The sequence below is a fragment of the Bacillus sp. LB7 genome (assembly GCF_030449715.1).
In the GTDB taxonomy this organism is placed as follows: domain Bacteria; phylum Bacillota; class Bacilli; order Bacillales; family Bacillaceae; genus Bacillus; species Bacillus paralicheniformis.
In genome coordinates this window covers 448,576-497,175 of sequence record NZ_JASGCA010000001.1, presented here as the reverse complement: position 1 = coordinate 497,175, position 48,600 = coordinate 448,576, and the positions used below count along the sequence as shown (strand labels likewise).

At 42.8% G+C, this 48,600-nt stretch carries 51 protein-coding genes, 1 tRNA gene and 6 pseudogenes (1 of these 58 only partly in view); 25 read left to right on the top strand and 33 right to left on the bottom strand.

The window, feature by feature from the left end:
* Nucleotides 1-102: 102 nt before the first annotated feature.
* Nucleotides 103-354, bottom strand: coding sequence for a YnfE family protein (locus QMZ64_RS02530; RefSeq protein ID WP_265626821.1), 252 nt, complete (start codon nucleotides 352-354; stop codon nucleotides 103-105).
* A gap of 152 nt (nucleotides 355-506) precedes the next feature.
* On the opposite strand from QMZ64_RS02530, the gene QMZ64_RS02525 reads away from it, so the two are divergent.
* Complete coding sequence (locus QMZ64_RS02525; RefSeq protein WP_265626820.1) at nucleotides 507-1,844, top strand: APC family permease; 1,338 nt, start codon at nucleotides 507-509, stop codon at nucleotides 1,842-1,844.
* A gap of 90 nt (nucleotides 1,845-1,934) precedes the next feature.
* Entirely contained in the window at nucleotides 1,935-2,585 is a 651-nt protein-coding gene (locus tag QMZ64_RS02520) for a lysozyme family protein (protein ID WP_059230580.1), read from the top strand.
* 132 nt (nucleotides 2,586-2,717) lie between these two features.
* Here the strand turns inward: QMZ64_RS02520 and QMZ64_RS02515 are convergent, their stop codons facing one another.
* From QMZ64_RS02515 to QMZ64_RS02490, 6 genes are all read right to left on the bottom strand, one after another.
* Nucleotides 2,718-3,704 (bottom strand): polysaccharide biosynthesis protein, encoded by a 987-nt coding sequence (locus tag QMZ64_RS02515; protein ID WP_265626819.1) that lies wholly within the window; start codon nucleotides 3,702-3,704, stop codon nucleotides 2,718-2,720.
* A 51-nt stretch (nucleotides 3,705-3,755) separates the two neighbouring features.
* Nucleotides 3,756-4,394, bottom strand: coding sequence for a papain-like cysteine peptidase (locus QMZ64_RS02510; protein ID WP_265626818.1), 639 nt, complete (start codon nucleotides 4,392-4,394; stop codon nucleotides 3,756-3,758).
* Between the two features lie 211 nt (nucleotides 4,395-4,605).
* The gene (locus QMZ64_RS02505; RefSeq protein WP_265626817.1) at nucleotides 4,606-5,019 is read right to left on the bottom strand and encodes a hypothetical protein; all 414 of its coding nucleotides are present in this window, start codon (nucleotides 5,017-5,019) and stop codon (nucleotides 4,606-4,608) included.
* 14 nt (nucleotides 5,020-5,033) lie between these two features.
* On the bottom strand, nucleotides 5,034-6,242 hold the full coding sequence (locus tag QMZ64_RS02500) for a glycosyltransferase family 4 protein (protein ID WP_265626816.1): 1,209 nt from the start codon (nucleotides 6,240-6,242) through the stop codon (nucleotides 5,034-5,036).
* 160 nt (nucleotides 6,243-6,402) lie between these two features.
* A complete protein-coding gene (locus QMZ64_RS02495) occupies nucleotides 6,403-6,936 on the bottom strand; it encodes a DUF420 domain-containing protein (protein WP_020451765.1) in 534 nt (177 codons plus the stop codon).
* A 152-nt stretch (nucleotides 6,937-7,088) separates the two neighbouring features.
* A complete protein-coding gene (locus tag QMZ64_RS02490) occupies nucleotides 7,089-8,069 on the bottom strand; it encodes a hypothetical protein (protein WP_265626815.1) in 981 nt (326 codons plus the stop codon).
* A 231-nt stretch (nucleotides 8,070-8,300) separates the two neighbouring features.
* Here QMZ64_RS02490 and QMZ64_RS02485 point away from each other — a divergent pair, with 231 nt between their 5' ends.
* Both QMZ64_RS02485 and QMZ64_RS02480 read left to right on the top strand, forming a co-directional pair.
* Complete coding sequence (locus tag QMZ64_RS02485; protein ID WP_265626814.1) at nucleotides 8,301-8,810, top strand: GNAT family protein; 510 nt, start codon at nucleotides 8,301-8,303, stop codon at nucleotides 8,808-8,810.
* A 40-nt stretch (nucleotides 8,811-8,850) separates the two neighbouring features.
* Nucleotides 8,851-9,817 (top strand): annotated as a pseudogene (locus QMZ64_RS02480) (S66 family peptidase).
* 33 nt (nucleotides 9,818-9,850) lie between these two features.
* On the opposite strand, the gene QMZ64_RS02475 reads toward QMZ64_RS02480, so the two are convergent.
* From QMZ64_RS02475 to QMZ64_RS02460, 4 genes are all read right to left on the bottom strand, one after another.
* A complete protein-coding gene (locus QMZ64_RS02475; protein ID WP_265626813.1) occupies nucleotides 9,851-11,440 on the bottom strand; it encodes a solute:sodium symporter family transporter in 1,590 nt (529 codons plus the stop codon).
* Between the two features lie 160 nt (nucleotides 11,441-11,600).
* Nucleotides 11,601-12,401 carry a 3D domain-containing protein gene (locus QMZ64_RS02470; protein WP_265626812.1) on the bottom strand — a complete coding sequence of 267 codons (801 nt, stop codon included), beginning with the start codon at nucleotides 12,399-12,401 and terminating at the stop codon, nucleotides 11,601-11,603.
* A 237-nt stretch (nucleotides 12,402-12,638) separates the two neighbouring features.
* A complete protein-coding gene (recQ, locus tag QMZ64_RS02465) occupies nucleotides 12,639-14,420 on the bottom strand; it encodes a DNA helicase RecQ (RefSeq protein ID WP_265626811.1) in 1,782 nt (593 codons plus the stop codon).
* Between the two features lie 183 nt (nucleotides 14,421-14,603).
* On the bottom strand, nucleotides 14,604-15,125 hold the full coding sequence (locus QMZ64_RS02460; RefSeq protein ID WP_265626810.1) for a hypothetical protein: 522 nt from the start codon (nucleotides 15,123-15,125) through the stop codon (nucleotides 14,604-14,606).
* A 101-nt stretch (nucleotides 15,126-15,226) separates the two neighbouring features.
* Here QMZ64_RS02460 and QMZ64_RS02455 point away from each other — a divergent pair, with 101 nt between their 5' ends.
* The 3 genes from QMZ64_RS02455 (at nucleotide 15,227) to QMZ64_RS02445 (ending at nucleotide 15,966) form a co-directional block, all read left to right on the top strand.
* Nucleotides 15,227-15,361: a hypothetical protein gene (locus QMZ64_RS02455; protein ID WP_261378973.1), complete on the top strand. Its 135-nt coding sequence runs from the start codon at nucleotides 15,227-15,229 to the stop codon at nucleotides 15,359-15,361.
* A gap of 229 nt (nucleotides 15,362-15,590) precedes the next feature.
* Complete coding sequence (locus QMZ64_RS02450) at nucleotides 15,591-15,767, top strand: YjfB family protein (protein WP_374706248.1); 177 nt, start codon at nucleotides 15,591-15,593, stop codon at nucleotides 15,765-15,767.
* Nucleotides 15,768-15,892: 125 nt separating this feature from the next.
* A tRNA-Arg gene (locus QMZ64_RS02445) sits at nucleotides 15,893-15,966 on the top strand.
* 141 nt (nucleotides 15,967-16,107) lie between these two features.
* Here the strand turns inward: QMZ64_RS02445 and QMZ64_RS23250 are convergent.
* The 3 genes and pseudogenes from QMZ64_RS23250 to QMZ64_RS02430 form a co-directional block, all read right to left on the bottom strand.
* Nucleotides 16,108-16,293 (bottom strand): hypothetical protein, encoded by a 186-nt coding sequence (locus tag QMZ64_RS23250; protein WP_265626808.1) that lies wholly within the window; start codon nucleotides 16,291-16,293, stop codon nucleotides 16,108-16,110.
* 411 nt (nucleotides 16,294-16,704) lie between these two features.
* A pseudogene (locus QMZ64_RS02435) lies at nucleotides 16,705-16,821 on the bottom strand (HNH endonuclease); the annotation flags it as partial.
* A 258-nt stretch (nucleotides 16,822-17,079) separates the two neighbouring features.
* Complete coding sequence (locus QMZ64_RS02430) at nucleotides 17,080-17,454, bottom strand: UPF0715 family protein (RefSeq protein ID WP_265626807.1); 375 nt, start codon at nucleotides 17,452-17,454, stop codon at nucleotides 17,080-17,082.
* 56 nt (nucleotides 17,455-17,510) lie between these two features.
* Between QMZ64_RS02430 and QMZ64_RS02425 the strand changes: the two genes are divergently transcribed.
* Together QMZ64_RS02425 and QMZ64_RS02420 are read left to right on the top strand one after the other, a co-directional pair.
* Nucleotides 17,511-17,849 (top strand): hypothetical protein, encoded by a 339-nt coding sequence (locus QMZ64_RS02425; protein ID WP_265626806.1) that lies wholly within the window; start codon nucleotides 17,511-17,513, stop codon nucleotides 17,847-17,849.
* 12 nt (nucleotides 17,850-17,861) lie between these two features.
* Nucleotides 17,862-18,860: a DUF3238 domain-containing protein gene (locus tag QMZ64_RS02420; RefSeq protein ID WP_265626805.1), complete on the top strand. Its 999-nt coding sequence runs from the start codon at nucleotides 17,862-17,864 to the stop codon at nucleotides 18,858-18,860.
* A gap of 220 nt (nucleotides 18,861-19,080) precedes the next feature.
* On the opposite strand, the pseudogene QMZ64_RS23245 reads toward QMZ64_RS02420, so the two are convergent.
* The 3 pseudogenes from QMZ64_RS23245 to fdhF all read right to left on the bottom strand — a co-directional run.
* A pseudogene (locus QMZ64_RS23245) lies at nucleotides 19,081-19,182 on the bottom strand (hypothetical protein); the annotation flags it as partial.
* Between the two features lie 120 nt (nucleotides 19,183-19,302).
* Nucleotides 19,303-19,860: pseudogene (locus tag QMZ64_RS02415) on the bottom strand (helical membrane plugin domain-containing protein); the annotation flags it as partial.
* Nucleotides 19,853-22,810 (bottom strand): annotated as a pseudogene (gene fdhF / locus QMZ64_RS02410) (formate dehydrogenase subunit alpha). The pseudogenes fdhF and QMZ64_RS02415, both read right to left, overlap by 8 nt.
* Before the next feature lie 576 nt (nucleotides 22,811-23,386).
* On the opposite strand from fdhF, the gene QMZ64_RS23160 reads away from it, so the two are divergent.
* Together QMZ64_RS23160 and QMZ64_RS23155 are read left to right on the top strand one after the other, a co-directional pair.
* Nucleotides 23,387-23,800 (top strand): serine hydrolase, encoded by a 414-nt coding sequence (locus tag QMZ64_RS23160; protein WP_322784717.1) that lies wholly within the window; start codon nucleotides 23,387-23,389, stop codon nucleotides 23,798-23,800.
* Nucleotides 23,801-23,813: 13 nt separating this feature from the next.
* Nucleotides 23,814-24,533 carry a D-alanyl-D-alanine carboxypeptidase gene (locus QMZ64_RS23155; protein ID WP_322784716.1) on the top strand — a complete coding sequence of 240 codons (720 nt, stop codon included), beginning with the start codon at nucleotides 23,814-23,816 and terminating at the stop codon, nucleotides 24,531-24,533.
* A gap of 735 nt (nucleotides 24,534-25,268) precedes the next feature.
* Here the strand turns inward: QMZ64_RS23155 and QMZ64_RS02400 are convergent.
* The 3 genes from QMZ64_RS02400 to QMZ64_RS02390 all read right to left on the bottom strand — a co-directional run bounded on the left by QMZ64_RS02400 (nucleotide 25,269) and on the right by QMZ64_RS02390 (nucleotide 27,286).
* On the bottom strand, nucleotides 25,269-25,931 hold the full coding sequence (locus tag QMZ64_RS02400; protein WP_243940837.1) for a flagellar brake protein: 663 nt from the start codon (nucleotides 25,929-25,931) through the stop codon (nucleotides 25,269-25,271).
* Nucleotides 25,932-26,607: 676 nt separating this feature from the next.
* A complete protein-coding gene (locus QMZ64_RS02395; RefSeq protein WP_265626802.1) occupies nucleotides 26,608-26,886 on the bottom strand; it encodes a YwqI/YxiC family protein in 279 nt (92 codons plus the stop codon).
* Between the two features lie 7 nt (nucleotides 26,887-26,893).
* Complete coding sequence (locus QMZ64_RS02390) at nucleotides 26,894-27,286, bottom strand: YwqH-like family protein (protein WP_065643880.1); 393 nt, start codon at nucleotides 27,284-27,286, stop codon at nucleotides 26,894-26,896.
* Nucleotides 27,287-27,628: 342 nt separating this feature from the next.
* Between QMZ64_RS02390 and QMZ64_RS02385 the strand changes: the two genes are divergently transcribed.
* The 3 genes from QMZ64_RS02385 (at nucleotide 27,629) to QMZ64_RS02375 (ending at nucleotide 29,218) form a co-directional block, all read left to right on the top strand.
* Complete coding sequence (locus QMZ64_RS02385; protein WP_265626801.1) at nucleotides 27,629-27,907, top strand: hypothetical protein; 279 nt, start codon at nucleotides 27,629-27,631, stop codon at nucleotides 27,905-27,907.
* Between the two features lie 409 nt (nucleotides 27,908-28,316).
* Nucleotides 28,317-28,604 (top strand): YozQ family protein, encoded by a 288-nt coding sequence (locus QMZ64_RS02380; protein ID WP_265626800.1) that lies wholly within the window; start codon nucleotides 28,317-28,319, stop codon nucleotides 28,602-28,604.
* A gap of 359 nt (nucleotides 28,605-28,963) precedes the next feature.
* Nucleotides 28,964-29,218 (top strand): YciI family protein, encoded by a 255-nt coding sequence (locus QMZ64_RS02375; protein WP_101560992.1) that lies wholly within the window; start codon nucleotides 28,964-28,966, stop codon nucleotides 29,216-29,218.
* Nucleotides 29,219-29,557: 339 nt separating this feature from the next.
* Here QMZ64_RS02375 and QMZ64_RS02370 read toward each other — a convergent pair whose 3' ends face one another.
* Nucleotides 29,558-29,830 carry a hypothetical protein gene (locus tag QMZ64_RS02370; RefSeq protein WP_265626799.1) on the bottom strand — a complete coding sequence of 91 codons (273 nt, stop codon included), beginning with the start codon at nucleotides 29,828-29,830 and terminating at the stop codon, nucleotides 29,558-29,560.
* Here QMZ64_RS02370 and QMZ64_RS02365 point away from each other — a divergent pair.
* Both QMZ64_RS02365 and QMZ64_RS02360 read left to right on the top strand, forming a co-directional pair.
* Nucleotides 29,819-30,541 carry a hypothetical protein gene (locus QMZ64_RS02365; protein ID WP_265626798.1) on the top strand — a complete coding sequence of 241 codons (723 nt, stop codon included), beginning with the start codon at nucleotides 29,819-29,821 and terminating at the stop codon, nucleotides 30,539-30,541. The genes QMZ64_RS02370 and QMZ64_RS02365 overlap by 12 nt on opposite strands.
* 96 nt (nucleotides 30,542-30,637) lie before the next feature.
* Complete coding sequence (locus tag QMZ64_RS02360) at nucleotides 30,638-31,489, top strand: SMI1/KNR4 family protein (RefSeq protein ID WP_265626797.1); 852 nt, start codon at nucleotides 30,638-30,640, stop codon at nucleotides 31,487-31,489.
* A gap of 50 nt (nucleotides 31,490-31,539) precedes the next feature.
* Here QMZ64_RS02360 and QMZ64_RS02355 read toward each other — a convergent pair whose 3' ends face one another.
* The 5 genes and pseudogenes from QMZ64_RS02355 to QMZ64_RS02335 all read right to left on the bottom strand — a co-directional run bounded on the left by QMZ64_RS02355 (nucleotide 31,540) and on the right by QMZ64_RS02335 (nucleotide 36,024).
* On the bottom strand, nucleotides 31,540-31,770 hold the full coding sequence (locus QMZ64_RS02355) for a hypothetical protein (protein ID WP_265626796.1): 231 nt from the start codon (nucleotides 31,768-31,770) through the stop codon (nucleotides 31,540-31,542).
* Nucleotides 31,771-31,818: 48 nt separating this feature from the next.
* Nucleotides 31,819-33,168: an amidohydrolase family protein gene (locus QMZ64_RS02350; protein WP_265626795.1), complete on the bottom strand. Its 1,350-nt coding sequence runs from the start codon at nucleotides 33,166-33,168 to the stop codon at nucleotides 31,819-31,821.
* Nucleotides 33,169-33,535: 367 nt separating this feature from the next.
* A complete protein-coding gene (locus tag QMZ64_RS02345; RefSeq protein ID WP_020451792.1) occupies nucleotides 33,536-33,787 on the bottom strand; it encodes a CotD family spore coat protein in 252 nt (83 codons plus the stop codon).
* Nucleotides 33,788-33,912: 125 nt separating this feature from the next.
* Nucleotides 33,913-34,630, bottom strand: a pseudogene (locus tag QMZ64_RS02340) (DUF421 domain-containing protein).
* Nucleotides 34,631-35,241: 611 nt separating this feature from the next.
* Entirely contained in the window at nucleotides 35,242-36,024 is a 783-nt protein-coding gene (locus QMZ64_RS02335; RefSeq protein ID WP_243940853.1) for an alpha/beta fold hydrolase, read from the bottom strand.
* Nucleotides 36,025-36,156: 132 nt separating this feature from the next.
* Here QMZ64_RS02335 and QMZ64_RS02330 point away from each other — a divergent pair, with 132 nt between their 5' ends.
* Nucleotides 36,157-36,660 (top strand): YoqH family protein, encoded by a 504-nt coding sequence (locus QMZ64_RS02330; RefSeq protein ID WP_265626794.1) that lies wholly within the window; start codon nucleotides 36,157-36,159, stop codon nucleotides 36,658-36,660.
* An 81-nt stretch (nucleotides 36,661-36,741) separates the two neighbouring features.
* Here the strand turns inward: QMZ64_RS02330 and QMZ64_RS02325 are convergent, their stop codons facing one another.
* Complete coding sequence (locus QMZ64_RS02325; protein ID WP_243940857.1) at nucleotides 36,742-36,978, bottom strand: CotD family spore coat protein; 237 nt, start codon at nucleotides 36,976-36,978, stop codon at nucleotides 36,742-36,744.
* A gap of 174 nt (nucleotides 36,979-37,152) precedes the next feature.
* On the opposite strand from QMZ64_RS02325, the gene QMZ64_RS02320 reads away from it, so the two are divergent.
* On the top strand, nucleotides 37,153-37,776 hold the full coding sequence (locus tag QMZ64_RS02320; RefSeq protein WP_265626793.1) for a LysE family translocator: 624 nt from the start codon (nucleotides 37,153-37,155) through the stop codon (nucleotides 37,774-37,776).
* A gap of 727 nt (nucleotides 37,777-38,503) precedes the next feature.
* Entirely contained in the window at nucleotides 38,504-38,689 is a 186-nt protein-coding gene (locus tag QMZ64_RS02315) for a type Z 30S ribosomal protein S14 (protein ID WP_265626792.1), read from the top strand.
* Nucleotides 38,690-38,841: 152 nt separating this feature from the next.
* On the opposite strand, the gene QMZ64_RS02310 is transcribed toward QMZ64_RS02315, so the two are convergent.
* Together QMZ64_RS02310 and QMZ64_RS02305 are read right to left on the bottom strand one after the other, a co-directional pair.
* Nucleotides 38,842-39,300: an NUDIX hydrolase gene (locus QMZ64_RS02310; RefSeq protein WP_265626791.1), complete on the bottom strand. Its 459-nt coding sequence runs from the start codon at nucleotides 39,298-39,300 to the stop codon at nucleotides 38,842-38,844.
* Nucleotides 39,301-39,467: 167 nt separating this feature from the next.
* Nucleotides 39,468-42,134 (bottom strand): phosphoenolpyruvate synthase, encoded by a 2,667-nt coding sequence (locus QMZ64_RS02305; protein WP_265626790.1) that lies wholly within the window; start codon nucleotides 42,132-42,134, stop codon nucleotides 39,468-39,470.
* Between the two features lie 252 nt (nucleotides 42,135-42,386).
* On the opposite strand from QMZ64_RS02305, the gene QMZ64_RS02300 reads away from it, so the two are divergent.
* From QMZ64_RS02300 to QMZ64_RS02285, 4 genes are all read left to right on the top strand, one after another.
* A complete protein-coding gene (locus tag QMZ64_RS02300) occupies nucleotides 42,387-42,992 on the top strand; it encodes a TetR/AcrR family transcriptional regulator C-terminal domain-containing protein (RefSeq protein WP_265626789.1) in 606 nt (201 codons plus the stop codon).
* Between the two features lie 101 nt (nucleotides 42,993-43,093).
* Complete coding sequence (locus QMZ64_RS02295) at nucleotides 43,094-43,219, top strand: hypothetical protein (protein WP_020451800.1); 126 nt, start codon at nucleotides 43,094-43,096, stop codon at nucleotides 43,217-43,219.
* 21 nt (nucleotides 43,220-43,240) lie between these two features.
* A complete protein-coding gene (locus QMZ64_RS02290; protein ID WP_265626788.1) occupies nucleotides 43,241-43,696 on the top strand; it encodes a YndM family protein in 456 nt (151 codons plus the stop codon).
* 125 nt (nucleotides 43,697-43,821) lie between these two features.
* Entirely contained in the window at nucleotides 43,822-44,337 is a 516-nt protein-coding gene (locus QMZ64_RS02285; RefSeq protein ID WP_265626787.1) for a DinB family protein, read from the top strand.
* A 42-nt stretch (nucleotides 44,338-44,379) separates the two neighbouring features.
* Here QMZ64_RS02285 and QMZ64_RS02280 read toward each other — a convergent pair whose 3' ends face one another.
* From QMZ64_RS02280 to QMZ64_RS02265, 4 genes are all read right to left on the bottom strand, one after another.
* Nucleotides 44,380-45,006 (bottom strand): FMN-dependent NADH-azoreductase, encoded by a 627-nt coding sequence (locus QMZ64_RS02280; protein WP_145645766.1) that lies wholly within the window; start codon nucleotides 45,004-45,006, stop codon nucleotides 44,380-44,382.
* 122 nt (nucleotides 45,007-45,128) lie between these two features.
* Nucleotides 45,129-45,617, bottom strand: a complete 489-nt coding sequence (locus QMZ64_RS02275) for a TraR/DksA family transcriptional regulator (protein WP_265626786.1) — start codon at nucleotides 45,615-45,617, stop codon at nucleotides 45,129-45,131.
* Between the two features lie 114 nt (nucleotides 45,618-45,731).
* Nucleotides 45,732-46,076, bottom strand: a complete 345-nt coding sequence (locus QMZ64_RS02270; protein ID WP_020451808.1) for a PH domain-containing protein — start codon at nucleotides 46,074-46,076, stop codon at nucleotides 45,732-45,734.
* 431 nt (nucleotides 46,077-46,507) lie between these two features.
* Complete coding sequence (locus tag QMZ64_RS02265) at nucleotides 46,508-46,717, bottom strand: DUF6501 family protein (protein ID WP_243940871.1); 210 nt, start codon at nucleotides 46,715-46,717, stop codon at nucleotides 46,508-46,510.
* Between the two features lie 258 nt (nucleotides 46,718-46,975).
* On the opposite strand from QMZ64_RS02265, the gene QMZ64_RS02260 reads away from it, so the two are divergent.
* Together QMZ64_RS02260 and QMZ64_RS02255 are read left to right on the top strand one after the other, a co-directional pair.
* On the top strand, nucleotides 46,976-48,463 hold the full coding sequence (locus tag QMZ64_RS02260) for an aldehyde dehydrogenase family protein (protein WP_265626785.1): 1,488 nt from the start codon (nucleotides 46,976-46,978) through the stop codon (nucleotides 48,461-48,463).
* A 124-nt stretch (nucleotides 48,464-48,587) separates the two neighbouring features.
* Nucleotides 48,588-48,600, top strand: the start of a protein-coding gene (locus QMZ64_RS02255; RefSeq protein ID WP_265626784.1) for an MFS transporter. The gene runs 707 nt beyond the window's last position; only the first 13 of its 720 coding nucleotides appear in the window; its start codon is at nucleotides 48,588-48,590; the stop codon falls past the right edge of the window.

The following is a 48,600-nucleotide window of genomic DNA, read 5'->3' as shown; positions in this document are numbered from 1 at the left end:
CCCGGGGGAGTTTTCTTAATACAACGCTGAAAGCTTTTTGGAACCCTAGGCCTAGCCTAGGGTTTTCTTTTTCACAAAAAAAAGCGTCCGCTGATCCGGACGCTAGCTGCCTTCTTGCTGATACATATGTTCAAGCTGTGAAAATGAAATATCGCCGGCCGCACAATCTACAGCGGCATCGACTATCTGATCAAATCGGTTGGCCGAAGCGCTTTTCTCTTTTAACCGTTGTTCATAGCGTTCGAGCTCTACCTGCTGTCTTCTTAAATCCTCTTCTTTTCCATCATAATCAGATGCATTCATCGTCTCGATATTTCTTTTGACAGCTTCAACATAGCCTCTCAATATATCCATGTCTTCATACTCCTTGCCTTTTTTCAAAGGGTTTGCAACATTTATTATTTTTATACGTGAAAAAGAGGTTTTATACGGTTGCTCAAGTGCAAAAAAACAGATAAAATATGTCTTAATTTCTGTATTTTTTACATAAGGGGATTTAGAAGTCATTGAAAAACGAAACTGCGCTTAAACGAAGTCTTACACTCGGCCCGCTCGTTGTGATCGGCCTTGCTTATATGGACCCGCTCGTCGTATTTGATTCATACGGAGTGGTCGCACAACTGACAAAGGGGCACGTTCCGGCGGCATACATATTCACTGTTGCCGCACTCCTTTTGACCGCTTTGAGCTACGGCAGCATGGTCAAGGCCTATCCACAAGCGGGATCGGTTTATACATATGCATATGAAAGTATTCATCCGCATGCAGGATTTTTAGCCGGCTGGACGATCATGCTGGACTATTTATTTTTGCCGATGGTCAATTTTGCGATCGGTAGCGCTTATTTGACGGCGGCTTTTCCTGAAGTGCCGCATGGTTTTTGGGTCGTTCTGCTCGCTTTATCCATTACCGTTGTCAATATTTTAGGCATCAGACTAACGGCAAATATTACAGGACTGTTCGTCGCTTTTCAAGTGATCGTCGCCCTGACTTTTGCCGGTTTTATGATCGCCGGGCTGGCAGACGGCCTCGGGACGGGCGAGCTGATGTCAGCCGATCCGTTTTTCCGTTCTGATATCGAGCCGTCCCTGATTGTATCAGGAGCGACGATTTTGTGTTTTTCGTTTCTTGGCTTTGATGCGATTTCCACCATGTCTGAAGAAACGGTCAACCCGAAGAAGAACATTCCGTTGGCCATCTTTTTAACAGTAGCGATCGGCGGAACGCTGTTTACGGCGATTTCTTACTTGATGCAGCAAATCTATCCGTCCTATGATAGCTTCCGGCACGCCGAATCGGCATCGCTGGAAATCGCCCTATATACAGGAGGCGCTTTTTTAAAGTCCTTCTTTTTGGCGGGAACAATGGTCGCTGTCATCTCTTCCTCGCTTTCTTCGCATGCGAGCGCTTCGCGGCTTTTGTATGCGATGGGGCGGGACAGCTCTCTTCCGAAACGCTTTTTCGGCTATGTGCATCCGACTTTAAAGACGCCGGTCTTTAATATTATGTTCATCGGACTGATTTCATTGACGGCCATGATCGGGGAACTCGAGGTCATCTATTCATTCATCAGTTTCGGCGCGCTGATCGGATTTATTTTTGTCCACCTGTCTGTCATCGGCCATTACTACATTCGAGAACAGGAGAGGGGCTTTTTAAAAACGCTTCGCTATTTGGTTCTGCCCTTTTTTGGGGCCTCTTTCTGCGGCTGGCTGCTGCTTAGCGTCAGCAAAAATGCGCTCATGATTGGAGCCGGCTGGCTGATTGCCGGGTTTATATACTTTTTGTTCAGAATCCGTTCGCTTCCGAACGTCACATTCGGCTTTGACCGCGATCCAAGATAGAAGGATATCGCTTGGTCTTCTTGAAGATATATGTCATAATAAATGAGGCTGTATACTGTTTTGCATCAGGGCGCTACAGAGGTGAAACCATTGAAGAAAAAGAAATCAGGATGTTTAGCCGGAGCTGGCTGTTTGTCTTTTTTTGTGTTTGTTCCCTTGATCATTTTCTTTGCCATCTCCGGTCTGGAACAATTAAAATGGCTTCCTCTTGACACTGAATCTAACATTCTTGAGAGATTAAAAGATTACAAACCTCTTGTTGAAGAAGAACTTGATGAACAGGATCTTTCACAATACACCGCTCTTTTATTGGGCATGATGTATCAGGAGTCGAAAGGCAGAGGCGGTGATCCGATGCAGTCATCGGAATCTCTCGGTATGAAGCGAAATGAGATTGACGATCCAAAAGCAAGCATTAAGCAGGGTGTGCGCCACTTTACAGCAATGTATCAAAAGGGACAGAAAAAAGGCGTCGATATTGAAACGATCATCCAGAGCTATAATATGGGATCGGGTTATATCGACTATGTCTCAAAACACGGCGGAAAACACTCAGAAAAGCTGGCAAAGGCATTTTCCGAGGAACAAGTCAAAAAGAACCCCGATCTGTATAATTGCGGCGGAGATACAAACAATTTCCGCTACCCTTATTGCTACGGGGATTACTCTTACACGGAAAAAGTAATGGAACGCACAAAAAAAGTCGAAGAACATATCGAAGGGTTAACACTTGAACATTGACAAAACGGCAAGCCGGGTGAGTTTTCGTCCGGCTTGTCCTGTTTTCGAGGAGCGAACAGAAGCATCGCCTGCAGCCGCATGCCATGCTGTCATCAGTTCGCGCATTCTCCGTGAACACTTCGTTCCATCCTTCTACTGCAAAAAACCGCCTTCTTTCAGCATTTCTTTTACTTCCTTTTTTGAGATTAAAAAGTCTTTTGAGCTCAACTGATCTGTTTCTAAAGGCTGACAATCCGCATACTTTTTATGAAGTTCAGGCATTTTGATTGCAGGTAGCACCACCGCGAGGTCATTTGTAAATGAAACAGCATGCTGCCGTTCATGAGGTGAAATCAGCAGCTCATGAAGCTTTTCCCCCGGCCTTGCCCCCGTTTCTGCGATGGACGTTTTTTCGTTTCCGTAAGCTTCGATCAGCACTTCAGCCATGTCTAAAATTCTGCAGGCCGGCGAATTCATAATGAAAATTTCCCCGCCTTGGCCGCTTTCAGCCGCTTTTAATAAAAGCCGTATCGTTTTTTCCTTCGTGAGGAAGAAACGGGTCATTCTTTTGTCTGTGATGGAGACCTGGTTCTTTTCCCTGATCTGGTCTTTAAATAGCTGAAGAACGCTTCCGCTGCTTCCGAGCACATTTCCTCCCCTTACACAAATAAAATCCGTGTCTGAATAGAGATGGTTCGCGTATACGATCAGCTTCTCGCCGATCGCTTTCGTCATTCCGTAAAAGTTGGCAGGATCAGCCGCTTTGTCAGTCGAGACATTGATGACTTTTTTAACGCCGTTTTCGATCGCTGCTTCAATGACGTTTTCCGTCCCTGTGACATTCGTTTTTAATGCTTCAAGCGGCTGTTCTTCACAAACCGGCACATGCTTCAGCGCAGCTAAATGGAAGACATAGTCGACACCTTTTAATCCTGTATTCAGCGCTTTCCGGTCTCTAATATCCCCGATGAAAAACGTCAGCCTTGGATCTTCAATCTGCCTTCTCATTTGAACTTGTCTTTCTTCATTTCTGGAAAATACAATGAGCTTTTTAGGGCTTAAGGATAGCAGCTGAAGAATGAGTTCCCGGCCCCATGAGCCTGTTCCTCCAGTAATGAATATCGTTTTATTTTCAAACATCCGCTTTTTCTCTCCCTTTGTGCCTTGATCAATCATTCTCATCGGCGAAAACTATCGAATCGTTATGCCTTGGAACATTTCTCTCCAATACGGGTCATTTGATTGCCAAATTTCTTGATCAGGAAGTTCGACAGCGCATACGTTCTTTAACGGCCAGTGATTCTCAACAATACCCGATACATTTGTGTGATTGATCAGAAGAATGCTGAAATCGTTTGTAACCAAATCAGAGAGCACTTCTTCAAGTTCTTTTGCTTCCTGCATTGTGCCGCTTGTTCTCACAAACAACACGCGCTGTGCAGTCGATGTCTTTTCTAAAAATCTGTTAAATCTCCTGTTAAACTTTTCTTTCACTTCATGATAGGTAGCCAGGTTGTCGAGTGTATTTCGATCCGCTTTAAAATCGTGTGCCGAGTCAATGCAATAATAATCATCCGTAACGGAAATAAAAGGATCTTTAGTGGCAACTCCTGTGGAATACCCCGTCACTCTCAAATTTATAGGATCCATAAAGCCTTCAAATCGGTTCCGCATCAGTCGGCACAGGTCCGGCAGCGACGAGGTGCCGACCCAATCAAAAGGGCCTGCGTACGGCCTTATATTCATTTTTCTCAGCTGAAGAGCTGTCAGGCACAAGTGCCCTAAGCCAAAAATCGCATCGTATTCGCCCTGTATCTCTTTTAAATTCATATTCTCACTCCTTATACTTTCTAACAAAAATAATCATTATAAGTAGCTAATGATAGGAAAGAGCATCTGGCTTTATAACATAGTATGTCGGTGTAACAAATTGGCAAAAGACAATCACCTAACAAGGCCTCCTAAATTCAATCAGCCTTGTTAGATTTAAAGGCTTAATAAAAACCTTCGGAGCTCCGAAGGTTAATTGTGGGGAATAAAACTATTCTGTTTTTGTTTGATCTAGTGTTTTAAAGAAATTTAATGTAGCATCATTTGGAAGTGTATAATTTTCCGGAAGCGACTCTTTGATCGCTTCAAGCACTTTGTTATTGCTTTCTATAATTTTATTGTTCATTTCTTCAAAGCTCGTAGATAATTCGTCTAATACTTCATTTTTGCTGTTTACATTCGTTGAGCTTTCTTTCGGTAAGACCTCTGTGGTTTCAACAGGCTGTTCATTTGATTCAGCAGCTGAATCTGCGGCAGAATTCGCCGGAGCGGCCTTTTGAGCTAGTGCTTCAGCTTTTGCTTTTCGAAACTCGAAAAGCAAATCCAAATATTTATCCCACCAATCGATATCCACTTCCTCTTTCGTCAGAAGTTCAAACAAATGCTTTTTAATTTCAGACTTCATATGACATGTCTCCTTTATTTTAAAGTTTGCTGATAAATCTCCAAAATCTTGTTGACAGCTTCCTCCATATTCCAATATTCCATTGCAAACTTGTGCGCATTGGATCCTAAAGTTTTTCTAAGCGTCTCATCTTCCAACAACTGATTGATAGAGTTGCATATGGCCTGTGCATCTCCTTTAGGCGTAACCATACCGGTCACATTGTGTTCGACGATTTCAGGAATACCACCGGCGTCGCTGACAATGACAGGAAGTCCGGCTAATTGCGCTTCAATAACAGACAGCGGCTGATTTTCGAGAAGACTCGGCAAAACATACACATCAGCAATTGAAAGAAGATAAGGGACATCATCGCGCTTTTTCATAAACACGACATCATTTTCCAAACCGAGCTGTCCGCATAGAATTCGCAGTCCCGCCATTCTCTCTCCGTCGCCGGCAATCCAGCATACCCAATCATCCCGAACCTCTTTTAAATGTGAAAGTGCGGCAAGCAGATGCTGAACACCTTTGTTTTCAACGAGCCTGCCTGTGAAAAGGATAATTTTCTTATCTGTTTGCGGTATTTCCGCTGACCTTATATCCTTTCGTTTTAGAAAGCTATCAATATCATAGCCATAATGGAGAACACTGATTTGTTTCTCCGGTGTATCAAATTCCTTAGTCAACAGATTTTTCAACCAATTGTTGGCAACGATTGTGGCATCAGCCGAAACCGCGCCGACCCGTTCAAGATGGTCGAAGTACGCCCTTGCAACGTCAGAATTAGATCTTCTGTGGATCGTTGTCAACTGGTGTCTGATTTCATAGGCTACACTCCCGTGAAGCGTTGCAACAAGCGGTGTGTTTTTTGGCTTTACCCGTTTCAGGCAGCCGCTTGAGATGACATCTTGGGCATGGATCAGATCGTATTTTTCCAATCCTAAATAAATGGCTGCAAATTCGTAAACATAGCGCTGGATCTCTGTAAAGTGAATCAATTGATTGTCAAATATTTGCGGAAAAGATTGTTGATTGACCGCTTGCTCAATCATAGGTAGGAGCTGTTCTTTTTGGACCTTGCGATTTTCATTTACAATATGAACAATCTGATTCTCCTCTCCATATCCAAGCAAATCGACCTCATGTCCCATAGATTCAAGCGATTCTTTCAGCTGGACCATATATGTCCATACACCACCTACATGCGGAATACTCCAATAAGTGGCAAGAAGAATTTTCATAAGCATCTCCCTTTTTCATTTCTATCCAATGCTCTAATTATTTATATTGGTGATTGTCATATCTTGTGTAGGACGGATATCCAATTCAGAAAGATTATTTTTCAAGAGGCTGTAAAAGAAAAAATCCGTCCCCTTTTATAAGGGAACGGATTTTTATCTTTTAGTAATAGGGGGAAATCATCATATAGACGAGAACACCTGTCAGGCTGACATACAGCCAAAGCGGCATCGTCCAGCGGGCGATTTTGCGGTGGCGTTCCACCTGCATGCTCAGGCCTCTGAACAGCGTAAACAGTGCCAAGGGAACGATTAATGCTGACAAGACAATGTGTGTGATCAAAATAAAATAGTAGATCGGTCTTATGATCCCTTCCCCGCCAAAATGAGTGTCAGGCATCAAGGAATGATAAGTTAAGTATGAAACGAGAAAGATGAACGTTGTCGTAAAAGCTGCAAAAATAAACCGTTTGTGCGCCTTAATGTTTTTCTGTTTAATCATGATCAGTGCAGCCACTAAGAAAATGAATGTGAAGCTGTTGCAGACTGCGTTCAAAAGCGGCAGAAAAGTCAAATCCAAATGAGCGAATTTGTCGCTTTTCGGCATGAAAAACAAGAGGGCAATGACACCGTTTATGATAATCGTCAGAGCAACAACAATGCCTGTATAGTTTTTATTTTTTTGTGTATGTGTCATATCGGGCAATCTCTCCTATTTGTGCAAGCTATCAAAATCGTATTCAAATTCAGGAGGAATGTCAACGTTTTCGGCTTTTCGTCAGAATTTAGTCACAGAATATACAAAAATTCCCCTCCTCTAGAACGAGGAAGGGAACTCAGGCGGGTGCCTTAGAAATTCATAGCATCTTTAGCCATTAATTTTTCGAATTCTTCTTCAGTTACGATATCTTCTTTATTCGGTTTATGTTCAAACTTTACGTCACCATCGATATTTTTGTACGTCGTTGATGCCGTGATGCCTAAAGATTGAGGGGCTTTTTTGCTGTCAACAGACAAAGAGATATCCGCATTTTCAGTCAGAAGATTTTCTTTGTCATCGATTGTTGATGTCACATCAAACTTTTTGAATGTGACGTCTTTCAGTCCGTCTTTAATCTTGTTCAGCTCGCTCTTCGGAACAGCTTCTCCGCTCGCTTTTCCGGCGATTTCGATGAACTTGACGACCGCAGCTTTAATTTCTTTGTCACTGAAGCTGAAAGCGACTTTTTGAGCAGCACCCTGCTCTTTTTCTTTATCCGTCAGATCCGCTTTTTCAAACTTATCTGCAGGCAGATTGTCCGCAGCTTCTTTGATGGATTCCATCAATTGTTTTTGAAGCTCATCCGCGTCTTGAGATGAAGTTTTGTCATCTTCAAGCGGGAATTCAAGGTACTTGCCTTTGACGCTGTCAAAATTCATGCCGGCTGTTCCAAGGAACAAGCCGAAGCTGTCAAGAACGCTGTCAATTTTAATGTAGCCGACTTGTTTCTTTTCGTCCATATAAACCGGAATATCGAAATCAAGCGACATGTTTTGGACTTTCAGCTTCGCTTTAATCACAGCCTCAGACTGTTTCGTTTCAGCATTCGTTTTTCCGCTGATCGTTAATGTTGCATCGTTCAGCATATCAGCGACTTGCTTATCTTCCGCTCCAAGGTTGGATGCGTCAACTTTCAAGCCGATATCACTTGAAAATTCGTATGATTTCGCAGAAATCAGCTTTTTATAAGCCGCTGCGTAAGATCCTTTTGGATCAGCCTGCTGACATGCAGCTAATACAAGAACAAAAGCTGACATCAGCATCAATAGAGAAAAAATTCTTTTTTTCAAAACCGTACGCTCCTTTTGTCATGATCTTTCTGGGATTTAGGAGGATCCATTGTCTCGTATCCTAGGTAAATATACCAGAAGTCATAAGAATTCTATCACAAAAAAAATCGTAGAATGTGAAATTTTTGTTTAAAATTACATTAAAATTTAATTCTAGCAACCCATTTGCAAATTGCCGTTCTTTTTACTATAATCGAAAACTGTATGTTTTAATGGAAAGGAGCAAGTTTTATGATAACGGATGAAGAACTGCAAAAAGACAGCTCCGGCTTGCAGAAGGAATTGAATGAATTGCAATTTCAACTGTTTCGGATGCGCGAAAATATGAAGGATATCTCCAAAGATTCGCGAGTGCTCGGTATTGATCAATCGAAAGACGATGAATGGATGATTGTCCATTCGATTGATGATGGCCGGACATGCAAGATCATGTTAAGCGATTGCCAGTCGCCGTACCGCGGGAGATGTGATTTTTCTCTTGTCGCTTCCTACAAAGAAGAAAAACGCGCGATCCATATCGGGGATATTAAAGGGCCGGCAGGCTACGGTTATGGATCCATCTGCATGAAGTATTTAAAAGAAAAAGCCCGCGAGCACAACATACCGGTCATCATGGGGGACATTGCTGAAAGGGATTGGGACCATGTGGACCGGCTGATTCATTTTTATGAAAAGCATCATTTTGAAGTAACGATCGATCCCGGTTCAAAATCCGGCGAAATAGAGTGGCAGGATCTTTAAAAGTATGGTGAGATAGAAACAATGAAAGGTGTGCCTGTTCATGTTTCCAGATAAACTACAGCCAGGTGACGAAATCAGGGTGATTGCCCCATCGAGAAGCCTGTCCCTTCTCAACACCGACAAGATCGAAAAAGCGAGAACGGTTTTAAACAATCTCGGATTTCGAATCTCTTTTTCCGCACATGCTAATGAAATTGATGAATGTTCTTCCTCCAGCATCAAATCGAGAGTAAGCGATCTCCATGATGCCTTTTCCGATCAACGCGTCAAAGGAATACTCACTGTGCTCGGCGGATATAACAGCAATCAGTTGTTATCACATTTGAATTATGAACTCATAAAGGCCAATCCAAAAGTGTTCTGCGGCTTTTCAGATATTACCGCCCTTTCAGCGGCGATCTATGCAAAAACCGGGCTTGTCACCTATTCGGGACCTCATTTTTCAAGCTTTTCAATGGGGTATGGACTAAACTATATGACAGATTACTTTTTGAAGTGCTGTTGCGCAAGCGGTGTCTACGATGTTGAACCATCATCGATGTGGTGTGAAGAAATCGAAACTGAAGAATGTCCCAAACAAAACAGCGGCCCTGTTGTGATCAATGAAGGCTCAGCTGAAGGCAAGATCATAGGAGGGAATTTGTGCACATTGAACCTATTGCAAGGTACGGAATATTTCCCTGACATCAAGAACTCCGTATTGTTTCTTGAGGATGATTGGGAATCGCCGGCAGCGTTTTTTTGACCGCGATCTGCAGTCATTGCTTCATCTGCCCGATTTTCCCGGTGTCAAAGCTGTTCTCATTGGCCGTTTTCAGACAGCATCAGCCGTATCGCTTGAGCGCCTCAGACAAATTGTGCAAACAAAAAAAGAGCTTTCCCGAATACCCGTGATCGCGAATATAGATTTCGGCCATACAACCCCTTTCTTTACATTTCCGATTGGCGGACGGTGCCGGATCGACGCACAGAAAGAACAGGTATCACTTTGTATCACAAAACATTAAGGCAGAGGATGAACGCACATCCCCTGCCTTGTTTTATTTGGCAAGACCCCAAGGCGAAAATAACAGATAAATGCAGATCATCAGACAAATCACAAGAACAGAGGCAAGTTTAGCATGCTTCCATGGCCGCAAATCAACCTTGGCATTTTTCTCGAGCTTGAATTCCGACTGCCTTGGCTTCAATTTTCCGATGAAAAGCATCAAGAGGACGGAAAACGGAAACAGAACAGCCAATATATAGAGAAAATGAATATGGCCGAAATAGATTTTAGAGATGGTATACAACACAATGTGTGCGAATATCGCCCATTTCACGGCAAGCGCCGGCACTTTTTTTGTAAAAAATCCAACGACAACGGCAGCCAATACAGGGACATTGAAAAATCCGAACATTTCCTGCAAATAATTGTAAAGTCCGGACGGCGCAAACAGAATAAAAGGCGCGATGATAATCGATACCGCGGCAAGGATCACCACAAAGATCCTTCCCGTTTTCACAAGCTCTTCTTCTTTTGCCTCAGGCTTGAAGAGCGGTTTGTACAAATCCAATGTAAACAACGTGATCGTGCTGTTCAGCGAACCGTTAAACGAGCTGAGAATCGCTCCGAATAAAATCGCGGCAAAGACGCCGATAAGTGCAGTCGGCAGCAAATCAACGATCAGCTTAGGATAAACGGTGTCAGCATTTTGAATATGGCCTCCATACAGGTGATAAGCAATAACCCCGGGAAGAACGAGATAAAACACACCGATCGTCTTAAATACACCTGCCAGCAATGCGCCTTTCTGCCCTTCAGCCAAGTTTTTCGCCCCGAGCGCCCGCTGAACGATCGACTGATTAACAGCCCAATAAAATAAGTTGTTCACAAGCAGTCCCGTAAAAATCGTTGGCCACGGGACTTCTGCAGCGTTGTCCGCTGTAATGGCATTCAGCTTTTCCTTATGTACACTCGTCAGCTCTATATAGCCGTTTAAGAGACTGCCGTCGCCGATTGCCATGACTCCGAGCACAAAAATGAACAGACCGCCTAGAATTAAACCGGCGCCATAAATGGCATCAGCCGATGCCGCAGCTTTGAGCCCCCCAAAAAATATGTAGCAGCAGCTTGCGGCCCCGATCACAAGCGAGATGAAAAAAACAGTCGCAAACGCACTGATTCCAAGCGCTGAGGAAATATTGAACACTTGATCGAGTACGAGCGCCCCGGAGTATAAAACGGTTGGTAAAAATGAGGTCGCATATCCCAGAAGCAGGAGAATCGAGACGATTTGCCGAGTTCTCTGATCATAACGCTTTTCAAGAAAATCGGGTATCGTCGTGACTCCGGAACTGAGATACCTCGGTAAAAAGACGAATGCAAGCATAATGAGCGCAAGCGGTGCTGTAACCTCCCAAGCCATGGCACTCATCGTTCCCGAATAACTTTGACCGTTTAACCCAACCATTTGTTCCGTCGACAAATTGGTTAAAAGCAGCGAACTTCCAATATAGAGCGCAGTGAGACTGCGCCCGCCGAGAAAATAACCGTCTGACGTTTTCAAATTAATATCTTTTGTCCTCAGATAAGAAAAAATAAAAATCCCTGCATTAATCAATAAAAATGTCATGATAATCCACAGCAATACTTCTACATCTCCTTTTCTAAATCAGCTGATATGTACATATCTATTGAACTACCCATTTGCCAATCTAAAAAAACATCTAAATCGAAAAAAAGATGCAGAAAACAGAAAAAAGACACTGATCATCTCCATGGTCAGTGTCCATCAATGGTAAAACTTATTATTTTAAAACTTTTACTTTAACCGTTTTAACGCCCCAGTTTTTTGCCGCGGATTTGCTTGGAACAAATACGTCGATTTTGTTCCCTTTGATCGCACCGCCGGTGTCGGCAGCAGTCGCTTCTCCGTAGCCTTCAACATACACCTTGGATCCAAGCGGGATCACGTTTGGATCCACTGCAATAATCTTGGCGTTTTTATTGGCGTTCAGATCAAAACCCGTAGCTGTCACGCCTGTCATTCCGCCGTCATTAGCAGTATATGCCGTCGCGGTAACCGTCAGTTCTTTTGCAGCGCTTTGAGATTCGTTTGAACGGGAAGCCGTTTCTTTTTCCTGCTTAGGTGCAGGCGCAGATTTCTCAACTTTCGCTTCTTTTTGTACGGCAGGCTTTGTTTCCGCAGGCTGCGCCGCAGCAGCTTGAACCGTCGCCTGTCCGTCAACAGTTATGGATGTATTCGGGTAAATGATATCTGATTTTATGTTGTTCCAATTTTTAAGGTCGTTCACGGAAACGCCGAATTGTTGGGCGATTTTCCAGAGAGTGTCTCCCTTTTTAATGGTATATTGTTTCTTTTCTTCTGTCTGTTTTTCAGAAACGTTCAGCTTTTGTCCTGGAATAATCAGGTCTGAGGAAAGCTGATTCCATTCTTTTAAGTCCTGCAGATTTACCCTTTGTTTTTGCGAGATTCCCCAAAGGGTGTCACCTTTTTGGACTGTTACTTCTTTTGCAGAGGCACTCGCTCCGAATGCAGTTGAAGATAATGCTGCAACTGCAACAAAGGACATAAACGTCTTCTTCATAAGTAAATCCTCCCTTGTTAGCTTTTTATTGTCCGGCTAACAGGAGCAATCGTAACATATGAAAATGTCAAATCAATAACAAAACAATTTGTTTTTGATTACAGTTATTTTACGAGGAGGATTTTCAGCCGTCCAAAAATCGGCATAAATTCAGGTGTATCAAGGGTTCCAATCTTTTTTTTTCTGCAATAGGAGATTTACTAAAAAAACTTTTTACATATGATGTTTTTGGGTTTTTTATGCTTCTTTCTCGGTTTTATAGGCTTGAAGCTCCTGTAGAAATACAGCGCCGTATTTTACTCTTTTTTGTTCTCCCACTCCTTTGACTGACAAAAGTTCTTCGTCTGTCAGGGGAATTTTCCCGCTCATTTCCCGCAGCGTTTCGTCAGAGAATATGACAAAAGGAGGCACGCCTTGTTCCTGGGCAAGCTTTCTGCGCAGCGTTCTTAACCGCTCAAACAATTCGTCATCTTTAACAATTTGACTTGTCTGCATTTTTTCTTTGCGCATCACCGCTTCCCGGCCGAGCAAAACGTTTCGCCCCTTGTTGGCGACAAAGAGAACGGGATATGTTCCGTCGGACATCTGGATGTACTCATCTGCGATTAAAAATTCTATAAAATCGCTGATGTCGGCAATAGACCGGTTCTTTAAAATTCCGTAAGTCGATAATTGCTGGAAGCCGTTTTCGGTCACTTTCTTATTTTTGGAACCTGCCAGAACTTGCGCCACCATGGTTTTTCCGAACCTTTCTCCCATGCGGATGATGCAGGACAGTACCATCTGTGCTTCCTTCGTCACATCGATGATGCTTCGGGTGTCGAGACAGCTGCTGCACCTGCCGCAGTCTTCAGTCGAAACTTCGCCAAAATAAGAAAGAATAAACCGTTCAAGACAGCCTTCAGTATGGCAAAAGTCAACCATTTGCCTGAGCTTTTTCACGTCTTGCGCCCGAATGTCTTCATCTTCTGTCGACTGTTCGATTAAAAACCGCTGAAGCCGGATGTCCTGAGGAGAAAATAGCAGAATGCACTCGCTGTCAAGACCGTCGCGTCCGGCTCGTCCTGCTTCCTGATAATAGCTCTCCATGTTCTTTGGAATTTGAGCATGAATCACATAGCGGATATTGGATTTATCGATGCCCATTCCGAATGCTGAGGTCGCTGTCATCACACTGATCTCGTCATTTAAAAAGAGATCCTGCTGCCGGTCCCTTTCTTCATCATTCATCCCGCCGTGATAGCACCCGGCCGCAATTCCTTTTTGAGACAGGCGGCTTGATATTCTTTCGGCTTCCTTTCTTGTCGCTGTATAAATAATTCCCGCCTCTGAGCGGTTTTTCTCCACATATGATTCGATAAAACGATCCTTGTTTTCGCCTTTTAAAATTTTAAACGTCAAATTATCCCGTGAAAAACCGGTGAAAACCGTGCTCTCTTTTTCGATCACGAGCTGTGCGCAAATATCCTCATGAACCTCGGGCGTTGCGGTAGCCGTCAATGCCAATACGACCGGACGGGTGCCGAGGCTATTTAAAAAGCTTTCAATATGTCTGTAGCTCGGCCTGAAATCGTGGCCCCACTGTGAAATACAATGAGCTTCATCAATCGCTGCAAGCGGGATATGAATGTTGGAAATCACGCGAATAAAATCGGGAGACGTCAGCCGCTCAGGTGTGACATAAAACAGCTTGTAGCCGCCTTCCTTTAAAACGGAAAGCCGCTCAGCGATTTCGCCATGGCCTAAAGAACTGTTCACGTACGCAGCTTGAATTCCAAGCTGATTTAAAGCATCCACCTGGTCCTTCATCAAGGAAATTAAAGGAGAGATCACAATGGTTGTCCCTTCCATAAGGAGCGCGGGAATTTGATAGCAGATTGATTTGCCTCCGCCCGTCGGCATAATGCATGCTGTATCTCGTTTTTCAGAAACGACCGATTGAATGGCTTTCTTCTGGCCCGGACGCAGTGAAGGATAGCCATAATAGTGCTGCAATATAGCTTCAGCTTTCTCTAGCATATAAATGAAACCCTCTCTTATCATAAACTTCTTCCTGTCCACCATGATATCATATTTAAACCGGCAAGCAGCCTCTCTCCGTAAAATCGTCAATTCGATAAAGAAAATTCATTTTTAGCTCAAATACAAGAAACTCCGGCGCTAATGTAAAGCGTCAGAGTATTAAATGAATAGTTTCGCCTTTCATTTATTCGCAGTCTGTTGTTCAGCTAATAATCGCAAGCGCTTCGCTTCCTCCAGGCAAAGCGTTTTATATGCCAAGGCTCCGGTAATGCTCGCTCCATCCGATGCATCCCGTCGCAGAGCGGAAAGCTCTGCTAGCACAGATGCCGCGTCATCTTGTATCATTCCGCGGTCATGCAGCATTTGAATCAATTCATCGCTTTCAAGGCCGAGCGCAATTTGATCAAATGTTGAGGCTGTTTCCCGCAGAACGTTGTGAACATCAGACCAAGCGCTTTCGATCATGTTTTCCCCTGCCGGCACCGACCGTACAGAAGTCAGTCCCGACAACCTTTTTTCCCGTACGGAGACGAGCTCCTGAAGCCTTTTGTCAAACTCCAACTCAAAGTCCCTGTATTTCAGTTTGATCAATTCCTTCATCCGTTCAGACAAAGGCTCCTTTAACAGCAAAACGCACATCATCAAAGTAGCTGGCCATGCCAATGATTGAACCGTCGCCGAAACAAATTCAAGCCAATCCATAAAATCAGCCTCCGTTTCAAAGGGAAAGTTGTTTTGTGAAAGACCAGGTGGTAATGTTGTATCGAAAGGAAAATTTTGTGCATGAAGGGGTGTGGTTTACCATGTGGATCATCATCATACTGATGATCATATTGATCGGATTTGCAGGAAACATTGTCGCCATGTTGCGCACGATTGTCAAGCAGAATGATAGAATCATCAGCCTCTTTGAGAATGAAATCAACAACAAACATTAGACAAATGCTCTGGAATTGAAGAATCGCGGAAGATACAAAACAGCCCCTCTCTTTATTCATAGACAAACAAGGAACCGATCAGTGGCCATATTGAGAGACGGCTTCTTTTTTATGCTGTTTAAGATGCCGCTGGGATCGGTCTACAACCATATTAAATTGAATATTCAGATTAGTAAATATGAGTAAAGTCCTCTCCTCTCTAACCGATACACATGTTAAGGAGGTGGTTATGTTGGATATTGCTGTTTTATCAATGGCCATGAGTCAGGCCGCTCTTCATCAAAACGTGCAAATGTCGCTGACAAAGACGGCTTTGGACACCGCTGAACAAAGCGCACAGCAGCTCGTAGACATGGTGCAGGCCCCACATCCGGTTTCAGGACATCATATTGACCTGAAAGGTTAAGGTCAAAACATACATTCAGCAGGCTGCAAAGTCTGCCGGATGTATGTTTTCCCGAAGAAATTTTTTTAAAAAACCGCTGCAACCTCTTTATTTTTTCTGGTTTTTGCACTATAATATTGTTCTGTGTCCCAGTAGCTCAGGTGGATAGAGCAACAGCCTCCTAAGCTGTGTGTCGGGAGTTCGAATCTCTCCTGGGACGTTTTAAATGAGAAGAGACAACCCCTTAGTACGTAAGGGGTTGTCTCTTTTTTCACGAAAAGGAGCGCTCCTCTTGTGATTAATATACGTTTTTTAAAAAAGTTTGTTCATTGTTAAAAAGTCTTATTCTGCAAAGCACCCTTTAAAAGAACGGGAGGTTTTGAAAAAGTGAAATGGTTATTATTAGTGTTGATAAGGTTCCTGCCGACATTAAAGTTATCATTTTTCGCCTGTTTATCATTTTTGTAGGTTTAACAACTTCTCGGGACACAGCAATCCATATAACGACAGAAAATATAGCTAAAATGGCTACAAAAGATGTTGACATACTTGATTCCTCCCTTGATTTATATGATATCTGAATTTATTCTACAAATGATCTTTAAATGGAATAACTTTATTATCACTTAACAGCTCCGAAAAAAGCATCTGCAACCTCACTGCCATTGACTTCGGCCATCCGCTTCTTAAGTTCTTCTATATCCCTCCCCAAATTTAAACCTCCCGATTCACCATGTTTTCATTATTTATAACACAATTGCAAGAAGAAAAAACCGCCAATTCAAACAACATTTTCATCTAAAGGTACACACTCCTGATATTTCTTAACAACTTCTTTAAAGTCGGATGGAAATGCTGCCTTCAGTTTATTTTCTACTTCATTGATTTCCTTGTTTTTTATACGCTGAGGGACCCAGCCAGTTTATTTCTTGAATCATTATCTATTTCCCTTTCTTTTTTATGAATCTCTTCCCCATATTTTTTGGCCTCCTGTATGTCCTGTTTTTGCATGGATTTCAGAATCAACAAGTTCCATTCGCCTAGGAATTTGACGGTGATGCCAAGTATAATTCTCGGGTGTAAAGCCAGCTTATAACATTAAACTTCCTTATCGGTCATTCCCCAGTCTTTCTGTATTGGCTGTTTTCGTCGTTGTCCCTGGCTGGTTCAGTTGTACCTAATTGAATATGTGATGTATCATCCAGATACAAGACAAAAAAAGAGTAAAATTGAAAAAATATGTATATTTTCTTGAAATTGTAATGTCGTGTGGTACAATTGACTCGCACAAATAAAAAACAAAGGGGTGAAATTTGGCTTAATATTATGTGATCTATTTCTTTTGTCTAAAAACAGAGTCCCAAAACCAATAAATTAAAGCCAAAAGAAAACTAAAAAGGTATAGTTTATACGAGACAAAAGCAGTCAGACCGTAATTAGTCAATAAGGCTAAAATTCCACAAACGACAAGAGAGACTATAAAGTAAGTTAGCAAATACCATCCATGATATTTTTTTGGTTTGCGATTTAGAAAGATTTGTATTGGTGTAGCAAAGATTAAATAAGCAACAAACATAAACAAACTTATTGCTCTAAAAGACGAAAGACCAAACCCTTCTAAGAACATCAACGTGTAGACAATTGCCGCTGATACAACGGAAAAGACAACTATACATAAGTAACTAATAATCCCACCAAAAACGCGCATTAGTCAAACTCCTTTTCTCTTGTAATCAATTTTTTTCAAAGATCGGAGGAATTCCCATGAGAAAGCTTTTTGTTTTACCTTTCCTGCTAATTCTGTTTCTTTGTTTATGTTCAATACCTAAAGGTTATGCGAAAGAGATCCCTGATATTGAAACAAAAGTAAAAAATGGACATGTTACATTAAAGGTAAACGAAAAAGGAGACGAATACAAGTTTTTCAAAAATGGCACACCAGTTTACGAAGGTGATTCTAATGAATACAGTGATGAGGTGTCAACGATTGGAGATAAATATAAAATAGGAATCTTTCAAAAAGATAAGTTAAAGAAAGCGGTCACTCTAAACGTCACCAATGATTTAGGAGAAAAAGCTATAAATTCATCTAAAGAATCATAAGCTGAAGATTTAATGGCTTATCAAATTCAAAACGGTCACTTAAATGTTATAGCTGGTCCTGAAAGCGTGCAGCTTTCATGGGATGAACTCCCTGACAAAGATAGAGTATATGAGGTTTATAGAGACGATCAAAAAATCGGTGAAACAACAAATCGAGAGTTTATAGACTACCATGCGAAATCAGGTGAAAAATACAACTACTCTATCCATGTTAGTTTGGACCCGCCTGAAGCGAAGAAAAAAGAGATCGAAAAAAAGATACATGAATTGGGTTCAAATCTTTCAGAAGAAGAAAAATCTAAAATCATGAGTGTCGAAGGTTCCCTCTCTGCAATTGTAGATATGCCGGAAAACAAAGAATCATACTTAGAATCAAAAGACTCTGTATTGGCTGATTTAATGACTAACGAAAACTTTTCAATACAAGGAAAGCTACCAAAGGATAATATGAAGGCATGGGATTATAAAACTTTCATACCTTACAAAACGGTTGCAGATCCTAAACCAGAAATTTCGAAAACCTATTTAATGGGGGATAATAGAGGTTTTTCAGATACATCAAGTAAATTCAGAACACAGGCGATGGTTAATACACAATTCCATTCGCCGACAAGCATAACCCTATTTAAAGATGTCAGTCAATCTGTAAGATGTAGCGACCCGGACTGCAAAAAAGTCATCGAAAGAAAAACCGCCAGTAGCTCTGGAATAAAGCTGCATATCACTAGCAAAAAAAGCGATTACCTCCATTGGACTGTAACTCATGCAGTTGGAATACCATTCGGAAGTTATTATCCAAAGATTGACTACAGTTATAATGTAATGCTAACGAAGAGTATGGCATCCATTTCGGGCAAACATGACAAGGCTCCGAACCATGAATTTTATTTAAGTGCTCCATCCGCTTCAAAGTCAACAACAATCTATAGATATGCGGTTAAATCAAAGGATGACTTTTGGAATTTGTGGTTCTTCGCTCCTAAAAAGTCTTGGAAAACTGAACTCTTTTAGAGTGAAATAATCCCCCCCTTCTGGTAAGGAATCCTTTTTATCCAAACTAATAGAAGGGGGTTTTCAAATACAAGAGTTTTTAAATGCCCATGGAGGTCCGCTTATTCTGACTATTTGGTCTTTAAAGCATGTGTTCAAATGACTTCAACTGAAGTTCAAACACTTCGAACAGAAATATCCATATCCCTTTTTCTTAACACGGTGGGAAGCGAAATTTCAGCTTCTTTCCCTTATTAGCGAACATATCACAGCCGGTGACCGATTCGCTAAAGCCATCTGCTGAGGCGAGCCCGAATAGACCTACCTGGAATGTTTCCGGTGTTGTCTAGATAGCTAAATCTGCAAACTTACTTCTTCCTAGTATTTGATCATTTTTAACCGGTCCATAAGATCTTTTCACCAAAAACCCGAGCTGGCAACAGCCGGCTCGGGCGGGGGGGCAATCTCTCTTATTCATCCCCCTTTTCTCTCGGGGTTCCTGATGATGTTTTTGATGCTCCGGAGACTGGGTCGTGCGTTCCAGCTCCTTTGTATCTTGTCCCATTCCTTTTAAAAAAGAGAATAGCAGTGTAACTGCTTTGTTGATTTCCGGGTCTTTGAGCGAGCGGATGATATCAAAATAACCTGTTTTCTCTTCGCTGCCCTTCTGTTCCACCGCGTTTGCCACTCCCGCATTCACTTTCAAAATGAGAGGTTCCAGCTGTTTTACATCCAGCATGCCAAGCGTTCCGAACAGAAGAAGCAGATTTTTCAGTGTATTGGCCGTTTCCTCTGTATCTGCCTTTTTCACTAAGATGTCAAGAACTTTATCTCCTTGGCCAAAAAGGCCGCGAAGCATTGGCAAAACACCGCGCTCGTTCATGTGGCCTATCATATGCAGCGTTTCAAGAATGGCTTCCTTATTTTCGACTAATGCATCTTCTATTTCTTTCATATCACGCTTTCTCTGTTCCTCTTCGGTTATCTCGATTTTCTGAATTCGTTTAATCGCTTTAGCCATTATGCCCAATCCCCCTTTTCACAGCGTCGCCAGGGAAAATATAATCCTTCCGCGCCCATTTTTTTTGTACCTGAACACCGATTTGCGGCTGCGGATTGCCGTTGCGGTGATTGATCTTAGGCAGCGGATTGCTTCCGTCCCGCTTCAAAATTTCCAATTTGGCCGATGTTTCTTTGTATGCAGGCGTATCGGTATCCTTATCGGCATGGCTGCCTGTTAACAGGTTGATCGCGGCTTCCCCTGAATCGTTCATTGGCAGATATACTTCCTTCCCTTTGACACGATCAGTGATCAAGCACTTCACTTTGACATTTCCGAAAGGCGATGTGAGTCTGACAAGGGTTCCGTCCTTAATTCCTCTTTCTGCCGCGAGTTCAGGAGAAATTTCTAAGAACACTTCCGGTGTTTTCTTCGAAATGCCGTTTGATTTGAAGGTCAGGTTCCCTTCGTGGAAATGCTCCAAGAGCCGACCGTTGTTGACGTGGATATCATATTCCTCACCGAACTCTTCAGGTTCTGTCCACTGAACAGGGAAGAGTTTGGCTTTGCCGTCCGGGAAAGGGAAACGCTCAGTAAAAAGTAAAGGCGAATCCTTTCCATCAGCGCTTACAGGCCATTGTAGGGAGTTGTAGCCTTCAAGGCGCTCCTAGGTGACGCCGGCATAAATCGGCGACAGCATGGCTGCTTCCTCCATAATGTCTCCAGGGTGCTCATAGTGCCAGTCAGCACCGAGCTTATTGGCAACCTCCATAATAATCTGCCAGTCCGGCTTTGATTCGCCAAGCGGTTCAAACACCTGATATAGCCGCTGAACCCGGCGTTCTGTGTTCGTAAAGGTTCCCTCTTTTTCAAGGCTCGGACTCGCAGGAAGCACCACATCAGCAAACTCGGCTGTACGTGAAAAGAAAATGTCCTGCACCACAAAGAAATCAAGCTTTTCATATGCGGCGTGTACATGATTGATGTTGGAATCGACAAGACCCATTTCTTCACCTTTTATATACATCGCTTTCAGCTGGCCGGAATGGATTTTTTCGATCATTTCGTGGTTGGTCATGCCCGGCTCCTTCGGCAGCGGCACACCCCACGCCCGCTCGTATTTTTGGCGGACTTGTTCGTCCGTCACTTTTTCATACCCCGGCATTCTGTCAGGCATGCTTCCGAAGTCACTTGCTCCTTGCACGTTGTTATGGCCGCGCAATGGGTAAGAGCCTGTTCCCGGTTTTCCGTAGCTTCCTGTCACAAGCAGCAGATTAGAAATTGCTGTGCTCGTGTCACTTCCGCCAATATGCTGTGTCACGCCCATCGCCCACAATGCGCACACACTGTCAGCCTGACCAATCATCTCTGCCATTTGGATGAGGGTTTCTTGATCAATTCCGGTTTTCTCCTCGGCATATTCAAGTGTGTACGGCGCCAGGCTTTTTACATATTCATCCCGTCCGTTCACTCTTTCCTGCAAAAAGCGTTCATCGGCCTTGCCGTTTTCAATTAAATATTTGGCGATCGCATTCAGCCAGACGATATCTGAGCCGGCACGCGGCTGGACAAATAAATCAGAGCGCTCTGCCATTTCGTGTTTTCTGATATCCGCGACGATCACTTTCTGCCCTCTCAGCTTATGAGCCCGTTTAATGCGAGTGGACAAGACCGGATGCGACTCAGACGTGTTCGAACCGATAATCAACACAAGGTCCGCTTCCGCGATATCTGTAATCGACCCTGAGTCACCGCCATAGCCGACTGTCCGGAACAGGCCGGCAGTCGCAGGAGATTGGCAATAGCGCGAGCAGTTGTCGACATTATTTGTGCCGATGATCCCTCTTGCCAGCTTTTGCATGAGGTAGGATTCTTCGTTTGTACATTTAGAAGATGTAATAAAGGCAAGTGAATCCGGGCCAAACTCCTCTTTTAAATCCGTGAACTTACTGGCGATCAGCGATAACGCCTCTTCCCATTCCGCTTCGCGGAAATGGTCGCCTTCTCGGATCAGCGGCTTTGTCAGGCGTTCCTCGCTGTTGACGAAATCCCAGCCGAACTTTCCTTTTACACAAGTAGAAATGCCGTTGGCCGGTGCTTCCTCCTGCGGCTCGACTTTCAGAATGTCTCTGCCCTTTGTCCAGACATCAAAGCTGCAGCCGACGCCGCAGTATGTGCAGACGGTTTTCGTTTTCTTGATTCGTTCATCACGCATGGCAGATTCCATATCGGAAATGGCGAGAATCGAGCCGTACCCTGTTTCTACGCCTTTTGTGATCTCGATCATCGGACGCAGCGTTTCGTCATCGATTCCTGTTAAATATCCGGCTTCCCCCTCCATTCCTTTTTCCATCATCGCATTACATGGACAGACGGTAGAACAGTGGCCGCATGATACACAAGATGACTCATTAATCGGCACATCATTATCCCAAATGACGCGCGGGCGTTTCCGCTCCCAGTCTATGGTCAGTGTTTCAGTTACCTGAACATCCTGACACGCTTCGACACAGCGGCCGCACAAAATACATTGATCCGGATCGTACCGGTAAAACGGATTTGATTCATCCTTATGGTAAGGCTTCTGATCAAACGGGATGCTTTGGTAATTGACTTTCATTTCTTTCACCGTATTATGTATTTCACATCCCCCATTGTTGTAATCGCAAACTGTACAATAAAGCTCATGATTATATAAAATCTTGTCCATCCCGATAACCTGCGCTTTTTTCACATCAGACGAAAGCGTATCAATGACGTCGCCATCCTTTAATTCAGCGGAGCACGACCTCTTCAGCTCGCCATTGATGCTGACGATGCACGTATCGCATGTTTCAATCGGCCCTAAGCTGGGATGATAGCAAACTTGCGGCACTTCAATCGAGCTGTTGTTCAAAAGCTGCAGCACCGTCTGTTCCTCGGACGCTTCCATTTCCACGCCGTTTATTGTGATTTTTTTCTGTTCAGCCATCTCCATTCCCTTTCTTGCTTGTGTATATACCGAATTACCCATTTCTCTTCCCTTGCAAGGGATCAATCAAACATACAAAGCGCACTCATATGTTTTATTGCATCAACGCCGGCAAACGCCGTCTCAAACAACCTCGCTCTCTGAAAACACAAACCAATCAGCCGCCGCGCTGTTTCTGATTTTTTCTACAAATGTGCTGCCGGCATCCAAGCACTTTTTCATTACCACTGCCAGCTCGCAAGCAAATCTTCCTGTTTTTGGTGCCCCAATTTCATATCGATTATCCGGGAGTCTGCGGCTCTTTTATCATAACGCCCTAGGTGAGCTCTTATGACTAAACCCCGTTTGGGACGATTTATTTTAAAAGGAAATTATCAAAAAGGCAGAAATGACGTTTGCTCTTGCTTAAAAGCGCTGGTCTTATGATTCCGGCTCAAGTATCAAAGTAATCATGCCCGGAAATCCTGAGAAGAGGTTTCTGGACTGCGTATCATAAGAGCTAGTGTGAAGGAAATTGAAACCTAACATTATTTAATTCGTATCTATAGTAATTTGAACATTATAGGGAGTGTTAAATTGAAGATTGCACTATGGATTATTGCAGGTATAATAATTTCTCTTGGTTTAGTAATAGCAATCGGTATTCTTATGTTTCGGAGGGAAATAAAAAAGTTAAATCCAGAGTATATTGTACAGTTTGTTAAAGCAAAATCAGGAAGCGGAAATGTCTCATTATCCATAAAGCACAATGATGAGAATTGGGTTGATGTTAACGTAAACGAGCAACTCCCTCTGGCAAGTACTGTAAAAATCATCTTAGCCATTGAATATGCACAACAAGCGGCAGCAGGGAAAATCGATCCGCAAAAAGAAGTAAGATTAAAGGAATTAGAGAATTTCTATATTCCAAAAACAGACGGCGGTGCGCATGAGACTTGGATTACTCAATTGAAAAAAAGCAAAGAGATAGGGTCGTGTTCCATTATGTGAGGTAGTTAACGGGATGATTGCTTACAGTTCTAATGCAAATACTGAATACTTAATTGAGGTGCTGGGGCTTCAAAACATCAATCATGTTCCAAAGAGCTTAGATATGTTAAAGCATGAGCCTATATATCCCATTGTAAGTGCACTCTATATACCTGCCCAACTGATGAATGAAAAGAACTTATCGAAAAAAGAAATCCTAGAAGTGATGAAAAACATGGATATGCATGAATACCGTAATAAAGCGGTTGAAATTCATAATAGATGGCTGAGCCAACCACTAACTGATCAAGAAAAAAAACAATTAAGAAAAACTTTGGACAAGGATTTTCAAAAAATTTGGTCCGACCGTTTGCCCCGATCAACGACTAGAGATTATGTATCTATTATGAAAAAGCTAAACAGCAAAGTATATTTTAGTGCAAATGTATATCAATATCTTGATCCGGTAATGGAACAAATAATGAGAAATCCAAACAATTGTGAATGGCTTGTTCATCCGGGACAAAAGGGAGGATCTACTGCGTTTATTCTTACAATTGCAATGTATGCGACAGATAAAGATGGAAACCAGACAGATATTGCATTTTTTGCAAATGATTTAACTTCATTCGAGAAAGCAAAACTTTCTCGAAATATGAATGGGTTCCTGCTGAAATTTTTAAAAGACTCTAATTTCCGCGCCCATATCAAAAAAGAATTACCTAATTTAGATTTGCCTGGTTCACTTTCATGACTATCCCCCATCGGAATACCGCGCTCGCGGTCTTTGCCGATTTGGCCAAAATATAATTTCAATTCTTGGTTTCTCGAAATCAAGAATCATATCTCCTGTGACTCGTCTGGCGTCGATTCTGTTTCTTTTTCAATAAGTCTCGATCGGATTCAATTTATCATTAAGCAATTTCTCAATCTTTTCAATTCGTATTCCTCTCATTGACTTCTGCCAGACGAGAGCTGCATAAGCTGTTTTAATTTGATTTAAGTTAGACACAGAAATCTTACGACCGCCTTTTTCTACTGGTGTTTGGTGCTTTGCCTAAAAAAGAAGTTTTTCAGCAAATTAAAAAGCCCTTTTTCTTCATTGGCAGAAGAAAAAAGGCTTCTCTTTTTTTTCGTTGTTTCAGCGTTCGTGGCTAGTGAATCCCGGTTATGTCACCTTTTTTGATAGCTCAACCCAGGCTTATGCGACAAGAACTCATGCTTCTTTTTTGACTTTGAAATCGTCTGGCGCGACCTAGGATTCCACTGCTTCACCGACGATGTTGTTTGTCGATCTGCCGTTTTCATGCAGAATATCTGTTACATGCGAAGGATCACTACACTTCAGTGCAGTTTATGACTTCTGTTGGCAGAGTTGGACGCAACTCGCCAACAGGGGTTTCCATAAATGTATATGGCGGGGGACGAAACATCTCCTCTGAATTAATTAAGAAATTTTAGGCAGATCACTGTCTTCCTAAACTTCCTTTTAATCAGTTTTCAATTTCCTTCTTTCTGTCAATTGCAATTTTATACAATAATGTACAAGAGTTTGTTCGTCATGTTCATTCATCTTGATAAATTCAACTGTCATGAACTGTTTGTTTGTTCTGGGATCAATGTAAGTGCGTTTGACTTGAGCATGGACGGCAATCACATCTTCATCATGTCCATTTGGCAGATGGATACTTAGATTCAAATCATCTTCCGGTTCGTGTTTTTGCGTCTCATCAATGATTAACGCAGCGCCTCCAGCACTGATATTTGCTGTATATGTTTTAAACATTGAGCCGGATCCATATGGGCGAACAGTGACAGGAATCGTTGTATTGACTCTGAAAAATTGCCGTCTTTGAACTTTTGTCATTTGATCTTCTTCAGGTAAATATATATTTAATACAGGTATATCCTGATAGATTTCTCGGCCTTGTATTACACTAGTGAATTTATATGGGGCTTGTTGCTCACTTATAAAGTGAACCGTGGCCATTGTGTTTGTTGGAATAATAACGGTTCTCCCCGTTTCTTCATCCACAGGATAATGCACTCTTAATACATTGCCTTCAATAGATAACACTTTGCTTTTCGCAAGGACATACTCTTGAATTTCGTTTTCAAATTCTATTGTTATGGTATTTCCTAAAGATAACAATGGGCATCACTCTTTCAATTCTACTTAATCATTATATCGGTACTATGACACATAATTTAAAAAAAGAAAAGAAGAAGGCGTTGAAGAAATTGAAAGACTTTTCATATCAACGGGATCTTACCGCCTTGTGATGACGATCACGCAATACTGCATAGACTCCAGCCACGTCTCAGTAACCCTGACGACCTTCATCATCATTCGATTATGGAAAGGTGTGTCTCTCATTCTATGCCACTTTTTTCAGATTAAATATAAAAAACCTTGAAAGGCAATAGCCAATCAAGGTAATTCTTCAAGGTTAATCAATTCTCAAGTCAATTTAGGCATGAATATAATAGTCTGGTTCTTCATCCATTTTCTTCAAAAACACTAACATGTTCTCTGGGTACAGTTCTCTAATGCTTGGATCTATAAAATCATCCTCATCGAGTAACTATGAGGGTCCATTACTCTATCTCTATAGGTTTTATCAAGATTACAAATAAAACCATACCCTACTCTTAAATAAAACTCTCTTAGTTCATTAGGAAATTTTTTTTCTAATCTCTCTTCTGCCTCAATTACATCAATTTCCAGCCGATATATTACATGTTTTTTGTTGTTGTTTTAATTGTTCCAACGTTTGATCAATGGCTTTGTGCAACGCCTGAACATCCAGAGTCTTCATGGCATTCTCCTATTTTGTTTTCATCGATGAAGCCAGCTGTTTGTCGGTGTCCGTCATTGCTTCGACTGCTGATTCCGTTTGAACGGCTTGTTTTGAGAAGGCGGAGGCATAGGAAGAAGCGATCTTATTAATCGTCTGATTCAATTCCTCTATCTTCTTCGTCGCAACAAGCTGATTCTGGCCCTTGATATCTGTCGGAACCGTCGCTTTCATTGAAAGGCTGGAATGCTTTAATTTAGAAAGCGCTTGTTTGACTTCCCCGGTATTCACTTTTATTTCTTGACCCATTTTTCATTTACTCCTTGTTTCGCGCTTCTCGCTTCGCGTTTTCAATCTTTTTCTCTAAAGAACGAACCTCCTGGCTGAGCGAGTGAATATCCTCTTGTAAAGATTTGATTCGTTCATCGATTTTGCTTAAAACATCAGAAAGCTGTTTTCCGCTGATGTCATTGTAGGCAGTCTTCATCAGGCCGCGAATACGGTCAAAGGAGTCAGCAAGACTGCCTTGCCATGTATGAGACGACAACTGTGGTTCGGTGATCGTCTTTTTGGAATCAGAAAACTCCGTTTTGTCTTTTTCTAGCTCTTTGCGGCAAGCTTTCAGCTCTGCCAAAAATTCTTTCTTCATCGATAAATCAACTTTCATGATATCTAAAGCCAGCGTTTCTCCAAGTATTGAACCGATCATATGCAACACCTCGCTTCCCGAAAAATGTATGACAAAAGTAATAACCAACTAAGAGTTTACCACTATACGGAAAGGAATTGGTGAATAAATCCTTTCAATCCAACAAAATGCATCTTTAAGATCAGGCCAATAAACCTATTCTTTAACCGAGAGTTTCAAGCGCATAAAAAATGCCGCTAATGAAACGACTGCAAAAAGATCATTAAAACTTATTTCTAAGCTAAACAACAAAATCATGAAGCTGGTATACTGCTTCATTTATGCGATCGGTGAGCTTTTCTGCTGCTCGGGTTAAATATTTTTCAGCAAATCAAGAAATACTGAGAAAAAGGTGGTGTTTATTTGGATTTCCCAATCATTCATACAAACTTTTGGGATGCTGTTATAGCAGTGCCAATTATTATGATCGTCACACAGGTCATTAAAGTTTTTCTCAAGGTTCCCAAAAAGTATGTCCCATCAATTGCGCTCGTACTAGGCTTAATCATATTTGTTTGCATAAGCCATCGACACAGCCTCATAGCTGGAGTATTTATGGGCGGATTCTATGGTTACGCAGCTATTGGTTCATATGCATCATTGAAAACAACCATTTCATCATATAGAAACAAAAAAACATAAACAGGCATGAAAATATATATTCCAGAGTTGAATTCGCTTTTTTTCCGCTTTTATCCCCCGGATGAGGCGCCCAATGCAAGTTCACATGTCCTTAAATACAAAAGCCTTAATCATCGAATGGGAAGTGATCCTGTTTGATGTCTGCCATTGAAAGGATCGTCGTCGTTCCTGCACGCCGGCTTTACTTTATAATTTTTTTGCGCCTGTTCTCTTTCCCTTGATATAGGGTTGAAGTTTGATTTCCCGAAAAAGCGAATGAATACCGCCTCAACAGACAAAATAAGAAGAGTTGATATTTCAGCACAATTCACAAAAGGAGTGAAACCATTGTATTGAATAATTATCAAACTGAAATGGTCTTCAGATGCCCCTTTCTTATTATAAAATTCAATGATATGGAGTGATAAACGTGATGCAAAAAAATGGAGCAGACAAACCCGATGATTACAAAAGATTTTCTTCAGCAGACAAGGAATACGATTCTCAGCAATCGTTAGACAGCAATGCTAAGACAGAGAACGTTAATACTGAAACTGATAACAAAGAAAACATGAATGACAGCACGGATGTGGCAGGAGAATATTTTGACCCCTCGGATTATGAAGGAGCCACGCAGTTGGAAAAAGGATTGGCTGAAACTCATGAACAAGTCAGTGATGACTATTTTGAAGGAACGATCGATCAAAATCTGGATTAGTCATTTGAACGGCGGAACTAACTTAAAAAGTAAGTTAGTTCCGCTTAGATTAACAAAGTATCGATGTTCTCAAGTCCCAAATTAATCATTCAGTAACATCAAAAGTGATGGCCGAATAACAAAATATCTATTTTTTTATTCCCTGTTTCCCTATTATTATCCGTGCCACTCTTTTCATGAAATTCAAATCCCGTCTCCTTGGTCTTCCACTCCTTTACTTCAAAATCACTTTCAATCATTGCCAATGTGGCGCAATCGAAAGGAAAGCAGCTACGCCTTCCGCCGATCGAACTTTTATATGAATCTTCTATATATTTGTGCTAAGATAAAGTCATCTTTTGACAGAAAGGCGTGCTACGATGAAAAAATATTTACTCATAACAACCAGAACCGAGAATTTTAAAGATCAATATGTACCAGCCCATTATCAATTTTTGGACAGGCTTAAAGCCGAGAACCGCTTGGAAATGTTTGGCCCTTTCAGCGATGCTTCCGGGGGCGCTTATCTTATCAGCGCAGAGTCTCTCAAGGAAGCAACAGAGATCGGAAATTCTGATCCGATTGTTGACAGCGGCTCTTCAACACTTGTCATTAAAGAATGGCAGATTAAATAAACTATTTGGACATAGCCAACATAAACCTCTCCAAACACGGGAAGGCTAATCTTAAACGGAAAATCTAGAACTGCGGGTCATTTTGAAATTACGGTAAAACCGTTTTTTCCCTATTGAAGGAGAATAATATAAACGGCCGGATCGACATTTTTTAAAATTCTTTGATTTTTCATGTTCCATATTTCTTTTCCTTCGTCGGTAGGACAAGAAGCTGTTTCTTGCAATCAACAATCTAGGGGGAGCCAAAGGTGAAATCGGCAGCCCCCTAGTCCCACGATTCAATTTTCTGAACAGTCACTTTGTTTATGATCAACCTTCCACCCATTCCTTCTATCCCTTTCACTGACTGCCATGACCATCTGTTTTTTGTTTTTCATAGTTTTTGACAGTACCGCCTATCCCTTTCCCTTTGATCCACATGATCCCGTCTACATCTTTTTCATCTAGTAAACCAAGGAGCCTATTTGTTTTTTCGTTAATGGCTGCAGCTCCTGCATATTTGATTTCCCTATTGACACCGATAACGTTTGAAGCAAATAGCTCGTTCCAGCATTCATCATGCCCGGCAATCTGGGCTTCTGCTGTGTACGGATTAACATATTGGTATGTCAAGGTGATTCGATCTTTCTTTGGATCATTGACGCCCATTTAAATAAATTTTTTCAAGGGCAGTCTCTCGGCCTTCATCAACCCCTACAGCAAAAGTCAAACCAAGATCTTCAATTTCATGGCTGCTCGACCATCCGGTTAAAAAAAGTTGGAGAGGCTTTTACACCCTATCAAAGCCATACGCGATTTTTGGTTTTGTGCTTCTCTCTCAAAAAACTTCCATATTTTCCAACTCATCTATGCTACAATAAAATGGAAAAAAGGAGGGGATATGGAATTAAACGCTTTTTGCTGATCACGGTGTTGGTTTGTGGATTTTTCAGTTTTGGGAGCAGTGCTGAAGCTTATTCGTTCCCGCACAAGCTGAATCTAACGTTTACGGGAACTCATGTGGAGGACATTCCCTATAGCGACTCTAACGTTTCTCACTGGCATATTGGCTACAAGTTTACGATTTTCAATGCAGAAAACTGCAAAACAACGATTAAAATTCAGATGATGCATCTTTCCGGCAGGTTTATGAGTTTAAGCATTAAAGATTTTGAAGGGAACTGGCCTGATCGAACTGCTCAAGATGTCATCACATTGATGCCTAGGACTTACAGGCTTTATTTTGAGAATACCGAAGGTGAATGTAAAGATATTCGTATTAAAGGAACATACGGAGCTATTCCGCAAACGTATGATAATTTCTCGGTCTTTAGCCAAAGATAGCCGTTATAAAAGACTGCAGGAAGGCAATACAAGCATAAAGGCCCGAGCAGCATTTTGCATGATAGATACTGATATAAACGAATGTGGGGGAATCATTTGAAAAACTTTTGGATATACGAAGACGAAGATCCGTACACTTTAAAAAGCATATCAGAGAGAGGCATTCTGAAAGCTGAAAAAAAGTTAGGTGTGAGACTTCCGGAGGAATATAAAGCGCTTATTCTTGAACAAAATGGTGGCTATATCAATTTTAACGCCTTCCCTTCTGAACGGCCCACCTCCTGGGCTAAAGATCATGTCCAGTTTGACTACTTATTAGGCACAGGGAAAAAGGATGGAATTCTCGAGAGTAAAGCCTTTATTAAAGAATGGGGACTGCCTGACAACCTGGTCCTTATTCATGGAGACGGCCATACGTGGATAGCGCTTGACTACAGGGAGACGAAAGAAAATCCGCCCGTTCACTATTTTGACTCAGAATTTGAAGAGGATTTTAGATTAGCCGGCTCATTTGGAGAATTTCTCTCTAAACTTTATACAGATGACTCCATTGATGATGACCGCTGCGGACATACGGAAGGCATACATCCTGAGAATGCAGATATTCCCTATGTCTATCCGGAAGATGCCATCACAAAAGAAAGAGCGGAACAGATTCTGACTGAAAATTCGGCAGCCGATCTGTATCAGATTCATTACTACCCTATTGAAAGTATCGATGATTTAAAATGGTTTTTGACAAAAATGAAACAATCCGCTATAAAAGCAGACCGTGACATTGGTTTGGAACTTGCCGCCGCTTTGGAATCGATCGTTTCTTACTATAAAAAATTAACGTTTGAACATGAACAAACAAGAAGGTTAGTCCGCGACATCGTGGTGATATTAGAGAGATTGAATGACGCTGATGTGGACATATTCTTATCTCAAATTCGAGATTTATTTTAAAAAGATCCAGCCCCTGTCAATCAAGGGCTGGTCTTGTGAGCATCTGTTTTTTAACGTTTTAATTTTCGGATGATACGCGGCAGGTCTATAAAAGCCTCCATCATATCGTTGATGCACGCCTTTTCTTTATAGTTCCCGAACCCGTTTTTTTGCATATCCAATCTGGCATACATTCGTTTGAGAAGCGCTTTCGCCTCTTCTCCCGGGAGACGATCAACGGCGTCAAAAATCGCATCACATTCAGCAGATGTATTGTCATCTCGTGAGCCTTCTTTATCCATCAAAACGACCTCCCTATTTGCCGCAGGTGTATCACAGGGCTGTTTTTCTTAAAAGGCGCCTTCAGGGGATCGGGATAAAATATGGTCTCTTGCTTCCAGCGCTTTTTGTCTCACTTTTTCAAGATCTGCATCAACCAATCGGCCGTTTCGTTTCACCGCTTTACCTGCGACATATACCGAGTCTACATTTCCGGTGTGCGCGCTTTGGACGATAGCCCCCACCGCATCAGTGAAAGGGAGCAAATTGACGCTGTCCGTTTTCACCATGATAAAGTCAGCTTCTTTGCCGGGGGAAAGCGAGCCGATTTTGTGATCGAGCCTTAAGGCCCTCGCCCCGTCAATGGTGGCCGCTTTCAGGATTTGTTCGGCCGATATGCTCAATTCGGGCCCCGGCATGATACCTTCTTTAAGCAGCTCTTCATTGTGCTTTGCACGCTCTGCTTGAAGGGCAAATTTCATCTGTGCGAAAAGGTCTCCTCCCGTCGATGTGACAACATCAACCCCAAGTGCAGTAAGAACCCCGTTTTTTAGGGCGAGCCCTGTAACAGGATAGCCGTGCCCCATCATCATCTCAATTTCTGGTGTCACAGAAATCGAGCTTCCGTGAGCGGCAAGCATTTTCATTTCTTCTTCACTCATCGCATTGGCATGCACCATGTTTAAATCGGGACCGAGCAGCCCTGCTTGATTCAGCTTCTCAATCGAACGATCTTTCGCTCCCCAGTTGCCAAACGCAATATGCATGCTGCTCAAGGCATCCAGTTCCCGGGCCGTTTCGATTTCAAAGACAGATGTCTTCCATGAAGAAAACTCCGGTCCGCGAATTGCAAGTCCCATCGTCAAAAGCTGATCCTTCGATTGAAAATATGCTTTTTTTACCCGTTTCGCTTCGTCCATATTCGAAAGATCGCTGTCTCTGTCCCAATATTCCGCATCACCGGATGTTCCGAAAGCGAATACTGCGCGAATGCCGGCGTCTTTCAGTCCCGCAATCAGCTGGTCCGTATGATCAGGCGATTCAATCATCGTCCAGTCCAGCAAAGTTGTGACCCCTGCATCGAGCGCCTCAAGCGCTCCTAAATAGTTCGCGACCCAATCATCCTCAGGCCTTCTCATCGACCCATAATTCCCATAATAAATCCGGTTTAAATAGGTTTGCAGGGACCAGTCCGCTCCGATTCCGCGGATCACAGATTCCCATACGTGGCGGTGTGTATCGACAAATCCAGGCATGATCAGCATATTGGAGGCATCAACAATCTCTGCGTCTCCCGATTCAATCGACTCGGCAACGTCCAGGATGACGGAGCCTTCAATCAGCATGTCCCCTTTTTCAATCGTATGAAGCTGCGGATCAAGAGTTACAATCGTTGCGTTTTGAAAAAGTGTTTTTTGCATAACGGTTCTCCTTTCTTCCCAGCCAACTAGAGAAAACAACATCCTATATGTACCATTTTAAATTAAAAAAGGAATAATTGATATTAATATGCATTGCGCGACTTGGTTCTCCGATGGAAGAGATGCAATACACGATCACGTTGGAAAAATAAGAAAGGCGAATTGCGGAAAACAGCGGTTGTTTATGTTGCAGTGATGCGGTGCGTATTTATCGTAAATTCTGCTTTCATACTGTTCGTCACTATATACGGTTACTACTTCTCCAAATGAAAACAGACCATAAAAAAGCCCCTCTCGGGTATTTCTATGGCCTGTGAATGAGTGAACGTATATTTAACTGCGGTCAAAATACGGTACAATCACTTTATTAATAGCAATGGCCATAGTCCGACTTTTTTTCATAGCCTTTGCAAGGTTTTCCGCAATGATAATGTTCATGCGAAACGTCTTTATGATGTGAATAAGTGTGCGGATAGTAATGAACATGTTCATATTTGTGGTGGTCAATTTTTTTAGTATGCTGCGGATGAATATGAGGAACGACAGATTTTGAATACTTATGATCCTCACAATATTTCGTAGGGTAAACATGCGGCTCATGATGTTTTTTGCAGTACATGTGTACACGCTCCTTTCATTTTATAGATTCACTAGTACATTATGCTGAAAAGCTAAAGCCTGACTGCATAAGTACCTATACTTTGTCCCTTTTTTCGGCTGTCCCCGAGAATCAACCCGCCGCGACTATTCTTTATCAAAAGAAGAGTGTATATGATCTTCATATGTATCTACATAAATATTTCCGTTAGGAGATCGTACAGCATAGAAAACTTTTTCAACAGTAAGATTGCGTTTTTGCAACTCAGCATTCAACCATCAACCACTCGTATGTCAGCTGATTATCTTTCAAATTTTCTTCCCTTACTTTCCCATCCATGATCAACTCGATCGGAGGCTTTTTTTCAGGTATAGTTGGAAGCCATAAATCCTTTTTGGTGACACTCCGATATTGAGGTTTTTTTAAAACCGTTAATGTTCCGTTGGTTTCCACAATAGCGTAAAGCACTTCTTCCATTTTAAATACGTCTTTTTCCCTTAGCTGCTGGTTTAAATAGTCAATCGTATAGCGCATTTTCCGCATGTTATATTCAAGAATTTTTCCATTCTGGATCACAACAGTTGGATCTCCTGCGAAAAATGTGCGACTTTTTTGGTTCCAGAGAGATAAGTAAGCGGTTAATAAGATGACAAACACAAATATAAAAAAAGCAAGAATCATATGCATCGTTTTAAAAGACGTATTAAAAGTCAAATTGGCGGTGATGGCTCCCAGGGTGATGGACGCAATAAAATCAAAAATATTCATTTGTGATATCGTTTGCTTACCCAGTAATTTTGATCCTATCAGCAACATGCTGAAGGCAAGAACTGAGCGGAACATAACATCAACAAGTTCATTCATTGATTTCACCGCCCTTTTTGCAAAATAGTCAAAAACATCTTGTACAAAATAAGCAATAAATATACTGTGCACTTGATAAAAGGTAATTTTTCAGATGGCACCACTTCTTAACTTTGTCTATTGAAATGATTTCCGGCAAACCTGTGAAAGCCTCCCGCAAACCCGTGAGAGCCACCAACGATAACGTGGCTCCCGTGGGCGTGCCCTAAACCGAATCCCCCGATTTGAGAGAAGGGTAATACAAAACCATACGGATAATATACACTATGCCCCTGATGCAGGCTTGGATTATAGACATAAGTCAGCGGGTATACAGGGTACTGACGAAAACCGAGTGAATCAATGCCTGAGAAATCATGATGATTCAATGTTGGATCCGACAAAATATCACCACCTCGCGTTTCTAACATCTTACATTTTTTTCGCAAATTCGTGTTTGTACATTAAATTTTTTCTCTACACATTTTGTTGGCGCGGAAGTTCTCCGCCTGAAGATTTCAGGTGTCGACTGTTGCGCTTTATTCTCGGATTGGTTATACCCGTAAATGGAACATGCGCTTCTCGTGAAACCACGATCACTTCATTTAGGGCTGTTGTCCTCACGGATAAAATCAACCGATAAATTGCGTTAACACACGGTTGAACATTTCGCGTTCCTCCCAGAACGGGCCGTGTCCGCTGTATTGAAACGGAACAAGATATGAATTTCTTATTTTGCGGTTGAGTTCCTTTGCTTGTGCAAACGGTATCACCTTGTCTTGAACACCGTGAATGATTAAGGTCGGAGCAGCGACTTTTCCAAGATCATCATACAGTTTCTCGTCTCTCAGCATGTCGATTACCGCTTTTGTCGACCAGCCTGCCGCCTGCAATCCCAATTGAAAAAACCAGTCCGAGAACGGTTGTGTAATATATTGAAAGAAAAATGTGTCGGTCACTTCACGCATCATCTTAGGACGATCGTGAGCCGCTTGCTGGAGCAATTTGGCTGCCGTCTCTTCTGTAAATCCCACAGGTGCCGCCGCATCGATCAAAACCAGCTTTGAGACCCCGGAACCCCTGTATCGCGACATATAGCGAAGTGCTATGGCGCCGCCGGTTGAATGACCGGCAAGCGTGAAGCGGTTTAGTTGAAGCGTCTCAACGACAACGCGGATATCGTCAGCCAAACGGTTGTAATTGTAGCCCGCCGCCGGCTTATCCGAACGCCCGAATCCCCGCCAGTCAATGCCGATACAGCGGTATCCCTTTTGTGAAAGATCGTCAAATTGATATTCAAACTGCAGATGGCTTAATGGCCAGCCGTGCAAAAATACAATTGTTTTGCGGCTTTGAGGATTGATATCTTCAACGTACAGGTTAACGCCTGATTCTGCCTGAACAAAGTATCCCATGCCGTCGCCCCCAATCATCTTTTACCATAAGGTACGCCCAGGATGTCAATAGGTGAATGTCCCGACGGCTGAACGTGAAGAATTTGAAAAGGTGTGACTGGTTAGACTATTTCAAGATACGGAGGTGGTTCAATGATGGAACGCTTGGGAAGTCTGGCGATATCACTTGTCCTCATGCTGCCTGCGGCGGCGATCCAAGCGCAGCCTGCCGCACCAGTACCTTATCCATGCAGCGTCGTTCTTAATCCAGCCCAGGATATTCCCAATGCCCGCGGAACGGCTTTAATTGCGAAAGTGAAGAAACCGTATACCGAAGCCCCTGGAAGTCCAGTCAGGGAACGGTGGAGCATCGGCATCTACGCCGATTGGCTTCCAGCTCCTGCTTCATTTGGAGATTATGATCAATATGAAGGAATGGCCCGGATACCGGACCAGATCAGCTGGCGCTTCACCATGCATCTCGTCCGGGAAGACGTGCCAAGCTGGTTTGGCGGAAATCCTTGGGCGGGCAAATTTGACGAAATATCGTCGGAGCTGACTGTGAATACCCGAGTCGAAGTGCGTCCTTTCAATTCGAAGACGAAAAAGGCCGGCCGCGCTGTTTTGCTGGGGACTTTGCAAGGATGCAGGAACTAAATCAAAAAAAGGCCGCAAAAGCTCCATTAGGACGCTTCTTACGGCCTTTTTTCATGAGAAGAATTTTTTCTTCCGGAAAGGTTAGTATTTTTCGTAGCGATTACAAGGTTTACCGCAGTAAGAGTGATCATGATAAACCGGCTTATAGCTTGAATAAGAATGCGGATAATAGTGAACATGCTCGTATTTCTGATGATCCACTTTTTTAATATGCTGCGGATGGATGTGAGGAACGATCGTTTTAGAGTATCTGTGATCCTCACAGTACCTGGTAGGATGCACAACTGGCGGCAGAACGCGCGTTTTGCAGTAAGACATAAGCACTTCTCCCTTCCTTGAGTTTCATTCTTCACTATCAAAATATGTTGATTAGCACAAACTTGTACTAATACAAGAAACTAAAAATCCGTCCATTTTCCCCGCCTTTTCACTCAAAAGAGAGTTTCTCTGATAGTATAATAAAAAAATACTAATGAAAATGGAGTTGGACAGATGGATGTGATATCGATCGTTTCGTTTTTGGGTGCGGCTGTACTGCTTACACTTATGCCGGGCCCTGACAACTTGTTCGTTTTGGCACAGAGCATCTCAAAGGGAAAATCAGCAGGTATAGCAACCGCATGCGGACTATGCACAGGGTTAGTCGTCCACATCTCGGCGGCTGCAGCAGGTATTTCTGCTGCGATCTATCAATCAGCTGTCGCCTTCTCGATCGTGAAATATGCAGGTGCAGCCTATCTGTTGTTTTTAGCTTACCAGTCTTTCCGGCAAAAAAGCGCCGACTTCAATCTTGAAGCAAAAGATTCATTGAACCACAGGGCTTTATACCAAAAAGGCGTTGTGATGAATCTATTAAACCCGAAGGTCTCATTGTTCTTCCTTGCCTTTCTTCCGCAATTTATTCACCCCGGCACCTTCAGCGTGACAACGCAAATGCTCGTTTACGGCATGTTATTTTTAATTCAAGCGTTTGTGATCTTTGTGATGATCAGCCTGTTTGCGGACAAAGTCGGAGGCCGGCTGCGCAGCAGTCCGCAAGCCGCCAAAAAAGTTCATTTGCTGGAAGGGTCTTTATTTGCTTTGATTGGACTTAAAATAGCGGTCAGCCAAAAGTAGCGCCGCTGAAAAAAAGGTGTGCAGCCGGCACACCTTTTCCCCATTTTACCGCTTATAACATTTGACGCGTTTACCATTTCCGCCGTCGGCACCGCTTTCATGGACACAGCGGCAATGTCATCCCTCAAACATCGAGGTTCATGTGAAAATGAACAGCCCTGCATTCCGTGATTCGTTTTCAAGCTTGATCTAGAGCGGGAGCTGGTGTTGCGGAATCGAAGTGATTTGTTTCTTTGGCTGGAGTCGAATCACAAGACTGTCAAATTCTGCAGCGCTTTCTTGCTGTGTTAGATTCTTCCTTCGTTTCATTGTATAGTGGAGTGCCAGACAATGAGACAAAAATCTAAATACCGTTGTTCTCTATCCTCCCCCCTTTCTTTGAAGCCAGTATACAAATTTCCCGCTGCTTCGTAATGATGCAAATCGGTTATTTTCCGCTCAATCCAAATCATCAGATCGAGCAAGCGGACACATCGATCTTAGGGATGGCAGATCAGTCAATCGATGGGCGTGGGTCTTTTTTGATAGAATATGCCGCTTTTTAAGGAGAAACGGGATCGTTTAATTGCTTTAATCAATGAGATTCATTTTCGCTTTTTATCTGCAAAGCGAGTCTTTTGAATTAATTTACAAACGATATTTTAAATGTTATAATAAATTGTTTACAGAAATAAATTCTATTTTTATTTATATAAATCGATGAATTTAAAATGAAGGAGGTAAAAAGATGGCCAAGACTTCAATGATTATCAAACAAAAACGGGAACAAAAGTTCAAAGTCAGAGAGTACACCCGCTGTGAACGCTGCGGCAGACCGCATTCCGTGATTCGGAAGTTTAAATTGTGCCGCATCTGCTTCCGTGAGCTTGCTTACAAAGGGCATATCCCCGGCGTTAAAAAAGCAAGCTGGTAAGAACGACTTCGTCAGCCTTTTTAAGAGGCTGGCTTTTTTGATTTAGGCTCTGTTGAATTTTAATGTTGATATTGCATGAAAATAGAGGAAATCCTATGATTAGGGTTTCCTCTATACTTGTTCAACTAACGTCTCTGTTAGCTGGATAAGAACTATTGAATCAGTTGCTCATGATACACGCTCATTGAGTGTACATTCTCTTTTAATAAGTTATCAATGATTTGCTTTATTACATTTGGTTCTCGTAAGTCTTCGTTCTCAAATGTTACAAGGTCACTTACTTTTATCCACTTGCTGTCTGAAATTTCATCTTCTTCGAGTTTGAAAGAACCTCCGGTAACTTCACCAATAAAATGAAATAAAATAACTTGATTCTTCGTCCTACTGATAAAATTATATACGCCAGCAGCGGCAATCAGCTTTACGTCCAATCCAGTTTCCTCTTTAACTTCTCTTCGAGCTGAATGGAGAATGTCCTCTCCATATTCGATACGTCCGCCCGGAAAGTTCCACTTATGAGCGGCGGTAGGCTTATTCTCTTTTATCATCAAGACTTTATCTTCACGTAAGATTGATACACTGGCTACTAAAACAATTCCATTTTGCGACATCCATTTCTCCTTCATTTTCATTGGTTTGACTAGCTTCTTCTTTCATGAATCTGCCTTGTTCATTGAAAGCTCTCAACACTTTGCTCACCTTGACACTCGAATCGAACACTTGTTCCTTTTTAATTATATCAGGGATTCGTATAAGCATCAAATATCAATATAAGCGCTCATGAGCCGTCACTGTTCAATATTTGAACAAACCCGTTTGTTCCGTCGATTCGGATGTAGGCGCCGTCTTCTATAATGTCTGTCGCTTTGTCGATTCCGACGACCGCAGGAATGCCGTATTCCCTGGCCACTACTGAACCATGAGTCATCATGCCGCCCACTTCCGTAATCAGTCCGGCCGCTGAAGTGAAAAGCGGAGTCCAGCCCGGATCAGTATACGGTGCCACTAAGATGTCCCCTTGATTCAGCTTCGCGTCTTCAGGGCTCTTCACAACTCTGGCGATTCCTTCGATGATGCCCGCAGAAACCGGTGTCCCTGTGAGAGCTCCTTCGGGACTTTTTGCATTTCGCAGCCTCCCTGTAATGATTTCCCCTTCACTTGTCATCACACGGGGGGATGTGAGCTTTTGATTGGACATATGCTGCCGTTTTCTGTCTGTTAACAATTCCGGAATATCCCCGATGCCGCGATTCTCTAATAGTGCAATAAGCTCTTCAAGCGTAAAGTAAAAAACATCGTCTTCACAATTGAGGATTCCTTTTTCTACGAGGGTGCGGGCTTCTTTAAGAATGGCTTTTTTGTATAAAAACATCAATTTGACAAGTGTAAATTTATGATGCTCCCGCATTCCCATCAAGCTTCGATACATATGAACAAGCCGGGAGACTCTCTTTTTTTCCGGAAAACGAAATTGAGAGATGATGTCCTTTTTTGCCTCTTCCGCTTCCATTTCGCCTTGTTTAAATTTCCTCCTGTGTTCCCCTGGGGCAGTCGTCCGAATATGGCTGAGTATGGACGGAACGAGCTGAACCGGAGCCTCTGCCCATCTCGGCCTTGTCATATCGATTTCTCCCACGCACCGCATCCCGTACTTTTTGAGAAAACCATCTAAACTGGACTTCAATTCGGCGCCGCCGGGGATTTTGAGCAGTTCTTCCATAAAGTTTTCGCTGTCTGCACGCTTGAAATAGTCAATGACTTCAGGATACTTCCTCGCCTGATCGGAAAGATCCCCTAGCTCAAGCCCCATTTCCGTTGTGACATTATGAGGCAGAGATTTATACAATTTCCCCAGTAAAATAGCGCTTTTCTCGTTCTCCAGCTCTTTTTTCAGCTTTTTTTCGAGCGATCCGGCTGCAATCATTCCGCTGAAGACATATACAGCGACTTTTGAAAGCACGTCTTGGAACATCCTTTCCATTCCTTTTTGGATGACGCGGATCGTCTCAGCGCCGGAAGTCCGGCTAAGCTTCTCCTCGGTGTCCGTCACGATCGCTTCAATGATCCATTCCGCTTTTTTCTCGGCTTTATCGGGGTTTTTCATCAGCAGGATTCCGGCGACCTTTAATGCTGCCGGAATCAAAATCGGCGCCAATCTCCCGGCAATATGAAACATGCCTTTTATCGATATGGAATTAAGCTGATGTTCTTTGCGCTTGACTACCTCCGATACAGCAGATGCCATCAGCTGATCCATACCATTTAATACTTTAAGCAGCCGGCTCCGGGCGAATCTGAGGGAAAGAGCACCCGTAATATCGGCGAACACTCTTCCTCCCGCTTCGCGAAGAATCGGCTGTGTCGAAGGGTCTTTTTTTAAAAATCGGAGAACTTGGCTGATCACCGATACACCCAATGGTTTCAGCGGATCGGTCATCATTTGAATATAGCCAAAATTAATCAATACGTGCGGCTTATCATCAATAACGTGTACGACCGGGTATAAGGATGTGATCGGCCGGCTTTGAAGAATGTAAAAACTGCCGCCGGCAAAAGCCCATTCTATATCCTGTTCCTTGCCGTAGTGAGCCTCGATTTTGCGCCCCAGTTCTGCCAATTCGACGATTTTTGGATCCGGCAAAGCCTGTGTTTGTTGTTCTTCCGGAGAGAGAATTCTCTGAACGGTCCCTCCTTCCGGCACTGAATAAATGGCCGATTCCTTCTTCGAAAGTTGTTTTTTGACGATTTCACCAGACTGAACCTGATACAGATCAGCGCTCACAATTCCGGACACCAACGCTTCACCTAAACCGAAGCTGGCATCGATGGAAACCGTTTTGCGGTGCCCCGTGATCGGGTCGGCAGTGAACATAATTCCGGAAACCTCGGGAAAAACCATCTCTTGCACGACAACTGCAAGAAAGACAGAGCGGTGATCGAAACCGTTTTTCGCGCGATAGGAAATCGCCCTGTCCGTAAACAGAGAGGACCAGCATTGTTTCACTGCATCAAGAAGCTGATCTTCTCCGCAGACGTTCAAAAAGGTATCCTGCTGCCCCGCAAATGAAGCCGTCGGCAGGTCTTCTGCCGTAGCACTGGAGCGGACGGCATAGGCTTTATCTTTGCCGGTCGTATCAACGCCTTCCAATATCGCCGATTTGATCTCGTCAGGTATGGGAATCTGGTCAAGATGCTCGCGAATCTGCTTCCCCGCAATCCGAATCTGTTCAAGATCATCATGCTTGAGCTGTCCAAGCTGATCGAGCAGGCTGTCGATGATGCCGCTTGTTTGTATGAACGCGCGGTAGGCGGCAGTTGATAGGCAAAATCCCTTTGGAACGGGAAAACCCGCTTTTGTCATTTCCCCGAGGTTCGCCCCCTTTCCGCCGACATAGGGCAAGGCAAATTGATCGATTTCATTGAAATACAGCACATATTTCTCCATTCTATCCTCTCCTTAGATCCGCTTTTTGCAGCAATTCCACGCCTCATATTGGACGATTTATTTTGCCCTGGCCTGACTTTCAACACACTTTGTCTTAAGAGGCATGCTTTTGAACACTGTGTTGATTAATATTCATCATGTTTATTATAATTGCACAAGAGGCGAATGCAATGAACAATCAATCAGCAAATGTTAAGTTCTCAACACAAACATGGACATTGTTGATTATCATGGACCGTCAGGAGGATTTGTATGACTGGACAAAAAAAAGACCGCAGGGTAAAGCGCACGAAAAAAATGATTAGAGACGCACTTTCTGAACTGATGAAAAATAAAACGTTTGAAGAGATATCCGTCACGGACATTACAACGAAAGCCGATATTAACCGCGGCACGTTTTACTTGCATTACGAGGATAAATACGATTTGCTGGAGCAAAGCGAGGAGGAAATTATCCAAGAGATCAATAACATTGCTAAACGCTCGATTCACTCAATGGACACATTAAATCAGGATGTGATTGACCATCCGCTGACGTTCGTCGTCGACATTTTTCGATATATAAGAGAAAACGAAATTTTTATGAAAGCAATTTTAGGCCCTAAAGGCCCGGGTTCTTTCCGTTTGAAATTCAAATCGGTTTTGAGCATCAATTTAAAACGGCTGAAAAAAGCGATCAAGACGGATCCGATCGTACCGGAGGACTACTTGATTTCCTACATAACCGGCGCTCATATCAGCGTCATGCAGCAATGGCTGGAAAACGGCATGAAAGAGACGCCGCATGATATGGCGTTCATTTTGTCAAAAATAACCGGAATGGGCCCTGCATACGCGGCAGGACTGAGAAAAAAATGACAGGCTTTCAGGAAGAGGGATGCCCCTCTTTTTTGCTTTTTTCGTGATATGTATAAGAAAGCAAAAACAATCCAAAATATAGTGAAAAAGGTGGTGAGACCATGCAGAAGAAAGGCATTCAAAACAGCAGCCTTGAGCAGCTGAAAAACGACCACGAAACAGAAAGCGCATTCCAGCAGGATAACAAAAGCAATAAACAGCAGCAAAACAGGAATGCTTTAAAATAAGCTGAAAGGTGTGGAAACGAAATGAAGCATGTAAGAGCATTGTGTTTAAAATTCATTGTGAGCCTTGTCCTCTTATATGTGGTGCTAACTCTGTTTTTTGGCGTTCCATTCGGCGAAATGTTTGTTTTGACATTGTTTTTAGGTGTGATCTCCTATCTGATCGGAGATCTTCTTCTGCTGCCGAGAACAAACAATACAACAGCGACAATGGGAGATTTTGGCCTTTCACTCGTGCTGATCTGGGCGATTCTCGCCATGCAAAATAATCCGCCGTATGGTTCGCTAGCTGCAGCTTCAATTGTGTCAGCGATCGGCGTCACAGTGTTCGAATATTTCTTCCACCGCTATATGGAAGCCAACGTTTTGGGCGAAACGAAAAACGAAAATCGGGAAAAGCCAGGCTCATTACAGTATCAAAGTGAAGCATCGGAAGAGCTTTACCCGTTTACCCCATCTAAAAAACAGGACGAAGACTAAGCACAAGAACCTGCCGGTCGGCAGGTTTTTTTATTCTTTATGACCCGAGGTATTTTTTTCCTCGTTTAAAGGAATATCCGTCTTTTTCACGAAATGATATTAAAAAAGTTAGGAGGACTAGAAATATGACACATCGCGCATTAAAGCATTTAGATTATCACAACTGGGCGAATCAAAGGATGCTCAGCCACTTGAAAAGCCTGCCTGAAGAGCTGTTCACCCGGGAAATCCAAAGCGTTTTTCCATCTGTTTCTGAGGTCGTTACCCATATGTGCATGGCTGATGCCTTGTGGCTAAAAGTAATATCCGGAGCCGCTTACGAGGAAGCAAAGGAAACCGGCATGCGGCTGAAAGAAGAGTTAAAGGGAAAAAAGATCGATGACTTCGTCTCCATCTTTCAGGACACGGCACGTCAATATGAAACATTTTTTGAAAATCTTGAAGACCCCGATGGTGAAATCACGATTGCACATCCTGCACTCGGCGAAATCAAAACGCCTGTTAGCGAACTCCTTCACCACGTGGTCAATCACGGCACGTACCACAGAGGCAACATTTCAGCGATGCTGAGACAGATGGGTGAAGCAGGTGTGCCGACAGACTATGTTTATTATTTATTAAGCATGAAACAACCGACATAAATAAAAAACCCTTGTTCCAAAAGCGGAACAAGGGTTTCACAATTAAAATGATGCTGCAAGCTTTTTAGCTTCTGCTAAACCGTTTTCAATGATTTTTTGAGCGTCGTCAGGAACAGCGTTGTGTCCTTCGATGACAACGGTATGCAGGTCTTGAACACCGAAGAAGCCCATGACGGTTTTCATGTAGTTCAATGACATTTCCATTGCAGCCATCGGTCCTTCAGAATAGAAGCCTCCTCTGGCATTTAACAGAGCAACTTTCTTGTCTCCCATCAGGCCTTTAGGTCCTTCAGGAGTGTATGTAAACGTCACTCCTGCGCGGGACAAGTAGTCCACATAAGTGTGAAGTACAGCTGGAACAGCAAAGTTCCACAATGGGAAAGCAAAAACAACTTTATCGGCTTTGACGAATTCGTTCAAGTAACGGTCCGCTACAGCTGCAGCTGCTTTTTCTTCCTCGTTCAATTCCATGCCTTTTCCTGCTTTAAATGTCCCGTTAATAGCATTTCTGCCCAGGTACGGCGGGTTTTCTTTGTAAAGATCAAGCTCTACAATTTCATCGTTTGGATGATTTTCTTTATAGCTGTTAAGAAACGCTTCATAAAGTTTTACAGATACAGCTTCTTCAACTGTACGGTCATTAGCTTTAACAAACAATACTTTAGACATTCTAATTTCCTCCCGGTGCTAACGTTTTAATATTTACTTACAAATAGTATGTTACTTTCTTTTAAACAGAAAGTCAACTCATTTATTTTTCTGGCCCAAAAAAAAGCACCCATGTGGGCGCTTTATTTGGAGTCCTGCTCCTGGTCAAGCCGTTCATAAACGTATGAATGCTTTTGATCCATCGTTTCTTTATTCGTCAAATCCTTCATCTGCTGTGTAAATTGCCGGTCATTCCCTGTACGATCTTCATGCCTTGTTTCTGCTTCCGCTTGAGCTTCGGCCGTTCTTCGCGCATATGGAACCGCTTCAAGGCGTTCATAAGGGATTTCTTTTCCGGTTGCTTCACACCTTCCGTATGTGCCGTCTTTCATCCTATTTAAAGCGTCTTCGATCTCTTTCAGCAAAGCTTCGTCCGATTGCCGGAAAGCCTGGTCCCTCATTCGTTCGGTATACACACCGGCGTGATCGGCAAGGTGATTGTCAATACCGTTTGACAATTCGCCTGTTTCTTCATTCATCGGCTGCACCTCAGACTTTGCAGCTGTTATTTCGTTTTTTAAGCTCATTAATTTATCGTAAAGGTGCTGTTTTTGTTCCTCTGTCAATGCCATGTTGATCATCCTCCTTTCTTTTTCATTACCCGATTGCCGAAAGGGAAAACCTGCATTTCTCCGCAAAAAAAAGACCGTTCGTTCGCAAAATAGCGTTTGAACAGCCTGGTGAGATTATGCACATAAGTATTTTGATAACAGCGCTTGAATTTCAAGCATGTCGGTATCCTTCGTAAATTCCAGGTCAAAGATTTTGCTGCTGGTCATCAGAGAAAGAGAACTGTCTGGATTGAACATGCTGACTTCTCTGATCGCAAAGCCTTCAATCGATCTGTATGGCAGAAAGACGCGGACTTTCTTTTTGGAAAACAGTTTATTATCAAAAAAAATAATCCGCTTGTTCGTAAAACAAATTTGATCTATCCTCAGTCTGCAAACCGATTCAATTTTTTCTCCTTCTATGAGCAGCGGTTCAAATTTTTTGCCGTCTGCTGTCTTGCTTGCTGAAAAAACGCCCAATCAAAACCCCTCTTTCTATATGTCCAATTTATGTTTATGCACAAGGCAAAGTATGCTGTCAGTTACTAATAAGGATACGATAACCCTGATTTATAAACAATTACGAGCAGATTACATTTCTTTAACGCTATATGTTTGTGTTTACTATCAATTAATACGCCCGGCGGACGCGTGAGGTTTCAACTTTTTATCAGTTTTTTCAGCTTATTTTTCGTTTGCTACCAATCAAAAGGTGGATAACGGATAAAACAAAAAACCGCAGCAAGGTGTTCTTCCTCTGCGGTTCTCTTCTGACTATTATGCCTTTTATGTACATATCAGGCACTTGTTCCTGCTTCGGTCACGCAACTGATTCAGTCAGCCGATTTTTTAAGGCGTGCGGTTTTTGTTCAACTACCATTCATTGCTGTTGATGACCCGTGCGAATTGATTCAGGCTTTTACTTCTTCAAAGTATTCTTTGTAATAGCCGCCGACTTTGTTTGTATTATCGATGATAAACAGAAACTCTTCCGTTTCGTTTTTGACCTCGTATACGCTACCGACGGTCAGCGCTCTGTTGACAATGTACTTTTTGGCATCGGTATGTATGCACTTTACTTTTTTAATGGTTTTATTGTTCTGCCATTTTTCGTGAATCATGTGGATGTCTCCTTTTTCATACGTGTATAGTTTCCATTGTAGCGTTTTTTCGCCGAAATGCAATGCGATCTGGAGGCGAATGTGATTTTGAATATTGATTTGGTTTCATTCCCTGTTATAGAATGGTGGTGTATAGTTCCAAAATCAGAAATATATCCCTCTTTCATCCGCGCAATGACCGAATCAAAAGACAAACCAGCATCAAGACAACTCACCCGAAGACAGACCAAAATTTCAAAGGAGGTTTGTTTGACAAACATGAGTTCATTAACAATGCAGGTCAGTAAAAAGCTGGAGTCATTTTTGCAGGGAACAAAGAAGCTCTATATTAACGGGGAATTTGTAGCCAGCGCCTCAAACAAAACGTTTGAGACCCCAAACCCGGCGACTGGTGAAACGCTCGCCACCTTATATGAAGCAGGTCCCGAGGATGTGGACAAAGCGGTAAAAGCTGCACGGGAAGCCTTTGACCGCGGTGAGTGGCGGACGATGAACCCGGCCGAAAGAAGCCGGCTGATGTACAAACTCGCCGATCTGATGGAGGAACACAAAAACGAACTGGCTCAGCTTGAAACGCTGGATAACGGGAAGCCGATCAGCGAAACGACCGCAGGCGATATTCCGCTGTCAATTGAACATATGCGCTATTATGCGGGCTGGGCGACGAAAATAACCGGACAGACGATTCCTGTTAACGGACCTTATTTCAACTATACACGACATGAGCCTGTCGGAGTTGTCGGGCAAATTATCCCTTGGAACTTCCCGCTTCTGATGGCCATGTGGAAAATGGGAGCCGCCCTTGCAGCCGGATGTACGGTTGTCTTAAAACCGGCGGAACAAACGCCGCTTTCCGCTCTGTATTTGGCGGAACTGATCGATGAAGCAGGCTTCCCGAAAGGCGTCATCAACATCATTCCTGGCTTCGGTGAGACGGCCGGAGAAGCTCTGACCGATCATGCCCTTGTTGACAAACTGGCATTCACAGGATCAACGGAAATCGGCAAAAAAATCATGGAGAAAGCGGCCAAATCGGTTAAACGGGTGACCCTTGAACTCGGCGGAAAGTCGCCGAATATCATCCTCCCTGACGCCGATCTGAAGAAAGCGATTCCAGGCGCACTAACCGGCGTCATGTTCAATCAAGGCCAAGTGTGCTGTGCGGGATCACGCGTGTTCATCCATAAAGATCAATACGACAAAGTCGTCGATGAAATGGCCGCATATTCCAAATCGCTCCGCCAGGGTGCGGGCCTTCATGAAGACACGCAAATGGGACCGCTTGTCAGCAAAGAGCAGCACGAACGCGTCCTCTCGTATATTGAAAAAGGACGTCAGGAGGGTGCGAAAATCGCAGCCGGCGGAACATGCCCTTATGAACAGGGATACTTTGTTTCTCCGACTGTATTCACCAATGTCGAAGACGAGATGACAATAGCAAAAGAAGAAATCTTCGGTCCTGTTTTGGCGGCGATCCCTTATGAAACGGTAGATGAAGTCATCGAACGGGCCAATCGCAGCGAATACGGCCTTGCTGCTGGCGTATGGACGGAAAATTTGAAAAACGCCCACTATATCGCCGACCGTCTGCAAGCGGGTACCGTTTGGATCAACTGCTATAATGCCTTTGACGCTGCATCTCCATTCGGCGGCTACAAACAATCGGGACTCGGACGTGAAATGGGCTCATACGCTCTGGATAACTATACAGAAGTAAAAAGCGTCTGGATTCATACAGGCGAATAACGCAAGACATGAGTTTCTGCAGCCGCCCTGTCGATCAGGGCGGTTTTCTTTTTATAATAATAAACATGTATAGATACATATGGTAAAATAGATGATAGTTTAAATCGACTGGAATGATAGAATCGTGTATTCTTCCT

Bases quoted from the DNA above. Each gene is read 5' to 3' on its own strand.
- QMZ64_RS02530 (WP_265626821.1), bottom strand. From the start codon at position 354: ATGGATATATTGAGAGGCTATGTTGAAGCTGTCAAAAGAAATATCGAG.
- QMZ64_RS02515 (WP_265626819.1), bottom strand. From the start codon at position 3,704: ATGTTTGAAAATAAAACGATATTCATTACTGGAGGAACAGGCTCATGG.
- QMZ64_RS02510 (WP_265626818.1), bottom strand. From the start codon at position 4,394: ATGAATTTAAAAGAGATACAGGGCGAATACGATGCGATTTTTGGCTTA.
- QMZ64_RS02505 (WP_265626817.1), bottom strand. From the start codon at position 5,019: ATGAAGTCTGAAATTAAAAAGCATTTGTTTGAACTTCTGACGAAAGAG.
- QMZ64_RS02500 (WP_265626816.1), bottom strand. From the start codon at position 6,242: ATGAAAATTCTTCTTGCCACTTATTGGAGTATTCCGCATGTAGGTGGT.
- QMZ64_RS02495 (WP_020451765.1), bottom strand. From the start codon at position 6,936: ATGACACATACACAAAAAAATAAAAACTATACAGGCATTGTTGTTGCT.
- QMZ64_RS02485 (WP_265626814.1), top strand. From the start codon at position 8,301: ATGATAACGGATGAAGAACTGCAAAAAGACAGCTCCGGCTTGCAGAAG.
- QMZ64_RS02470 (WP_265626812.1), bottom strand. From the start codon at position 12,401: ATGAAGAAGACGTTTATGTCCTTTGTTGCAGTTGCAGCATTATCTTCA.
- recQ (WP_265626811.1), bottom strand. From the start codon at position 14,420: ATGCTAGAGAAAGCTGAAGCTATATTGCAGCACTATTATGGCTATCCT.
- QMZ64_RS02460 (WP_265626810.1), bottom strand. From the start codon at position 15,125: ATGGATTGGCTTGAATTTGTTTCGGCGACGGTTCAATCATTGGCATGG.
- QMZ64_RS02455 (WP_261378973.1), top strand. From the start codon at position 15,227: ATGTGGATCATCATCATACTGATGATCATATTGATCGGATTTGCAGGA.
- QMZ64_RS02450 (WP_374706248.1), top strand. From the start codon at position 15,591: ATGTTGGATATTGCTGTTTTATCAATGGCCATGAGTCAGGCCGCTCTT.
- QMZ64_RS23250 (WP_265626808.1), bottom strand. From the start codon at position 16,293: ATGTCAACATCTTTTGTAGCCATTTTAGCTATATTTTCTGTCGTTATA.
- QMZ64_RS02430 (WP_265626807.1), bottom strand. From the start codon at position 17,454: ATGCGCGTTTTTGGTGGGATTATTAGTTACTTATGTATAGTTGTCTTT.
- QMZ64_RS02425 (WP_265626806.1), top strand. From the start codon at position 17,511: ATGAGAAAGCTTTTTGTTTTACCTTTCCTGCTAATTCTGTTTCTTTGT.
- QMZ64_RS02420 (WP_265626805.1), top strand. From the start codon at position 17,862: ATGGCTTATCAAATTCAAAACGGTCACTTAAATGTTATAGCTGGTCCT.
- QMZ64_RS23155 (WP_322784716.1), top strand. From the start codon at position 23,814: ATGATTGCTTACAGTTCTAATGCAAATACTGAATACTTAATTGAGGTG.
- QMZ64_RS02395 (WP_265626802.1), bottom strand. From the start codon at position 26,886: ATGGGTCAAGAAATAAAAGTGAATACCGGGGAAGTCAAACAAGCGCTT.
- QMZ64_RS02390 (WP_065643880.1), bottom strand. From the start codon at position 27,286: ATGATCGGTTCAATACTTGGAGAAACGCTGGCTTTAGATATCATGAAA.
- QMZ64_RS02375 (WP_101560992.1), top strand. From the start codon at position 28,964: ATGAAAAAATATTTACTCATAACAACCAGAACCGAGAATTTTAAAGAT.
- QMZ64_RS02355 (WP_265626796.1), bottom strand. From the start codon at position 31,770: ATGGATAAAGAAGGCTCACGAGATGACAATACATCTGCTGAATGTGAT.
- QMZ64_RS02350 (WP_265626795.1), bottom strand. From the start codon at position 33,168: ATGCAAAAAACACTTTTTCAAAACGCAACGATTGTAACTCTTGATCCG.
- QMZ64_RS02345 (WP_020451792.1), bottom strand. From the start codon at position 33,787: ATGTACTGCAAAAAACATCATGAGCCGCATGTTTACCCTACGAAATAT.
- QMZ64_RS02335 (WP_243940853.1), bottom strand. From the start codon at position 36,024: ATGGGATACTTTGTTCAGGCAGAATCAGGCGTTAACCTGTACGTTGAA.
- QMZ64_RS02330 (WP_265626794.1), top strand. From the start codon at position 36,157: ATGATGGAACGCTTGGGAAGTCTGGCGATATCACTTGTCCTCATGCTG.
- QMZ64_RS02325 (WP_243940857.1), bottom strand. From the start codon at position 36,978: ATGTCTTACTGCAAAACGCGCGTTCTGCCGCCAGTTGTGCATCCTACC.
- QMZ64_RS02320 (WP_265626793.1), top strand. From the start codon at position 37,153: ATGGATGTGATATCGATCGTTTCGTTTTTGGGTGCGGCTGTACTGCTT.
- QMZ64_RS02315 (WP_265626792.1), top strand. From the start codon at position 38,504: ATGGCCAAGACTTCAATGATTATCAAACAAAAACGGGAACAAAAGTTC.
- QMZ64_RS02310 (WP_265626791.1), bottom strand. From the start codon at position 39,300: ATGTCGCAAAATGGAATTGTTTTAGTAGCCAGTGTATCAATCTTACGT.
- QMZ64_RS02305 (WP_265626790.1), bottom strand. From the start codon at position 42,134: ATGGAGAAATATGTGCTGTATTTCAATGAAATCGATCAATTTGCCTTG.
- QMZ64_RS02300 (WP_265626789.1), top strand. From the start codon at position 42,387: ATGACTGGACAAAAAAAAGACCGCAGGGTAAAGCGCACGAAAAAAATG.
- QMZ64_RS02295 (WP_020451800.1), top strand. From the start codon at position 43,094: ATGCAGAAGAAAGGCATTCAAAACAGCAGCCTTGAGCAGCTGAAAAAC.
- QMZ64_RS02290 (WP_265626788.1), top strand. From the start codon at position 43,241: ATGAAGCATGTAAGAGCATTGTGTTTAAAATTCATTGTGAGCCTTGTC.
- QMZ64_RS02285 (WP_265626787.1), top strand. From the start codon at position 43,822: ATGACACATCGCGCATTAAAGCATTTAGATTATCACAACTGGGCGAAT.
- QMZ64_RS02280 (WP_145645766.1), bottom strand. From the start codon at position 45,006: ATGTCTAAAGTATTGTTTGTTAAAGCTAATGACCGTACAGTTGAAGAA.
- QMZ64_RS02275 (WP_265626786.1), bottom strand. From the start codon at position 45,617: ATGGCATTGACAGAGGAACAAAAACAGCACCTTTACGATAAATTAATG.
- QMZ64_RS02265 (WP_243940871.1), bottom strand. From the start codon at position 46,717: ATGATTCACGAAAAATGGCAGAACAATAAAACCATTAAAAAAGTAAAG.
- QMZ64_RS02260 (WP_265626785.1), top strand. From the start codon at position 46,976: ATGAGTTCATTAACAATGCAGGTCAGTAAAAAGCTGGAGTCATTTTTG.